The following is a 55,149-nucleotide window of genomic DNA, read 5'->3' as shown; positions in this document are numbered from 1 at the left end:
CCGCCGCTCCGCCCGCGCCGGTGCAGCAACCGGCGTACCAGCCGCCCGCGCCCACCGGCGGGACGCACGCGGCCCCCACGGCGCCGGTGCCTCCTGCGGGCGGCCCGTCCGCCGACGGCTCGTGGATCCGGTTCAACGGCCTCGCGCTCAACAACGAGACGCGGGTCGTGACGGTCGGCGGCGGCGCGGTCGACCTGACCCGCACGGAGTTCGACCTGCTCGCCTCCCTGCTCAGCACCGGGCGCCGGGTGCGGAGCAAGGCCGACCTCGTCCTGACGATGCGCGGCCAGCAGTACGTCACCTCCTACTTCGTCAACGAGGCCGACAAGCGCTCCGTCGAGCTCCACATCGCCAACCTGCGCCGCAAGATCGGCGACGACGGCGCCGTCCCCCGCTTCGTCGAGACCGTCCGGGGCGTCGGCTACCGCCTCGCCGAGACCGCCTGACCCACCCCGCACGTCGAGCGCCGTCGAGACCCGCGCCTGCAGGTCGAGGGTCGCCGTGACGCGCGCCCGCTGGTCGAGCAGCGAGCGCGAGCGAGCGTCGTCGAGACCCGGTGAGGTGGGCAGGGCCCCGGGGTGGTCGTCGGGCCGCCGGGTGGTGCCAGGGCAGGTTCTTTTTTGAGTCGTGTGGTTGCGCGCCGCTGTGGTCGAGGTCCTGGGCGCGCTTGCTTCTCGGCCCACGGCCGGCGGGGGTCGACCGCTGTGGTTGCGGTGGACAAGGCGTGTTCGTTGGGTCGGCCTATGTCCGGTGGTGGAACGCGACCTTCCCTCCGGGCAGGTGCGTGGTCTCGTACGCCGGGTCATGGATCCGGGCGTGGTGCCTAGGGCAGAGGTTCCGGGCGTTCGTCAGGTCGGTGGCTCCGCCGGCGGACCAGGGTTGGTCGTGGTGGGCGTGGCAGAGGTGGGCGGGCCAGTCGCAGCCTTCTGCGGTGCAGGTCGGCTGGGTGGTGTTGAGGGCCCGTCGTTGGGCTCCGGTGAAGAGCCTCGTCGTGCGGCCGAGGTCGAGCAGCTCGGACTGGGTGCCGAGGACGGCGGGGACCAGGCCTGCTTCGCAGGCCAGTCTTCGTGCGGTGGCTGCGGAGATGGTGGCGCCGTCGTCGAGGACGCCGGGTGCGAGTCCGCCGAGGAGCGAGCCGATGTCCATGGTGATGACGACGGTGGCGTTGAGGCCGCCGAGCTTCGGCACCGAGGCGGTGGGGAGGCGTTCGAGGAGCTCGCAGAACGCGTCACCCATCCGTTCCGGTGACGGGCGGCGCTCGACCGTCGCGGCGGCAGCGGGGTCCTGGGTGGCGGCTTGGTGCTTCGGCGCGGCGAAGGCGAGGAGGGTCTTCTTCAGCATGGCGCCGTGGAGCTCGGGGATCTTGAACTTCCCGATCACCGACCCGCGGCCGTCGGGGCTCATCGTCAGCCACGCGGTCTCGCGGGCGAGCCGCTCCTCGGCCTCCAGGGCGCGGGCGTCGCGGGCTTCGCCGATCTCGGGCGCGACGACGGTGAGCACGTGCTTGGCCAGGATGCGCAACGACTTGGGGTCACGGTGCCGTGCCTCGGCCAGCAGGTGCTGCTCCGCGCGGAGCGGGATCGTCGGGTCGTCCAGGTCGGTGGGCAGCCGGTCGAGGCACTCGGTGATGACGCGAGCGTGATCGACCGACACCTCGCCCTCGGCGAAAGCCGTTGCCGTCTGGCAGTGGCGGTCCAAGGACTCGGCCAGCCGCATGCGGTGCTTCGCAGCGGGACGGGTCTGATGCGTTTCGGTCGCCCACCAGGCGGCGGTGTCGGTGGCACCGACCCGTTCGCCGGCGTGACGGCGGTCGGCCTCGGCGGCTAGCCGGAGCTCCAGTGCCTCGACGCGGGCGCGGAGTTTCGCGGCTTCGCGGAGCGTGTCGGTGACGTCGTCGTCCGACATCGACCACAGGTGGACCTCGGCGGCTGACCGCATCTGCTTGCGGGACTTCGCGACAGCGCGGCACACCACGTGTGCGCTGCGTCGGGAGTCCTTGGCCATGGGTCTACTCAAGCACCGACCACCGACAGTCAGACGCGTGTTTCCCCAGGTCAGACCGCATCGTGGACCACGGCTTCAGGGAACTCGAGTGCCCGAGGCCCTGCGCACCTCGCCGGATCTCGACGACGCCTCGCCAGGGCTCGGCTGCTCGACCAGCAGGGCGACCTGGCAGCCGGGAGACCGCCGCAACCACCCGCCGTACCCCTCCCGTAGCTGCCTCCACCGCAACCACCTATGGCCAGGCAGCCGGGGGCGAGCACCCGGGCCCTGCGCATCTCACCGGGTCTCGACGACGCCTCGCTGGGGCTCGGCTGCTCGACCAGCAGCGACTCCCCAGGCCCTGCGCGCCTCGCCGGGGCTCGGCTGCTCGACCAGCGATGCTTCGGCTGCTCGACCAGCGGGGGGTCAGTTGGCGTTGATCGGGATCTTGGTGACGACCGTGGGGGTGTCGGACTCGAAGATCGCGATGGGGACGGTCTGCTTCACGGTGCGGGCGACGAACTCACCGGAGCCGGGGGAGGTCTCGAAGTGGACGTCCGCGACGAGGGTGAGCTCGACGCCGCGGGTGTCGTCGGAGACCGGGCCGATCTTCTGGTTGCGCAGCTCGAAGGCGCCCTTCGGCGAGGTGATCAGCATGCCGTGGAGCGGATGGGTGACCGCCTCGGGGTCGAAGGTGATCCGCGAGGCCTCGGCGTCGAGGCGGTAGGGGTGCTGGGTGCGGCCGCCGTCGGAGGTGATGGTGCGCGAGGTGGCCTTGATGTTGCCCAGGTAGGCCTTGCGCTTGGTGCGGAACGGGTCGCGCAGCTTCCGGTCGAGGTCGTAGACCTGCAGGGTGAGGGAGAAGAACTTGTTGCCCTTGGGGAACCACTCGTTGGTCCGCGGCGTGGCCTTGGTCGGCCACATCGTGTAGACGAAGTCCATCCCGTCCATCTTGATGTGCGACTGGAACGTGCCGTCGCGGGTGAACTGCGAGTCGTACGCCGGCTGCGCGGCGGCGGGGTTCTCCGCCTTCACCGGCTCCGGGTCCGTGCCGAAGCCGTCGAGGACCGAGCAGCTCGACAGCGAGCCGGCGACGAGGAGGGCGAGAGCGGCGGCGAGGCCGCGCAGTCCGCGGGACCGGCGGGGGCCGCCGGGGCGGGAGGACGTGGACACGGTGGTGGTCTCCGGAGCGGTGGGTCGGGTGGGAGCGGGTACGGCGGCGCGGGCGCTCATGCCTTGAACCCGCGGTAGCGCCGGCAGGACTTGATGAACATCCAGACGGTCTGCAGCACGGTGATGACGCCGAGGATCGGCCAGCCGAACGCCAGCAGGTCCGACGTGGTCTCCACGGGCACCTGCGTCCAGGCCGCCCAGGTGGCGACGAAGAAGACGCCGAGGGCGACGAACGGGTAGGTCCAGGCGATGCCCTTGCCGCGCTCGGCCTTCGCCTGGGCGGCCCAGTTGTCGGTCTGCTGGCGGCTGAAGAACTTCAGCCAGGCGCGCACGAAGTGGCCCATCCGGATGAACATGTAGAGCTCGGCGGGGAAGACGAGCAGCACGAAGAGGTAGTCGCGCCGGTTGGCGAACTGCATCGAGTGCGCCACCCGGAAGTTCAGCCACACCGCGGCCAGCGGCGGGATCAGCCACCAGGCCTGGAAGACGAACGCGTCGATCATCAGCGAGCCGATGAGGAGCGCCAGGAACATCAGGCGCGTGGTCATGTTGATGACCATCGAGAGGTGCTCGAACCACCGCAGCCGCAGGTTGGGGTGGAACGGCTGGCCCTTGGTGTCGCCGCGCTGGCCGGGCCACATCAGGTCGATCGCGCCGAAGTTCCACTTGACCTGCTGGGCGTCGAGCGAGCGCAGCGTGGTCATGCCGCCGACGTGCGCGCGGGCACGGGCGGAGATCTTGGTGAGGTAGCCGGCGGACTTGATCTGCAGCGAGAGCAGGGAGTCCTCGACCTCGGAGTCGCTGACCCACGGCGTGCGCTGGTGGCTGTCGCGCATGACGTCGCGCAGCGCCTGGGTGGAGAAGATCGAGAACTGGCCGCCGAGGACCGCCATGTTGCGGCCCTTGAGCAGGTTCTGCATGTTGAACGCCGAGAACTGCGCGCGCTGCCCGGCGATCAGGAACTTGGTGACGACCCCGTCCATCGCGGAGTCGTCGATGGAGTAGATCGCCGAGATGCCGCCGATGCGGTCGTCGCTGGAGATCTCGTCCACGAGGTGCTGGATCGCGTCCGGCTCCGGCGTGGTGTCGCCGTCGACGCCGAGCAGGTAGTCCATGTGCTCGACGAGGGAGTAGCCGTAGTTGAGGGCGCCGACCTTCTTGTCGGGGTTCTTGCCGATGTCGTGGACGTAGACGACCGTGGTCTGCTCGCCGGTCGGCGTCATCCGCGTGTGCGGGCCGGCGTAGTGGCTGGCGATCTCGACCGAGTCGTCGCTGGTGTTGTTGACGACGAGGTGGATGGCGTCGGGCAGCCGGGTCTGCTGCAGCAGCGAGTCCAGGACGCCGGCGATGGTCTCGGCCTCGTTGTACGCCGGGATGACGCAGCCGACGGTCGGGCGCAGCGTCGGCAGCTCGTCGACCGCCTCGAGGAACTGCTGGGCGTAGGCCTCGAGTGCCGGGTCGGGCATCCGCACGTAGCGCGGGTCCTCGACGCCCGGGGCGAGGCCCGCCGTCAGCTGGTCACCCGCCGACCCCATGTCGTTCGCGTCCACGTGCTGTTCCTATCCCTGCCGGGCCGCTCCGTGGCTGCCCGTCCGGTCGTCTGTCGGGACGATCCTGGTGGGCCCACCTCAAGGGGTGGCGCCGCGAACCTCAACTTCCGCTCAAGGATGACGTGCGGAGGGGGCTCGGCGGGTGGGAATCAGCGAGGAAGTGCGCTCGATCGCCAGCCGCCGGGGCCGTGCGGCAGCGTGCGGCGTACGGCGCGGTGCGGCGCGCCCCACTCGGGCCGCGGCCGCGGGGGCGCCGGCTCGTCGCCGCCCATCGCGGAGAGCACGGCCACCAGCGCCGCAACCTCCTCGGGGGTGGCGTGCGGGCTGACGACCCGCAGCAGGGGCCGGGTCGGCTCCTGCCCCTGGTCCTGCGCCTGGTCCTGCGCCTGCTCCGGGGCGATGGCCGGGGACTGCTCGTCGGCGGCCATCAGAGCGGGATGTTCCCGTGCTTCTTCGGCGGCAGCGTCTCCCGCTTGGAGCGCAGGAGCCGCAGCGCACGGACGACCTCGGCCCGGGTCTCGTGCGGCTGGATGACCGCGTCGACGTACCCCCGCTCGGCGGCGATGTAGGGGTTGGCCAGCGTGGTCTCGTACTCGTCGATCAGCTCGGCGCGCCGAGCCTCGACGTCGCCGCCCTCGGCCTCGACCTGGGCGAGCGTCTTGCGGTGCACGATGTTCGCCGCGCCCTGGGCGCCCATGACCGCGATCTGGGCGGTCGGCCAGGCGACGTTGATGTCGGCGCCGAGGTGCTTGGACCCCATGACGTCGTAGGCGCCGCCGTAGGCCTTGCGGGTGATGACGGTGACCAGCGGGACGGTGGCCTCGGCGTAGGCGTAGATGAGCTTGGCGCCGCGGCGGATGATGCCGTTCCACTCCTGGTCGGTGCCGGGCAGGAAGCCGGGCACGTCGACGAAGGTGAGGACGGGGATGTTGAAGGCGTCGCAGGTGCGCACGAAGCGCGCGGCCTTCTCGGAGGCGTCGATGTCGAGGGTGCCGGCGAACTGCATCGGCTGGTTGGCGACGACGCCGACGGGGCGGCCCTCGACGCGGCCGTAGCCGATGATCAGGTTCGGCGCGAACAGCTCCATGACCTCGACGAAGTCCTCGTCGTCCACGACCGCCTTGATGACGTCGTGCATGTCGTAGGGCTGGTTCGGGGAGTCCGGGATGATCGTGTCGAGCGAGCGATCGGAGTCGGTGACGTCGAGGTCAGCGACCTCGTCGTAGGCCGGCGGCTCGTCGAGGTTGTTCTGCGGGAGGAACGAGAGCAGCGCCTTGACGTACTCGATCGCGTCCTCCTCGTCGGAGGCCATGTAGTGGGCGTTGCCGGACTTGGTGTTGTGCGTCCGGGCGCCGCCGAGGTCCTCCATCGAGACGTCCTCGCCGGTGACGGTCTTGATGACGTCGGGACCGGTGATGAACATCGCCGAGGTCTGGTCGACCATGACGGTGAAGTCGGTGACCGCGGGGGAGTAGACGTGGCCACCGGCGCAGTTGCCCATGATCATCGAGATCTGGGGGATGACGCCCGAGGCGTGCACGTTGCGTCGGAAGATCTCGCCGTACAGGCCGAGCGAGACGACGCCCTCCTGGATGCGGGCGCCGGCGCCCTCGTTGATGCCGATGATCGGGCAGCCGGTCTTCATGGCGAGGTCCATCACCTTGGTGATCTTCTCGCCGTACACCTCGCCGAGCGAGCCGCCGAAGACCGTGAAGTCCTGGGAGAACACGCACGCCTGGCGACCGTCGATGGTCCCGTAGCCGGTGATGACGCCGTCGCCGTAGGGGCGGTTCTTCTCCAGGCCGAAGGCGGTGCTGCGGTGCCGGGCCAGCTCGTCGAGCTCGACGAAGGAACCCTCGTCGAAGAGCATCTCGATGCGCTCGCGGGCGGTCTTGCGACCCTTGGCGTGCTGCTTCTCGACGGCCTTGGCCGAGCCGGCGTGCACAGCCTCGTCGAGCCGCCGGTCGAGGTCGGCCAGCTTCCCGGCCGTGGTGTGCAGGTCGATGTCCGCGGGGACGTCGGTCCCCTGCCCGGGACGTTCGGTGCTCTCTGCGCTCACGGTCCGGAGGTCTCCTCGCTGGCGTCGGTGCTGGCGTCTGGCTGGCGTCTGGCTGGCGTCTGGTTGGCGCCGTGGCTGGGCCGTGGGTCAATGTAGTGCCCGTGACCGCGACGTCGGCCGAGCGCCCACCACTTGACGAGACCGTCCTCTCCGCCATCAGTCCGGACCTCGTCCCGGGCCTCCTCGTGGAGGTGGTGCCGCAGGCGCCGTCGACGAACGCGCTGGTCGCGGAGCGCGCCCGGGCGGGTGCGCCGGAGGGTCTGGTCGTCGTCACCGAGCACCAGACCGCCGGCCGGGGACGGCTCGACCGGTCGTGGGAGACGCCGGCCCGCTCCGCGCTCACCTTCTCGGTCCTGCTGCGCCCGACTGCGCCGACCCGGAGCTGGCCGTGGCTCCCGCTGCTCGCCGGCTACGCCGTGGACAAGGCGCTCAAGGCCGACGGCTTCGCAGCCGGGGTCAAGTGGCCCAACGACGTGCTCATCGGCGACCGCAAGGTCGCCGGCATCCTGGTCGAGCGGATCGAGACCGAGGGCGGGCCCTGCGCCGTCGTCGGCATCGGCATCAACGTCGGCCTCGCCCCCGAGGAGCTGCCGGTCCCGACGGCGACCTCGCTGGCCATCGAGGCCTCCCACGGCTCGGCGGGCGGGTCGGCGCCCGACCGGACCCGGCTGCTGGTCGACGTGCTCGCCAGCCTGCGCGAGTCGTACGACGCGTGGCAGGCCGGTGGCGACCTGGCCGGCATGCGGCTGGCCGATTCGTACGCCGACGCCTGCGTGACGGTCGGCCGGCAGGTGCGGGTCGACCTGCCCGACGGGTCGGTGCTGACGGGGATGGCGACCGCGATCGACCCCTCGGGGCACCTCGTCGTGGCCGGCCCCGACGGCCCGGTCGCGGTCGGCGCCGGCGACGTCGTGCACGTGCGTCCCGCGGACTGACTGCTTCCCGCACCGCCCCGGGTGTGATCGGTGACATGATCCGCGGGTGGCCATCTCGCAGAAGCTCCTGAGCGACGGGGAGACCGTCGTCGTGAGCACCCGCACGCACGCCAAGGCACTCCTGGCGCCGCTGCTGGTGCTGGTCGTGGTGCTCGCTGCTGCGGTGTCGGTGCAGTTGCTGGCCGACAACCGGTACGTCACCTGGTTCGTCTGGGCCGTCGCCGCGGTCGTGCTGCTGCGGTACGTCGTGTGGCCGTTCCTCGTCTGGTCGACCGCGTCGTACACCTTCACCGACCGCCGGCTCGTGACCCGGACCGGAGTCCTGACCCGCCGCGGCCACGACATCCCGCTGTCGCGGATCAGCGACGTGGCGACCGAGCTGCACCTGACCGACCGGATGCTCGGCTGCGGCACGCTGGTCATCAGCGACGCGAGCACGCACGGCCAGGTGCGGCTGCCGGACATCCCGCACGTCGAGGACGTCCAGCGCCGGCTCAACGACCTGCTGCACGGCCTGCACGACCCCCGGACCGACCGACGCGACGAAGGTGCCTGAGCTGACCTCCCAGAACCCCGACCAGCCCGACCAGCCCGACCAGCCGCCCGGGGAGGGCCAGGCTCCCGAGGAGCTGCACCGCACGATCCTCGGCGAGGCCCTCGACCTGAGCGCCGAGGACGTCGCGGCGGGCGCGGGGGTGAGCCTGGAGGAGACCCGCCGGCTGTGGCGGGCGCTCGGCTTCCCCGAGCACGGCGAGGAGGCGGCGTACAACCAGGCGGACCTGCGGGCGCTCTCCACCCTCGTCGACGGCGTCCGCGCCGGCCTCTTCGACTTCGACCTCGCGGTGAACATCACCCGGGCCGTCGGCCAGAACATGGCGCGCCTCGCCGACTGGGAGGTGGCCGCGATGGTCAACCGGATCGACGAGCTCGAGCACGGCGACGAGGCGACCGGCACTCGCGGCGGGTCGGCCCGGCGCTTCCTCGACCACTTCGGCGGGCCGTTCGAGGAGCTGCTGATCTACGCCTGGCGGCGGCACCTGGCCGCGGCGGTCGCGCGGATCGAGGCGCTCGGCGCCGACGAGGAGGACCTGCACACCACGACCCTGTCGGTGGGCTTCGCCGACATCGTGTCGTTCACCGCGCTGTCCAACCAGCTGAGCGAGGAGCGCATCGGCGACCTGGTCGAGCTCTTCGAGTCCCGGTGCGCGGACGTGGTGGCGATCCAGCGCGGCCGGGTCATCAAGAGCATCGGCGACTCCGTGCTGTTCGTGAACGACGACCCCGTCCGGGCCTACGACACCGCCGAGGGGATCATCAACGTCATCGGCCGCGACCAGCGGATGCCCGACGTCCGGGTGGGCCTCGCCACCGGCTCGGTGGTCATGCGGCTGGGGGACGTCTTCGGGCCGCCGGTGAACATGGCGGCCCGGCTGACCGCGGTGGCCCGGCGCAACCGCGTGATCGTCGACGCCACGACCGCCGAGCTGCTGCCCGCGGACCAGTTCGAGACCCGCCGGCTGCCCGCCCGACCGGTCCGCGGCTTCGGCATCGTGGAGCCGTTGGCCGTCCGGAGACATTAAGACGGGTCTCACCTTTCTGGGTGAGAAACCTGGCAGGAAGTTGTCACTGTCAATACGGGGCGTTTTTACCCGGTTCACGGACTGGCTGCCTACGGTTGTCGTGTGTTCGAGGTGCAGGACGTCCGAGTCGACCCAGACAGCCGCCGTGCGTGGCGCGGCCAGGAAGAGGTCGTGTTCTCCCGCAAGGAGTTCGACCTCGTGCAGGCCCTGATCTCGCGGGCCGGGGACATCGTGACCCGCGACGAGCTCATGCGCGACGTGTGGCACACGACGTTCTGGACCTCCTCGAAGACCATCGACGTGCACCTCGGCTGGGTCCGCCGCAAGCTCGGCGACGACAGCCGGCGCCCGCACCTGATCACCACGATCCGCGGCAAGGGCCTCCGGTTCGAGACCCGGCCGCCCGCCTGACCGGCCCCCTGCCGAGGGCGTGGCGCTGACCGGCCGCCGGACGGTGGGGTCGTCTGCTCTAGGGTTCCGACGTGCCTGAGCTCGCTCCCACGCTGGCCGTCATCGGCGGTGGCCAGCTCGCCCGGATGATGGCGCAGCCGGCGATCGCGCTCGGCCTGCCGCTGCGGCTGCTCGCCGAGGCCGAGGGCGTCTCCGCCGCCCAGGTCATCCCCGACCACCTGGTCGGCGACCACCGCGACCTCCCGACGCTGCGGGCGGTGACAGCCGGCTGCCGCGTGGTGACCTTCGACCACGAGCACGTGCCGACCGAGCACCTGCACGCCCTCGAGGCCGACGGCGTCGCGGTCCGCCCGGGCCCGGACGCGCTGGTGCACGCCCAGGACAAGGGCGTGATGCGCGAGCGCCTCGCCGCGCTCGGGGTGGAGTGCCCGCGGAACGCGATCGTCGCCGACGTCGCCGACGTCGAGGCGTTCGGGCTTCCCTGCGTCCTGAAGACCACCCGCGGCGGGTACGACGGCAAGGGAGTGTGGTTCGTCGGCTCCGCCGAGGACTGCGCCGAGGCGTTCGCCGCCGCCCGGGCCACCGGGGTGCGGATCCTGGCCGAGGAGCGGGTCGACTTCCGGCGCGAGCTCTCCGCGCTGGTGGTCCGCTCGCCGAGCGGCCAGGCGGCGGCGTACCCGGTCGTGGCGAGCACCCAGCGCGACGGCATCTGCCACGAGGTGGTCGCCCCGGCGCCCGACCTCGACCCCGACCTCGCGACCCACGCCCAGCAGGTCGCGCTCCGGATCGCCGGCGAGCTCGGCGTCACCGGGGTGCTCGCGGTCGAGCTGTTCGAGACGACCGACGGGCGCGTCCTCGTCAACGAGCTCGCGATGCGGCCGCACAACACCGGCCACTGGACCCAGGACGGCGCGGTCACCTCGCAGTTCGAGAACCACCTCCGCGCCGTGATGGACCTGCCGCTGGGCTCGCCGGCCCCCCGCGCGCGGTGGACGGTGATGGTCAACATCCTCGGCGGCCCCGACCCCGAGGTCGGGCGGCTCTGGGACGGCTACCCGCACGCGATGGCGCGCGACCCGCACCTGCGGGTCCACCTGTACGGCAAGGAGCTGCGACCGGGCCGCAAGGTCGGCCACGTCAACGCCTACGGCGACGACCTCGAGGACTGCCTGGAGCGGGCGCGGCACGCCGCCGCCTGGTTCCGTGGCGACCTCGGCAACGAGAGTGAGTGACATGGCTGAGCAGGTGCGCGTCGGGATCGTCATGGGGTCGGACTCCGACTGGCCGACGATGCAGGCCGCGGCGGAGGCGCTGGAGGAGTTCGGTGTCGCCCACGAGGCCGACGTCGTCTCCGCGCACCGGATGCCCGAGGAGATGCTCGCCTACGGCAAGGAGGCCGCTGGCCGCGGGCTCTCGGTGATCATCGCCGGGGCCGGGGGAGCGGCGCACCTGCCCGGCATGCTGGCCGCGGTCACCCCGCTGCCGGTCATCGGCGTCCCCGTGCCGCTGCGCTACCTCGACGGCATGGACTCGCTGCTCTCGATCGTCCAGATGCCGGCCGGCGTCCCGGTCGCCACGGTCGCGGTGGGTGGGGCCCGCAACGCCGGCCTGCTCGCCGTCCGCATCCTCGCCGCCACCGACCCCGCGCTGCAGCAGCGGATGGTCGACTTCCAGGCCGAGCTCAAGGCCTCCGCCCAGGCCAAGGGCGAGGTCGTGCGCCGCGAGTCGGCGCCGCGACGCGTCGGCTTCTAGGCGGCTCCCTGCCGCCTGGCGTCGGGCCACCGCGATCGTTCAATTGCGCGATCCGGGTGGCGAGAAGACCGGGATCCGCTGAACAGGCCACCGCGATCGTTCAATTGCGCGATTCGGGTGGTCGAGGACCGCAGCAGGGCCGGGATCAGCCCCCGACGAGCCCGTGCTCGTGGGCGAAGACGACGATCTGCACCCGGTCGCGCAGCGCCAGCTTGCGCAGGATCGCGCCGACGTGGGTCTTGACCGTGGACTCGCTGGCGTAGATCCGCGCGGCGATCTCGGTGTTGGACAGCCCGCGGGCGACGGCGGCGAAGACCTCGCGCTCCTTCTCGGTCAGCCCGGCGTACGCCGCGGGCACGGCCGCCCGGGCGCGGAACTGACCGTCGAGCAGCGTCGAGAGGTCCGAGGGCGCGAGGACGGCGTTGCCGGCGTGCACGGTGCGGATCGCGTCGCGCAGCATCAGCGGGGTGGTGTCCTTGAGCAGGAACCCGCTCGCGCCGTACCGGATCGCCGTCGCCGCCCGGTCGTCGAGGTTGAACGTCGTCAGCACCACCACCCGCAGCGGCTTGCTGCGGCGAGCGGCGCGGTCGGGGGTGAACAGCTGGCGGGTCGCCTCGACGCCGTCCATCTCGGGCATCCGGATGTCCATCAGCACCACGTCGGGCTCGAGCTCGTCGACCAGGCGCAGCGCCTCGAGGCCGTCCCCGGCGGCGCCGACGACCCGCATGCCGTCCTGGGCGTCGACGATGACCCGCACGCCCTCGCGGAAGAGGTCCTGGTCGTCGACGAGGAGGACCTCGATCTCGCCGGGGGTCGAGCCGCTCACCGGCCGGCTCCCCGGGGCACGGACCGCAGCGGGACCCAGGCCGTCGCGGTGAAGGTCGCGCCGCCCGGCTCCTCGCGGCGGCGCACGTCGAGCCGGCCGCCGACCGCCTCGAGGCGGCGGCGCATGCCCTCCAGCCCGTGGCCGGCCGTCGCCTGTGCCTCGAGCTCCGCGGGGTCGACGGCCGCGAGCGGGCGGGTCTCGTCGGCGGCGGGCGGGGCGCCGACCACGTTGCGCACCTCCAGCCGCAGCTCGCCCTCCCAGTGGCGCTCGACCAGGACCGGCTCGCCCCGGTGGCCGTGGCGGATCGCGTTGGTGAGCATCTCCTGCAGCACCCGGAAGGCCACCACCTCGAGCTCGGGCGGCAACGGCCGCGGCGTGCCGACCTCGGAGGAGACCACCTCGTGGCCGCTGGCCCGGACGCCCTCGACCAGGGCGTCGAGGTCGCCGTGCTGGCCGGCCGCGGGAGCGGTGCCGGCGGAGGCGCTGAGCACCTGGCGGACGTCCTGGAGGGACGTGCGGGCCGAGGTCGCGATGTTGGCCATGGTGCGGCGCAGCGCCTCGGCGTGCGCCTCGGGGTCCGTGTCGGGGAGGTACTGCGCCGACTCGGCTTGGGCGAGGATCACCGCGAGGGAGTGCCCCACCACGTCGTGCACGTCGCGCGCGAGCTGCGCCTGTCCCTCGCGCAGCCGCGCGATCTCCTCGGCCTGGTCGCGCTCGGCCTCGGCGGCGACCTGGGAGACCCGGGAGCTGCGGGCCCGGTCGAGGAACCGCAGGGCGAGGCCGGCCAGCCACGGGGTGGCGAGCAGCGCCAGGATCAGCAGGCTGGCCGGGACCCGCCAGTCCCCGCCGCGGTACGCCGTCTGGGCGAGCAGGCGGACGCCGACCAGGTCCAGCGCGCGGTAGACGAGGTCGCTGTCGAGCCAGAGCACCGCGATGAGCGCGCCGAGCGGCATCGACAGGCCGCTGAGCCACACCGTGAGCGGGCGGCCCCAGCGGGCGCACCCGAAGGCGGCGACCGCCAGCAGCACCTCGACGAGCATCGCGCCGGTCCCGCTGGTGACCTGCACGGCCCCGGCGAACCACGCCGCGGCGAGCGACCCGGCCGGCAGCGCCCGCGAGAGCCCGACCGCCACGGCGACGGCGAGCACGATGAGGTACGCCGCGCCGCCGTCGTCGAGGAAGAGGTTGCCCCGGACCTCGATGATCCCCAGGGCAAGGGTGGCGACGCCGGCGGAGGCATCGGGCACCCACCGCTGCCAGGTCGGCGCCTCGCTCACGCGGCCACCGGGGCCCGGTCGGGCGCGGCCGCGCGGCGGCGCTGGAGGGGCGCCTCGACGAAACGCCAGCTCAGCGCGGCGCACACCAGGGTCAGCACGGCCGCCAGCGGGCCGGCGAGGTCGGTGTGCGGGCGGAGCCAGACCGTCAGCGGGTAGTTCCACAGGTACGCGGCGTACGACACCGTCCCGAGCCACACCAGCGGACGCAGGAGCGGGGAGCCCACGGTCGTCCAGGTGCGCCAGGACGACAGCACGACCGCCGTGAGGAGCGCGATGGCCGGGCCTCCTGCCAGGTAGGTGAGCGCGTGACCGCGCAATGGAACCACGGCCAGGACCGCCAGCGCGCCGAGGGCCGCCAGCACGACCGGTCGCGGCACCCGCAGCCGGTCGGCACCGATCCGGGACGCCGCACCCACCACGAAGCACACCGCCCAGGAGGTCGGCAGCGCGTAGGCGAGGTCGGGGTCGCTGCGCAGCCACACCACGGTCGCCGCGCAGGCGAGCAGGCAGCCGACGGTCGCGACGACCAGCAGCGTGCGGGTGCGGCCGCGGGGCACGGCGAGCAGGAGGAGCGCCGGCCACACGAGGTAGAACTGCTCCTCCAGCGCCAGCGTCCACAGGTGGAACGTCGCGTCGCTCGGGTCGCCCAGCGGGAGGTCGGCGGTCCAGGTCAGCGCGACCAGGACGGTGTCGCCCAGCCGGTCGCGGTCGCCGATCGGGTCCAGCGCGAGCGTCACCACGACGACGCCGGCGACCAGCACCAGCAGCGGCGGGACGAGCCGGCGCGCGCGACGACGGTAGAAGCGGAGCAGGTCGATCCGCCCCGTGCGGGCCACCTCGTCGACCAGCAGGCCGGTGATCAGGTGGCCCGAGAGGGCGAAGAACACCACGACGCCGACCACGCCCGCGCCCGGGAAGGGGTCCGGGGCCGCGTGCCGCAGCAGCACGAGGCCGACGGCCACCCCGCGCAGCAGGTCGATGCCGTCGACCCGCCCCCTCACGCCAGCGCGCCGCGGACGAGCTCGTCGAGCAGGGCGGCGTACGGCAGGCCGGCGGCGGCGAACATCCGCGGCACCTGGGAGTGCTCGGTCATCCCCGGGACGGTGTTGACCTCGTTGAGCACCAGCCCGTCGGCGGTGAGGAAGAAGTCGACCCGGGCGACGCCGTCGCAGCCCAGCGCGTCGTACGTCGCCACCGCGGCCTGCTCGAGCGCCTTGGCGTCGACCTCGTCGAGGTCCGCCGGCACGAGGAGGTCCGCGTGGCCGCCGTACTTCGCGTCGTGGTCGAAGAGCCCGTCGACCACGATCTCCAGGGCGGGCGAGGCGAGCAGCGACCCGTCCGGCCGCCGCAGCACCGCGACGTCGACCTCGCGGCCGTCGACGACCTCCTCGACGAGCACGCGTCCGTCGAGGGCCAGCGCCGCGTCGAGCGCGGGCGCGAGCCGGTCGGGCGTCCGGACCAGGGTCACGCCGTGGCTGGAGCCGGCGGCCACCGGCTTGACCACGACCGGCCCGGTCCACGCGAGCGTCGCGGCGGTGTCGGCGGTGACCAGCCGTCCGGCGGCGGTGGCGATGCCCACCGCGCCCGCGACCAGCTTGGTCACCCACTTGTCCATGGCGACGGCGCCGGCGCCCACGCCGGAGCCGACGTAGGGCCTGCCGGCGAGCTCGCACAGCGCCGCGAGCTCGCCGTCCTCGCCGTGCGGGCCGTGGACGACGGGGAAGACCACGTCGCAGCCGGCCAGCACCCCGACGGCGCCGGCCAGGTCGAGCGGGGTGCCGTGCTCGTCGAGCCAGGACCCGTCCCGGGCGATGGTGAGCCGCACGACGTCGTACGCCGCCGGGTCGAGCGCGTCGGCGACGGACGCGGCCGAGGCCAGCGACACGTCGTGCTCGCAGCTGCGGCCGCCGCCGATGACCGCCACGCGGGTCGGGACGCGGGTCGGGACGTGGGTGGACCGGGGGCTGGTGAGGGTGGTCACGGGAGGCTCCTGAGGTGGGTGGCGCCGGCGGTGCGGCGCTGGAGACGGGCGGCGGCGCCGAGGCCGGTGACGACCTCGTGCGGGATGGTCCCGGCCCAGGCGGCCCACTCCTGGGCGGTCGGCTCGCCCGCGTCGCCGGGACCGAGCAGGGTGACCGGCTCGCCGAGGTCGACCGGGCGGTCGCCTAGGTCGACGACGACCTGGTCCATGGAGACGCGGCCGACCAGCGGGCGCCGGCGGCCGGCGACGAGCGCCTCGGCGCGGCCCGAGGCGGCGCGGGGAAGCCGGTCGGCGTACCCGACCGCGAGCAGGCCGAGGTGGGTGGCGCGCTGGGTGCGGTGCGCGTGGCCGTACCCGACCGGCGTCCCGGCCGGCACCCGACGCACGGAGACGACGGGGGCCGTCAGCGTGAGGGCCCCGCGCAGCGGCGTCGTGCCCGAGGGGTCGATGCCCACGAGCCCGGCACCGACCCGGCTCATCGTGTGGTGGGTCCGGGGGTCGGTGAGGGTCGCGGCGGTGGCGGCGAGGTGGCGGTGGACCGGCCGCAGCCCCGCGGCACGGGCGGTCTCCAGCGCCCAGGCGAACCGGGTCCGGGCGAGCCCGTTGCACGGGTCGGTGGGGTCCTCGGCGCAGCCGAGGTGGCCCATCACCCCCACGACCTCGACCTGGCCGCGCCGCTCGGCACGGCGCGCCGCGGCGCACAGCGCCGACCAGGAGGCGGGCGCCGCACCGTCGCGGGCCATGCCGGTGTCGACGTGCAGGTGGACCCGCGACCGGCCCGGTGCGGCGGCGACCGCGGCGAGGTGCTCGGCGCCGGGGACGGCCACGTCGACGTCGTGGGCGGCCGCGGCGGCCCAGTCGGCGTCCACGGGGTTGAGCCAGCTCAGCAGGGGCGCGCGCAGCCCGGCCGCCCGCAGCGGCCACGCCTCGCCGAGCCCGGTGGTGCCGAGCCAGGTCGCGCCGTGCGCCAGGGCGGTGCGGGCGACGTCGACCGCACCGTGGCCGAAGCCGTCGGCCTTGACGACCGCCATCAGCCCGCCCTGCGCGCGGTCGGCCAGCAGCCGGGTGTTGGCCGCGACGGCCGCCAGGTCGACCTGGAGCACGGGCACCTGTGCCGGCCCGGGCACTGCCGTCGGCGCGGGGGAGCACGCCGTGCTCACGCCGCCACCGCCTCGGTGACCGGGCCGTGCAGCGCGTGGGCGGCCCCGGTCACCAGCGCCCAGTACCGGTCGCCGTGGCTCCAGTGCCACCACTCGGTGGGGTAGTTGACCAGGCCCTCGGCCCCGAGCACCTCGGCGAGCAGGCGCCTGCGGCCGCGGGCGGCCGCCGGGATGTCGGTGGCGGCGGTGAAGCAGCGGCCGCCGCTCTGCTCGGGGGTCGCGTCGACCGGCGTGCCGAGGTCGAGCTCCACGCCGGCGGGGTCGGTGCGGACGTCGACGAGGGTCAGGTCGACGGCGGCGCCGGCCACGTGCGGCGCCACGTCGAGGGGCGAGACGAACCGGCTGGTGAGGCGCTCCAGCGCGGCCGGGTCGTCCGCCGCCTCCGGGTGCAGGACCCGCAGCTGCGCGGCGTACGCCGTGATGATCGCCTGCTGGTCGACCGCGCTGCGGTGCCCCTCGAGCACCCGCAGCCGGAGGCCGTCGGGCAGTGCCGCGTCGGCGCGCACGAGCCGCTCCGCGAGGCCGCGGCGGACCCGCGCGCCGACGGGGGAGAGGTCCGCGCCGAGGCGGACCAGGGGCTCACCGGACTCGACCACCGGCACGGCTCGGACCCGCGGGTCCGACAGGAGGATCGTCATGGTCCCCACGCTGCCGCGGCCGCCGCCGTGGCGCGTCCGCCTCAGGTGCCGGACCGCTGTCCTCGAGGACGAGATCCCCTCCCACCGGCGGATCGGCTCAGGTCGGCGCCGTGCCGACCGATGAGGGGGCTGCCGAACATGGATGGAAGGCAGCAGGACACACATGGACGAGATGGACGAGATCGTCCAGGAGTTCCTCGTGGAGAGCCACGAGAACCTGGACCAGCTGGACCGCGACCTGGTCGCCCTCGAGCGGGAGCCCGGCTCCCGGGACCTCTTGGCGAGCATCTTCCGCACGATCCACACGATCAAGGGGACCAGCGGGTTCCTGGCGTTCGGGCGGCTCGAGGCGGTCACCCACGTCGGGGAGAACCTGCTCGCGAGGCTGCGCGACGGCAAGATGTCGATGACGCCCACGACGACCGACACGCTGCTGGCGATGGTCGACGTCGTCCGCGAGCTGCTGACCTCCATCGAGGCCACCGGCGGCGAGGGCGAGGTCGACGTCGAGCCGGTCGTCGCGCGGATCTCCGCGGTGCTCGACGGCGGCCAGGCTCCCATGGACGCGGTCGCCGAGCCGGCCCCCGTGCTCGAGCTGGAGCCGCTCGTGGCCGAGCTCCTCGCCGAGCCGCAGACCGGGCCCGAGCCCGAGCCGGCCCGCGAGCCCGAGCCGGCCCCCGAGCCGCTGCCGGTCGTCCGGCAGGCGGCCGAGGACACCGCCGACGCGACGGCTGCCGAGCCGGCGCGCCGGAACGTGGCGGACGCCTCGATCCGCGTCGACGTCGACCTCCTCGACACGCTCATGCGGCTCGTCGGGGAGCTGGTGCTGACCCGGAACCAGATCGTGCGGCAGGCGGGCGCCCAGAGCGCCGACCAGGAGCTGGCCGGTGCCGCGCAGCGGCTGAACCTGATCGCCAGCGAGCTGCAGGAGGGCGTGATGAAGACGCGCATGCAGCCGATCGACCACCTGTGGTCGAAGCTGCCCCGCGTCGTCCGCGACCTGGGCTCCGCGCTCGACAAGTCCGTCGAGCTGGTCATGGAGGGTCGCGAGACCGAGCTGGACCGGTCGCTGCTGGAGTCGGTCAAGGACCCGCTGACCCACCTGGTCCGCAACGCCGTCGACCACGGCCTCGAGAGCGCCGCCGACCGCCTCGCCGCGGGCAAGCCGGCGCAGGGCGTGCTGACCCTGCGGGCCTACCACGAGGGCGGCCAGGTCGTCGTCGAGGTGTGCGACGACGGTGCCGGCATCGACCCGGCCCGGGTGTCGGCCAAGGCCGTCGAGCGGGGCCTGCGCACACCCGCGCAGCTCGAGGCGATGACCCACGCCGACGTGCTGCAGCTGATCTTCACGCCGGGCTTCTCGACCGCCGCGGCGGTCACCAACGTCTCCGGCCGCGGCGTCGGCATGGACGTGGTGAAGACCAACATCGAGGCCATGGGCGGCACCATCGAGGTGGAGTCCGCGCTCGGCCGCGGCACCACCTGCCGGCTCCGCATCCCGCTGACCCTCGCGATCGTCCCCGCCCTCACCGTCGAGTGCGCCGGCGACCGGTACGCCATCCCGCAGGTCAGCCTGCTGGAGCTGGTCGCGCTCGACGCGGACCGGGCCGCCAGCGAGGTCGAGGACGTCAACGGCGCCAGCGTCTACCGCCTGCGGGGCGCGCTGCTGCCGCTCGTGCGGCTCGCCGACGTGCTCGGTGTCGAGTCCGACCGCTCCGACGGCCACGTGCTGATCGCGGTCCTGCAGGCCGAGGGCAAGCGGTTCGGCCTGGTCATCGACCGGGTGCTCAGCACCGAGGAGATCGTCGTCAAGCCGCTCACCTCGCGGATCAAGGAGCTCGGGACGTACTCCGGCGCCACGATCCTCGGCGACGGCCGCGTCGCGCTCATCCTCGACGTGCAGGCGCTGGCCCGGCGGGTGCTGTCCGCCGAGGCGCTGGAGCGCGCGACCGGGCAGGCCACGGCCGTCGAGGCCGTCGCCGCGAGCGACCACCTCCGGATGCTCGTCGTGGGCATCGGGGGCGAGCGCCGGGTCGCGATCCCGCTCTCCTCGGTGACCCGGCTCGAGAGCATCCCGGCCTCCACGGTGGAGCAGGTGGGCAGCCGCGAGGTCGTGCAGTACCGCGGCGCGATCCTCCCGCTGCTCCGGCTCGACCGGCACCTCGGGGCCTTCGGGGGCCAGGAGAACGACGAGCTGACGGTCGTCGTGTACTCCGCCGGCGAGCGCAGCGTGGCGATCGTCGTGGAGGAGATCATCGACATCGTCGACGAGGACGCCCAGGTCCGCAGCGACATCGACGACCACGGCCTCCTCGGGTCGGCCCTGGTGCGCGACCGGATCGTGGAGCTGCTCGACGTGCGCGCCGCGATCCTCGCCGCCGACCCCGGCTTCTACGACCACGCGCCCCTCGAGGCGGCGCCCGAGCTCGCGGAGGCGCTGTGAGCACCCGACTGGTGACCTTCACCCTCGACGACCGCGTGTACGGCGTCGACGTGGACGCCGTGCAGGAAGTGCTGCGCGGGCAGCCGCGGACGCGGATCCCGCTGGCACCGACCAGCGTGGCCGGGCTGATCAACCTGCGCGGCCAGGTGCTCTCGGCGGTCGACCTGCGCGAGCAGCTCGGCCTGGCGGCGTACTCCAGCGACCAGGAGCCGATGCTCGTCGTCATCCGGGTCTCCGGCGAGCCCGTGGCCCTGCTGGTCGACAGCATCGGCTCGGTCGTCGACGTGGAGGCCGACCAGTTCGAGCCGCCGCCGGACACCCTCGCGGGCGTGGCCCGCGACCTCATCCTCGGCGCCTACAAGCTCGAGGACCAGCTGCTGCTCGCCCTCGACGTCGACCGCGCCGTCGCGGCCTGACCCGGACCCCGGAGCCATCATGAAGACCCTCATCACCTGGTCGGTGGGGCGGCGCCTCGCCGCGATCGCCGGCATCGGCGTCACCACCTCCGTCGTCATCACCGGCGTGGCGGTCCACGGCCTGCAGCAGGTCGACCGGCTCAGCCAGGAGCTGGCCGCGCTGGAGGACACCCGCTCGGGCATGCACGCGATCGACACGCGCTCCAGCGAGCTGAAGTACGACGCGCTGAAGTCGCTCACCGCCGAGGACCCCCGCACCGTCGTGACCGACGTCGAGGAGGACGTGGCCACGATGGAGGAGCTGGTGGCGTCCCTGCCGTCGGACAACATCGAGGTCAGCCCGGACGAGGTGGCCGCCTTCGGTGCGGCGCTCGACGGCTACGGCCGCGACATCGCCGCCTTCGTGGCGGGTGCGGTGAAGGACCAGCGCGCGATGCAGGCTCGGGTCGGGGAGATCCAGGAGGCCAACGACAAGGTCGACGACATCGTCGGCGGGGCGGTCGAGGACCTCACCGGCTCGGCGGAGGCCAAGACCGACGAGGTCGACGGCGCGCGCAGCGACATGATGCGCAACATCCTCGTCGTCGCGGTGCTCGGCATGCTCGCCCTCGCTGGGCTGGCGCTCGTCATCGCCCGCTCGATCACCCGGCCGCTGCGCCGCGGGATCGACGTGCTCCAGGCCCTCGCCGGGGGCGACCTGACCCGGCGGGTCGAGGAGACCTCGACCGCCGAGCTCGGCGACCTCGAGCGTGCGCTCAACGCCTCGGTCGGATCGGTCGCCCAGATCGTGACGTCGGTGTCGGAGTCGGCCGAGGCCGTCGCCGGTGCGGCAGAGGAGCTGTCGGCGGGTTCGCAGCAGATCGCTGCGGGTGCGGAGGAGACGTCGGTGCAGGCGGGTGTGGTCTCGGGTGCTGCGGAGGAGGTGTCGCGGAACGTGTCGACGGTGGCGGCTGGTGCTGAGCAGATGGGTGCTTCGATCCGGGAGATCGCGCAGTCGGCGAACGAGGCGGCTCGGGTGGCTTCGCAGGCGGTGGCGTCGGTGGAGCTGACGAACGAGACGGTGGCGAAGCTGGGGACGTCGAGCCAGGAGATCGGGAACGTGGTGAAGGTGATCACCTCGATCGCGGAGCAGACGAACTTGTTGGCGTTGAACGCGACGATCGAGGCGGCTCGTGCTGGTGAGGCGGGCAAGGGTTTCGCGGTGGTGGCCAACGAGGTGAAGGAGCTGGCGCAGGAGACGGCGCGGGCGACCGAGGACATCGCTCGTCGGGTGGAGGCGATCCAGGGTGATACCGGTGGTGCGGTGGAGGCGATCGGTGAGATCGCTTCGATCATCACCTCGATCAATGACTACCAGCTGACGATCGCCTCGGCGGTGGAGGAGCAGACGGCGACGACGAACGAGATGTCGCGCAACGTGGCTGAGGCTGCGACGGGTGGCAACGAGATCGCCTCGAACATCGCGGGTGTGGCGGCTGGTGCGGAGACGACGACGCAGGCGGTCACGCAGGCCCATGCCGCGGTGAGCGAGATCGCCCAGCTCGCCGGCGCGCTCCACCACGAGGTCTCGCGCTTCCGCGTCTCCTGACCTCTCCCTCCCCCCGAACCCGACCGACTCCCCAGGAGCACCCCCATGACCAGCACGCCCTCCAGCACGCCCGCACCCGCCGCCCGCCGCTCGCCGGCACAGCGGTTCGCCGACCTCTCGATCCGGACGAAGGTCCTCACCCCCGCCCTCGTGGGCGTCGCCGCCGCGCTCGTCGTCGGCCTCTTCGGGCTCAACGCCCTCTCCGGGAGCGCGGCCACCAGCCAGCGCATCTACCAGGACAACCTCGCCGCGGTGAAGGTCCTCGGCGAGATCAGCGTGACCCGCAAGAGCATCTCGCTCAGCGTCCGCGACATCCTCCTCGTCGGCCAGGGCCGCGAGCGCCAGGCGACGCTCGACGAGTACGCCGAGCTGCAGGGCACCTTCGACGCGCAGCTGGACGAGTACCTCGCCACCGGGGTCAGCAGCGCCGACCGCGAGCGGGTCGAGCAGATCCGCTCGGGCCTGGCGGAGTACCTCACCGTCGTCGACGAGAAGCTCGGCCCGATCGCGGCGGCGCAGGACCTGACCCGCTGGCTGCGCGTCAACAACAGCGACGCGGCGCCGGTGGCGGAGGGCGTCAGCTCCGCGCTCGGGGCGATCATCGAGTCCGAGGACGCCGCGGCGGCCCGGAGCGCCCAGGACGCGCAGGCGGCCTACGAGAGCGCGCGCACCCTCGCTCTGGTCCTCCTCGGCCTCGCCGTCGTCGTGGTCCTGGTCGTCGGCCTGGCGGTCGCCCGGGGGATCAGCACGAACGTCGCACGCGTCCGCCGGGTCTCCGACGCCCTCGCCGCGGGTGACCTCACCGTCTCGAGCGGGGTCGAGTCCCGCGACGAGGTCGGCCGGATGGGCCAGAGCCTCGACGTCGGCATGGACAACCTGCGCACGCTGATGGCCTCGGTCGGCGAGTCCGCCGACGCGGTCGCGGCCGCCTCCGAGGAGCTGTCGGCGGGTTCGCAGCAGATCGCTGCGGGTGCGGAGGAGACGTCGGTGCAGGCGGGTGTGGTCTCGGGTGCTGCGGAGGAGGTGTCGCGGAACGTGTCGACGGTGGCGGCTGGTGCTGAGCAGATGGGTGCTTCGATCCGGGAGATCGCGCAGTCGGCGAACGAGGCGGCTCGGGTGGCTTCGCAGGCGGTGGCGTCGGTGGAGCTGACGAACGAGACGGTGGCGAAGCTGGGGACGTCGAGCCAGGAGATCGGGAACGTGGTGAAGGTGATCACCTCGATCGCGGAGCAGACGAACTTGTTGGCGTTGAACGCGACGATCGAGGCGGCTCGTGCTGGTGAGGCGGGCAAGGGTTTCGCGGTGGTGGCCAACGAGGTGAAGGAGCTGGCGCAGGAGACGGCGCGGGCGACCGAGGACATCGCTCGTCGGGTGGAGGCGATCCAGGGTGATACCGGTGGTGCGGTGGAGGCGATCGGTGAGATCGCTTCGATCATCACCTCGATCAATGACTACCAGCTGACGATCGCCTCGGCGGTGGAGGAGCAGACGGCGACGACGAACGAGATGTCGCGCAACGTGGCTGAGGCTGCGACGGGTGGCAACGAGATCGCCTCGAACATCGCGGGTGTGGCGGCTGGTGCGGAGACGACGACGCAGGCGGTCACGCAGGCCCATGCCGCGGTGAGCGAGATCGCCCAGCTCGCCGGCACCCTCCGCACCGAGGTCGGACGCTTCACCGTCCGCTGACGCGCGCCCCGGCCGCCCCGGGCCGGCCTGACGACGATCCACCCCCTGCCACAGGAGCAACCACATGACCAGCACGACCCCCGCCCGCCGCTCGCCGGTGCAGCGGTTCGCCGACCTCTCGATCCGCACCAAGATCCTCACCGCCGTCGCGGTCGCCGCCCTGGTGGCCACGGTGGTGGGGGTCAACGGGATCCGCTCGCTCGGGGCGACGACGGACGACGCCCGCCTGCTGTACTCCAAGAACCTGTTGGGCGTCGACACCGCCGCGGACATGCAGATCGCCGTCGGCGACATGCGGCTGCGGGCACGCGACACGGTCATCAAGACCTCCCGCGCCGACAAGCAGGCCGCGCTGGAGGAGCTCGACGCGGCGTACCGGACGTTCCTCGAGGCCGCCGACGCCTACGACGTCACCGGCATCGACGCCGAGGTGCAGCCGGTCTTCGACGACCTCGAGGTGGTCGCGGAGGAGTACATGGAGATCCAGACCACCGACATGGCGGCGCTCGCGCTCGCCGGTCGCACCCGGGCGTGGTCGGCCATGAACGAGCAGCGGGTCAGCCCGCTGACCTCCGAGATGGGCGACGCGGTCGAGACGCTGCTCGAGCACGAGCGGACCACCGGCGCGGAGGCGGTCGCGGCCATCGAGGACTCCTACTCCTCGACGCGGACCACGATGATCCTCGTCCTGCTGGTCGGTCTCGCGCTGGCGCTCGCGCTCGGCTGGGCCGTCGCTCGTGCCGTCGCGCGCAACACCGGCCGCGTCAAGGCGGTCATCGACGCGCTCGCCGAGGGCGACCTGACCCGGCGCGCCGACGTCGCCAGCCGTGACGAGCTCGGCCAGATGGCGACCGGGATGGACGCCGCCACGGCCCGGCTGCGGGAGCTGATGGCCTCCATCAGCGGCTCGGCGGACGCGGTGGCCGCGGCGTCGGAGCAGCTCTCCGCCTCCTCGCAGCAGATCGCTGCGGGTGCGGAGGAGACGTCGGTGCAGGCGGGTGTGGTCTCGGGTGCTGCGGAGGAGGTGTCGCGGAACGTGTCGACGGTGGCGGCTGGTGCTGAGCAGATGGGTGCTTCGATCCGGGAGATCGCGCAGTCGGCGAACGAGGCGGCTCGGGTGGCTTCGCAGGCGGTGGCGTCGGTGGAGCTGACGAACGAGACGGTGGCGAAGCTGGGGACGTCGAGCCAGGAGATCGGGAACGTGGTGAAGGTGATCACCTCGATCGCGGAGCAGACGAACTTGTTGGCGTTGAACGCGACGATCGAGGCGGCTCGTGCTGGTGAGGCGGGCAAGGGTTTCGCGGTGGTGGCCAACGAGGTGAAGGAGCTGGCGCAGGAGACGGCGCGGGCGACCGAGGACATCGCTCGTCGGGTGGAGGCGATCCAGGGTGATACCGGTGGTGCGGTGGAGGCGATCGGTGAGATCGCTTCGATCATCACCTCGATCAATGACTACCAGCTGACGATCGCCTCGGCGGTGGAGGAGCAGACGGCGACGACGAACGAGATGTCGCGCAACGTGGCTGAGGCTGCGACGGGTGGCAACGAGATCGCCTCCAACATCGCCGGAGTGAGCCAGGCCGCCGTGTCGACCACCGAGGCGATGAGCCAGTCGCGCATCGCCGTCGACGAGCTCTCGCGGATGGCCGCCGAGCTGCGCGGGTCGGTGGCCTACTTCAAGGCCTGAGCAGCGGCAGGCCCCGCTCCGGACCGGGGCGGGGGCACGACGACCGGGCCGGCCGGACCATGGGGTCCGGCCGGCCCGGTGCGTTCCTGGAAGGGGCGGCCGTCCGAGGCCCGCGGGTGCGGGTACCGGGTCGCTCGAGACCGTCGGCGTGACGAGGAGGGGTGAGAGGTGCCGTACACCCTGGTGGGCATGTCGGCGCTCGGCTTCGACCTGGTCCGGCTGCCGGGCGGGGCACGCGCCGCAGCGGTCCTGCGCACGGCGCTCGCGTGCACGGACGCCGACCTCGCCGCCCTCGCCGCGCGGCATCCCGGCGACCTGGCGCGAGCCCGGTGGGCGGGGGCCGCGTCGGTCCCGGCCGGACGCACGCGCACGGCCGACGAGCTCGCCCGTGCCGGAGTCGCGCTGCGCAGCCTGGAGACGTCGCTGCTCGGTGACGCGGCCGCGCTCGAGCGGTTCCTGCGCCACGACGCGCTCGAGCGGACGTGGGTGCGCAGCGGCGACCTCGCGGTGCAGGACCCCTCGGCGTCCGGAGCCGCCGACGTGCTCGCCGACGCCGCGCTCGCGTGCTACCTCGAGGAGTCGCTGGCGCCGGAGCAGCGGCGGGGGATGGTGACGGCGCTGCTCCGCTCGGGCGTCGGCGTCCGCGACCACACGGTCCCGGTCGGGCTGCCGGTGGTCGACGACGTCCTCGGCGCGATCGCCGCGAGCGACGACGCCGCGCGGCGCGCCTGGCGCGACATGGTCGACCGGCTCCGGCCCCGGACGGGGCTGTGGGCGCCGGCCATGCACCGCGCCACCTGGGTGCTGGCGGTCACCGAGCGGCTGCGGGTCGCGGCCGACGCCCAGCTCGCCGCCGCGGTCGCCTTCCAGCGCGGCGGCCTGACCGCCCGCGACGCGGCGTACGGCCTCTGGAACGCGGTGTCCGGCACGGTTCAGGCGCTCACCGCCGTCGACCTGCTCGACGAGGCGGACGCCGAGGTGCTGCTCGCCGCCTGGCAGGACGTCCGGCGCGCCACGGGCTAGCGACCTCAGGTCCGGCGCCCGTCGGCCGATGGAGGAGGGGACCCGCGACGGCCGGGCCGGGCGAAGGGGCGGGTGCGACGTGATCAAGGTGCTGGTCGTCGACGACTCGGTGGTGATCCGACGGCTGGTGAGCGGCCTGCTGGCCGCCGACCCGGAGATCGAGGTGGTCGGCACCGCCGTCAACGGACGGGCCGGCGTCGAGAAGGTCGAGGCGCTCCGCCCGGACCTGGTCACCATGGACATCGAGATGCCGGAGGTGGACGGCATCGAGGCGGTGCGCCGCATCCGCGCCACCGGCAACAAGGTGCCGGTCATCATGTTCAGCACCCTCACCGAGCGCGGCGCCGTCGCGACCCTCGACGCGCTGGCCGCGGGCGCCTCCGACTACGTCGCCAAGCCGGCGAACGTCGGCAGCGTCGGCCGGTCGATGGAGCAGGTCCGCGACGCGCTCATCCCGCGGATCAAGTCCCTGGTCCCGCACCACCGCTCCGCCCGCCCCGACGCCGCCGGCCCTCGGCCGGCGCCGGCCAGCGAGGTGCGGCCGGTGGCACTGCGCCCGGCCCGGCCCGCCCCGGCGGGTGGCCACCGCGTCGTCCTCGTCGGCAGCTCGACCGGGGGACCGGAGGCGCTCGGGACGTTGCTCGCCGCGCTGCCGCTCCTCCCGGTGCCCGTCGTGGTCGTCCAGCACATGCCGCCGCTGTTCACCCGCCAGCTCGCCGCGCGGCTGGACCGCAACGTGGCCGCGCGGGTCGTGGAGGCCGAGCACGGCCAGCCGCTGCTCCCCGGCACCGTGACCATCGCACCGGGTGACCACCACCTGCACGTGACCGGTCGTCCCGGCCGGCTGGCGGTCCGGCTCTCCCAGGAGCCGCCCGAGAACTACTGCCGCCCCGCCGTCGACGTCCTCCTCCGCTCCGCGGTGGAGGTGGTCGGGGGCGCGGCCCTCGGGGTCGTCCTCACCGGCATGGGCCAGGACGGCTGCCGCGGCGCACGCGCCCTCGTCGACGCCGGCGGCAGCGTGCTCGCCCAGGACCAGGCCACCTCGGTCGTGTGGGGGATGCCCGGCGCCGTCGCCGGCGCCGGCCTCGCCGAGCTCGTGCTGCCCCTCACCGACATCGCCCCCGAGGTGGTGCGCAGGCTCGCCCCGCAGCGCACCGCCGTCCCCGCTGCAGGAGCCACCCGATGAGCATCAGTCCCCGCACGTTCGGCTTCGTCGCCGACCTGGTCCGGTCCGAGAGCGCGATCGTGCTCGCCGCCGGCAAGGAGTACCTCGTGGAGTCGCGGCTGCTCCCGCTGGCCCGCGCCGGCGGTCACGCGGACGTCGACGCCTACGTCGGCGACCTCGAGCGGCGGCGTACGCCGGCGGCGGTCCGGGCCGTGGTCGAGGCGCTCACCACCAACGAGACGTCGTGGTTCCGCGACTCCGAGCCCTTCACCGCCCTCAAGCAGGTGGTGCTGCCCGAGCTGGCCGCGCGCCGCGCCGGCCGGCCCATCCGGGTCTGGTGCGCCGCCTGCTCGAGCGGGCAGGAGCCGTACAGCGTCTCGATGGTCGTCCAGGACACCCCCGCGGTCGCCCAGCACCGCGTCGAGATCGTCGCCACCGACCTGTCGGAGGAGATGGTGCAGCGCGCGCGGACGGGGGAGTACTCCCAGCTCGAGGTCAACCGCGGCCTCCCGGCGACCACGCTGGTGCGCTACTTCCAGCGCGCCGGCGTCGGGTGGCGGGTGGACCCGCAGGTCGCCGCGCGGGTGAGCTTCCGGACCCTCAACCTGGTCCGGCCGTTCCCGCCGATGGGTGGCTTCGACGTGGTCATGCTGCGCAACGTGCTCATCTACTTCGACCTGGCGACCAAGCGCGACATCCTGCGCCGGGTCAGCCGGGTGCTGGCGCCCGACGGCTACCTGTTCCTCGGCGCGGCCGAGATGACCACGGGCGTCGACGACTCCTGGGAGCGCGTCCCCGCGGGCCGCTCCTCGATCTACCGTCCGAAGCCGGCGACCCGCAGCGGCGTGGCCTGAGCGGCCTGCCTGCGCGGGAGAGGGTCAGCGGCGCTGGCGCAGCTGCTCGGCGAGGGCCGAGACGGTCGCCTCGGCCGGGGAGGCCGCGGCCCGGTTGCTCGACTCGAGCTCGGCGAGCAGCTCGGCGCGGTTGACCGACACCGAGCGGGGCGCGTCGATCCCGATCCGGACGACGTCGCCACGGACGTCGAGGACGGTGACGGTCACGGAGTCGCCGATGACGACGCTCTCGCCGACCCGACGGCTCAGAACCAGCACGGCAGCAGGCTACGCGACGAGCGGCGTGGTGACGGACAGGGCGGTGTCCTCGAGGATCACCTGGCAGGCGCGGCGGGTGCTCGTGTTGAGCACGAGCGGGGCGCGCAGGTTCGCGGTGGTCTCCTGCAGCGAGCCGCCGGGGGTGAGCACGAGGAGGACGACGACGTCCTCGACCGCGGAGATCTCCAGGTCGGCGACCGTGGCGTCGTCCACGACGGGTGCGTAGTCGGGGAAGAACGGGCCGGGGGGCGCCACGAGGAAGCGCAGCTCGGGGTCCTCGAGCGAGCGCAGCGCGCACAGCACGCCGTCCTCGTCGAGCTCGACGAGGGTGAAGCGCCGCTCGTCGGGGAAGCCCGGCAGGGGGTGCACCAGCTCGATCACCGGGATGTCGGACATGTCAGCAGCCTCCCACGGGCTCAGCGGAGGAAGTCGAGCAGGCTGGGCTGGGTCACGCGCGCCGTCGCGCCCAGGGCCGCCTGGTAGGCGACCTCCTGGAGCTTGAGGTCGACGAGTGCCCGGGGCAGGTCGACGTTCTCGACGTCGGAGAGGCGCGTGATCAGGGCCAGCTTGGCGTCGCCGGTGGCGACGACCGCGCGCTCGACCTGGGCCTGGCGCGAGCCGACGACCGCCTGGGTGGCGCCCATCTTGTCGAGGTGGCCGGCGAGCTTGGTCAGGGCGGCGTCCATCTCGGCCTGGTCGCCACCGATGACGGCGGTCGAGGCCGCCTCGAGGGTCGCGAAGAGCGAGTCGTCGCCCGCCCCGAAGACGTCCGGGCCGGCCACGTCGACCCGGACGGTGACGTCGGAGCCGACCTGCCGGGAGATCGCGCCGGCGGTGCCCACCCAGGTCCCGGACGCGTCGTACGCCCCGGTCCCGGTGGTGATGCCGCCGAAGACCGGCCGCTGCAGGTAGCTGGTGTTCGCCTCGGCGAGCAGGCTCTCCCGCAGCTGGTCGATCTCGGTGGCCAGCGCCTGGCGGGCGGCGGGACCGCTCGCGCCGTTCACGCCCTGCTGGACCAGCTCGCGGGCGCGCCGCACCTGGCTCGTCATGCTGCCCAGGGTGGTGTCGATGAGCCCGAGGCGGCCCTCGGCGTCGTCGGCGTTGCGGGCGTGCTGCTCGGCCTGCGCCAGCGAGGAGCGGATGCGCATCGCGCTGGTGGTGTCGGTGGGGGAGTCCGAGGGCCGGTTGAGCACGCGACCGGTGGTGAGCTGCTCCTGGACGGCGGCCAGCCGGCCGAGCCCGGCCTGCATCGAGCGCAGCGAGCTGTTCGCGAGCATGGTCTGGGTGACCCGGAAGGTCGTCATCGGGTGACTCCCGTGCGGTTGATGAGGGTGTCGATCACGGCGTCGACGGTCGAGATGACCCGCGCGGCCGCCTCGTAGGCACGCTGGGCGGCGACCAGGTTGAGCGTCTCCTCGTCGAGGTTGACGCCGGTCAGCTGCTCGCGCGAGCCCTCCACCTGGGCGGTGACCAGGCGCTGGGTGCTCGCCAGGCGGGTGGCCGACTGGACGCTGCTGCCGAAGCCGTTGACCAGGCGCTGGTACGACGACGCGGCGCCCTCCACCTGCGCGCCGACGGCCGTGGCGTTGGAGCCGTCGAAGGTGCCGGCGACCTTGGCGACACCGAGCTGGTCGGGGGAGGTGATCGCGACCCGCAGGCTGCCGGCCGCACCGTCGGGGTCGTAGGCGAAGTAGTCACGACCCGAGACGCCGTCCAGGCCGTAGCCGGTCCGGTGGGCGGTGTTGACCGCCGTGGCCAGCGTGACCGCGACGCCGTCCAGCCCGGCGAGGTGCTGGGGGAGCGTCGTGGTGACCAGCTCGGCGACGGCGCCGAGCCGGCCGCCCCAGGCGGAGGTCGGGACCGTCGTCGTGGTGGTCCCGTCGTCGATCCCGAGGACCAGCGGTGCCCCGCCGCTGCCGCCGCTGACGGTGACGGTGCTCGAGGTGGACCCGGTGACGAGGGCGGTCCCGTTGACCGTCACGTCCATCCCGCCGTCGGGGCGGACCTTCGCCTCGCCGCCGGTCAGCGTGGAGAGCCGGTCCGCGAGCTCGTCGCGCCGGTCGAGCAGGTCGTTGCTGTCGGTGCCGTCGAGCTGGGCGGCGGCGAGGCTGCGGTTGACCTCGGCCAGGCTCGCGGCCGTCGCGTCGATCTCCGCGCCGAGGTCGGTCGCGTGGTGGACCTGGTCCTCGATCTCGGTGGTGACGTTCGCGGCCTGGACGCGCACGGCGTCGGCGAGCGTCGCACCCGCGGAGAGCACCGCGCTCCGCGACGCCTCCCGCTCTGGGTGGTTGCCGAGGTCCGCCCAGGCGGCGGCGAAGTCGTCGAGCGCCGCGGCCACGCCGCTGTCGCCCGGCTCGCCGATGCCGCTCTCGACCCGGTCCAGCACGGCCACCCGGGTGTCGAGGAAGGCCTGCTTGCCGTGCTCGCGGCGCGCGCGCAGGTCCAGGAAGGGGTCGACCATCCGGTCGAGGCTCCCCAGGGCCACCCCGCCGGCGGTGTCGTCGGACCGCGACCACAGCGCGGCCTGCACGGCGGCGCCGGTCGAGACGGCGTCCGCGCGGCGGCGTACGTAGCCGTCGGTGGTGACGTTGGCGATGTTGTTGGCGGCCACGTCCATCGCGATGCGCTGGTAGCGCAGCGCGCTGAGGCCGGTGTTGAACGAGGCGAAGGTGCCGGCCATCTCAGAAGGTCCTGTCCACGAGGGCGGGGGCGTCGACCTGGGTGACGGCACTGCCGTCGGCGCCGTAGCTCAGCGTCGTGCCGCCGATCGCGAGGAGCGTCTCGCGGGCGGAGCGGTGGCCGGCGCTGAGCAGGTCGCGGTTGCTGTCGGCGAGCGCGGTGATCTCGCGCGTCATCGACGTCAGCGCGTCGCGGTGCTCGGCGAGGATGGTGCGCCACGGCTCGGGGCTCGCGTCGACCAGCTGCTGCAGCGTCGGCGCGGGGTCGAGGCCGAGACGCTCGCCGACGCCGTCGGCCTCCGCGGAGCGCAGCACCTCGGCGGTCCGCAGCTGCTCGAGCACGCTCTCGACGTCCTTCGCGGCGCGCATCAGCCAGGTCGTGCGGCCGCTGGCGAGGACCAGCTGCTCCACCTCGAGGTGGTACTGCAGGGTCTCCAGCAGCTCGCGCTCGTGCCACAAGGTGGCGGACAGGTTCTCCATGGCCCCTCACGCCCGACGCGGCTGACCGGCCGGGCCCCACTGGTTCGCTCGGGCCGCGCGCCGACCGTGGCCGGAGGCGGCTTCCCGCTGACGGCCGACCCATCGGCGCGGGGGTGGGGGTCCTGAGCGGTTCGGCAAAGAGATTGCCGCTTCCGCACGACTCTCGGTCGACACCGCATAGCCCGTTCGGACTAGTACCGGGTGGTACGCACCCCCCGTCTCGGTCATTTCGGGGGGACACGGACGGAAGTGCCAGCGGGCGAGCCCTGGGTATGACGGAATCCTCCACGTGACCCCCCCGATCACGCCCCCCACCCTTGTCCACGAGCCCCTCGGCCCCGTCGACGCGCACACCCCCGCGCTCACGACCGCCGAGGCGGACCAGCGTGCCGTCGACCACGTGCCGCTGGTGGCCCACGTCGTCCGCGAGACCCTGTCGCGCGTCCCGTCGCACGTGAACGGCGACGACCTGCGCTCCGCCGGCCTGGCCGCGCTGGTCCAGGCGGCGCGGTCCTACGACCCCGCCCGCGGCGTGCCGTTCGGCAGCTACGCCACCTCGCGCATCCGCGGCGCGATCCTCGACGAGCTGCGCTCGGTCGACTGGGCGTCGCGCTCGGTGCGGCGCCGCAGCCGCGAGATCGAGGAGGCGCGGACGCGGCTGGCCGCGACGATGGGCCGGCTGCCCGACAACGCCGCCGTGGCCGAGGCGCTCGGGCTCGAGGTGGCCGAGGTCCAGCGCTCCGACGACGACGTCGCCCGGGCGAGCGTGCTGTCGCTCAACGCGGGGCCGGACGGTTCCGACGGGTCCGTGGCGGACTCCCTCAGCTCGACCGAGCCGGGCCCCGAGGCCGCGCTCCTCGTCGCCGAGCGGCTCCAGTACCTCCAGGAGGCGATCGTCGAGCTGCCCGAGCGGCTGCGCGCGGTGGTCACCGGCTACTTCATCGACGAGCGGCCGATGGCCGAGCTCGCCGCCGAGCTCGGGGTCACGGAGTCGCGCATCTCCCAGATCCGCGCCGAGGCCCTCGTGCTCCTGCGCGACGCCCTCAACGCGGCCCTCGACCCCGACCGGCTGCAGCCGCACGCGAAGCCGAACGGCTGCGTCGCCCGCCGCCGCGACGCGTACGTCGCCGCCGTCGCCGAGCGGCACGCCGCCGCGCGCTCCGTGCGCGCCACCCTGCCGGTCTTCGACACCACCGCCTGACCGCTCGCTGCTCCTCGCCGCACGCCGCGGCCGGCCCTCGTGCCGGTCGCGGCGTCGTCGTTCGTGCCGCGGCGGTCCACCAAGGGATGCAGGGACGTCGCCGCCTCCCCGGGTGAGCTCCACGAGGGGAGCGACCGTTCGTCGACATCCCTTGATGAAGCGTCTCCGGCCGTCCGGTTCCGCTCAGGTCGCCCGCGGCCGTGCCGATCGGAGCGTCGGTCCGGCCGGGGCTCGCACTCCGTGGGGAGCCCCGCCGAACTTCTTTCACCGAATCGCTCATCCGGCACCGCCGGGTGCCGATCAATCGTCCGACGGAGCCCACGGACGGGCTCCAGCAGGTCGACTCACCCAGGAAGGAACCACCATGAGTCTCCGCATCAACCAGAACATCGACGCCATGAACTCGTACCGAAACCTCTCGGTCACGCAGGGCCAGATGTCGAAGTCCCTCGAGAAGCTGTCCTCCGGCTTCCGCATCAACCGCGCCGCCGACGACGCCGCCGGCCTCGCCATCTCCGAGGGCCTGCGCTCGCAGATCGGTGGCCTGAAGGTCGCCGTCCGCAACACCCAGGACGGCATCAGCGTCGTGCAGACCGCTGAGGGCGCGCTCACCGAGACGCACTCGATCCTGCAGCGCATGCGCGACCTGTCGGTCCAGGCGTCGAACGACAGCAACGACACCAACTCCCGCGCCGCCATCCAGTCGGAGAACGACGCCCTGGCCAAGGAGCTGGACCGGATCGCGACGTCCACGACGTTCAACAACGTCTCGCTCCTGGACGGCAACTACACCAACAAGAACTTCCAGGTCGGCTACGGCACCGGTGCCACCGATTCCATCGCGGTCAGCATCACCTCCACCGGCACCGGCGGCGCGAAGTCCAGCTGGGGCAACGGCGCCGCGGAGGCGACCGCCGCGGCGGCCACCTTCACGCACGGCGGCGTGGTCACGACCACCGCTGCCCTCACCGCGTCGACGGACGCCAACGCCATCGCGACCGAGCTGAACAACGACGCGGCGTTCAAGACCAACTACACCGCGTCGGTGGACGACAAGGGCGGCCTCGTCGTCTCCTCGAAGGACGGCCTGGCCGGCGCCATCACCGTCGGTGGAGGCCTGAACGCGGCCACGACGAACGCCGCGCCGGGTGCGAACGCCGGCTTCGGCTCGACCGACCTCGGTGTCGGCGCCCTGGTCCTCAACAACGCGACCAACGCCAAGGCCTCGACGGACAAGCTGGACGCCGCCATCAAGTCGGTGTCCTCCGCCCGCGCGAACCTGGGTGCGCTGCAGAACCGGTTCGAGCACACCATCAACAACCTCAACGTGACGCAGGAGAACCTCTCGGCCTCCGAGAGCCGGATCCGCGACACCGACATGGCCAGCGAGATGATGAGCTTCACCCGCTCGCAGATCCTGTCGCAGGCCGGCACCGCGATGCTCGCCCAGGCCAACCAGGCTCCGCAGGGCGTGCTCTCGCTGCTCCGCTGATCCCGTCCCTGGTCACGGCGGCACCGCCGCCGTGACCGGGGTCCTTCAGCTCGCACCCCGGCGGGGTGGTCACCCACCGCCCCGCCGGGGCGCGCACCACCCCAGGCGCCACGATCCACGGAGGACAGGCAGATGGCCAGCGTCAGCGGGCTGGGCGGGTTCGACTCCGCCAGCCTGGTCGACCAGCTCATGCAGCTGGAGAAGGTGCCGCAGCAGCGGGTGCAGACCCGCTTGTCCGGCGAGCAGCTGCAGCTCAACGCGCTGCAGACCCTCAACTCGAAGATCGCCTCGCTCGTCACCAAGGCCGAGGCCGCCGCCGACCCCGCCAAGTGGGGCGGCCGCTCCGCGACGTCGACCGACCCCAAGGTCGCCGTGACCGCCGGGGCCAGCGCCTCGCCCGGGTCGCTGAGCATCAAGGTCGAGAGGACGGCGCTGAGCCACCAGCTCGGCTTCGCGTCCACGGCAGCCCGCGCGGACGTCGTCGTCGCCGGCGGCACGCAGGTCCGGCTCGACCGGCTCGACGGCACCACGAAGACGATCGACACCAAGGACGGGACCCTCCAGGGGCTCGCCGACGCGCTCAACGACCCGGCGAACGAGACCGGTGTCCGGGCGAGCCTGGTCAGCACCACCGGCGGCTACCGGCTGCTGGTCGAGTCGACCACCACCGGCAAGGCGTCGGACTTCGCGCTCACCGGCGCCGCCGGCTCCGCCCTGCTCGGGGGCGCGACCGCGCGCGCCGGGCAGGACGCCGAGCTCAGCCTCGGCGCCGGGATCACGACCACGTCGGCGACCAACACGTTCACCGACCTGCTGCCTGGCGTGACGGTGACCGTCGCTGCCGGCTCGGCGGGCACCACCAGCGAGGTCACGGTCTCCCGCGACGAGGCCGGTGCCACCAAGCTGGTCAAGGACCTCGTCGACGGCCTCAACTCCGTGCTCACCGAGATGACCGGCCTGACGACGTACGGCACGGGCACGGCCGGCACCGGCAGGGGGATGCTCGCCGGCGACTCCACCGTCCGGTCGGTCCAGTCCCAGCTGCGGGGGACGGTCTTCGGCAGCGGCGACGAGTCGCTCGCGAAGCTCGGGATCCAGATCGACCGCAACGGCGCGTTCACGTTCAACGAGGCCGACTTCAAGAAGGCCTACACCGCCGACCCGGCCGGCACGGCCGCGTCGATCAGCAGCGGGTTCGCCAGCCGCGTGGAGAAGACGGCCGACGCGGCCAGCAACAAGGACACCGGTCTCCTGACCGCCGCGATCACCGGGCGCAAGGCCGGCATCGAGCGGCTCACCGACAGCGTCGAGGCGTGGGACCGGCGGCTGGAGCTGCGGCGCACCGCGCTCACCCGCCAGTTCACCGCGCTCGAGACCGCCCTCAGCACGATGAGCAGCCAGTCCTCGTGGCTCTCCAGCCAGATCTCCGCCCTCGGCTCGTCCTCGAGCAGCTGACCCCGGTCCCGAAGGAAGGCACCCCATGCCCAACGCACGCGACACCTACCTCGGCGCCTCCGTGTCCACCGCGGACCCCGCCCGGCTCCTCGTCATGCTGCTCGACCGCCTGGTCCTCGACGTGACCCGCGGTCTCGAGGCCCAGCGCCGCGGGGTGCACGACGAGGCGAGCACCCAGCTGCTGCACGCCCAGGACATCGTTCTCGAGCTGCGTACCAGCCTGCGCCTCGACGTCTGGGACGGCGCGGCGGGCCTGGCCGCGATCTACGACTACCTGCACCGCCGGCTGATCTCGGCGAACACCAGCCGCGACACCGCCGTCACCGAGGAGTGCCTGGTCCTTGCCACCGACCTCGCCGCGACCTGGCGCGAGGCGGCCATGCAGTCGGCGCACCCCGCGCCGGCCGTGGCCGCGGCCGGATGACCGCGGGGCCGGTCGACCGCGGGGGCATGCCCCTCAGCCGCGACGTCGACCGGGAGGCGTGGGAGGTCGCGCTCGACCGGTTGGAGCTCGACCTCGTCCGGGTGGAGCGCTCGCTGGGCGTGGGCGACCGCGTCGCCGAGGCCGACCCGTGGGAGGTGCCGGAGAAGTACGGCCCGCTCCCGCCCGACCTCCGCCAGCGCGCCGAGGAGCTCGTCGTCCGCCAGCAGTCGGTGATCGACACCCTCCGCTGCCGGATGGCAGCGACGCTGCGCCAGCGCGCCGTGATCGAGAGCGTCGGCCGGACGTCCGGCCCGACCGAGCCGCGCGCCGTCTACATCGACCTGACCGCCTGACCTGACTGCCTGACCTGCCCCCGCCGAGCACCTGGAGCACCGCATGCAAGCGCTGATCATCGACGACTCCCGTGCGATGCGGTCGATCCTGCGCCGGATCGTCACCGGTCTCGGCTGGACGACGGCGGAGGCCGGGGACGGCCAGGAGGCGCTCGACCTGCTCGAGGGCGGCCTGGTCCCCGACCTGTGCCTCATCGACTGGAACATGCCGGTCATGGACGGCTACACGTTCGTCCAGCGGGTCCGAGCCGAGCAGCGCTGGCGCGACGTCACGCTGATGATGGTCACGACCGAGAGCGAGCACGGCCAGATCGTGCGCGCCCTGGCCGCCGGCGCCCACGAGTACGTCATCAAGCCGTTCACCGCGGAGGCCATCGTCGAGAAGCTCGGCCTCCTCGGTCTGCTGGACCAGGAGGTCCCCGCATGAGCACCCTCGCTCCGTCCGCCCTCGACCTCGAGGCCCTCGTCACCGACATGTGGGCCTCCTTCGTGGGGTCCCCCGAGCTGCTGCTTCCCGCGGGACCGCCCGCCGACGACGTGGCGCTGTGGTCGGCGACCGTGACCGTCACGGGGGAGTGGCGCGGCATGGTCAGCGTCGACCTGGCCGAGGCGGCGGTCCTCGGCGTCACCCGCGGGATGCTCGGCTTCGGCGAGGACGAGGAGCCCGACGCGGCGTCGTGCACCGACGCGGTCGGCGAGCTGGTCAACGTCGTCGGCGGCAACGTCAAGAGCCTCATGCCCGGACCCAGCTCGCTCTCGCTCCCGGTCGTCTCGCGAGGCGCGGTGGAGCTGCCGTCGGAGATGACCGAGGCCAGCGTCCTGCACCTCGACTGGTGCGGCGCACCCGTCCGCGTCCGGGTCCTCACCGCTCACTCGTCCTGACCCACCCGCTCGACCACCCGCACGATCACCACCGCTCGACCACCACTGCTGGGAGCCGAACCCATGAAGATCCTCGTCGCCGACGACAGCCGCGTGATGCGCCAGATCGTGATCCGCACCCTGCGCCAGGCCGGCCACGGCGGCCACGACATCGTCGAGGCGGAGAACGGCCGGCAGGCCGTCGAGCTGGTGCAGACCGAGGCGCCCGACCTGGTGCTCTCGGACTGGAACATGCCCGAGATGAACGGCATCGACGCGCTGCTCACGCTGCGCGGCGCCGGCAACGCCGTGCCGTTCGGCTTCGTGACCTCCGAGGGCTCCGACGAGATGCGCGCGCGGGCCGAGCAGGCCGGCGCGGCGTTCCTCATCGCCAAGCCGTTCACCCCCGAGGCCTTCGACGAGGCGCTCACCGGCGTCGGGCTGGTCGCGTCGTGACCGTCGGGGCGGTCGAGACCCACCTGCCCGGGCCCAAGGAGGTGCGCGACCTGCTCAGCGGGCTGCTGGGTCGCGAGGTCGAGCTGCGCACCGCCCCGCCCCTGGTGGTCAGCCGCAAGCGCCCGGCCAGCGTCGGGGTGTACGTCGACGCCCGGCTCGTCGTCCGCGCCGTGATCGTCTGCGACCTGCCGCTGTCGGCGTACGCCGCGGCCGCGATCGCCCTGCTCCCGCTCCCCACCACCGAGGCCTCGCTCGAGGCCGGCGGCCTGGACGAGACCCTCGCGGAGAACCTCCACGAGGTGCTCAACGTGGCGGCGTCGATGTTCAACGTGCCGGACGCCCCGCACCTCAAGCTGCACGCGCTGCACCCGGCGGGCCTGCCGCTCCCCGGCGACGTGCACGGCCGCACCCTCACCCTCGGGCGCCGCGAGGACCTCGCGGTCGACGTGCCCGGCTACGGCAGCGGCCGGCTCTCCGTCGTCCTGACCTGACCTGCTCGCGCGACGGCTCCGGCGGAGCGCCTGTGGACGACCGGGGCCGGGACGTTTCAGCGGCCAGCCGATGAACCTGGCGCCGGGACGATGAAGCTTCAGCGGCCGAGCGACAGTTCCAGCGGCCAGCCGATGAAGCTCCCGCCGCGGCGGACGAGTGAGCGCGAGGTCCGCGGTTTCTCCTCAGGTGCGGACGACGGCGGTCGATGAGGATGGCGAGCACGGATCGCTCGTCCCCCCATGCCGACGGATTGGCACATGGCACACCTGAGGAAGGACGGCCGTGCCCATTTCGCCCGTCGGCCACGACGCGGTCTCGACCGTGCTCGGCACCACCCTGGACGGACTCTCGCTGCGGCGTGACGTGATCGCGGACAACATCGCGAACGTCGACACCCCCGGGTTCCGGGCCAGCACCGTCGACTTCGAGACCGCCCTGCGGTCCTCGGTCCTGTCCGGCGACGCGCGCTCGCTGGAGCGGGGGATCGACCTCGGCGTCACCGCGACCGCGACCCCGGTCGGCGCCGACGGCAACAACGTCGACCTGCGGCACGAGGCGATGGCCGCCATGCAGACCCAGTACCAGTACCAGGTGATGACGCGCGCGATGAGCGACCGCTTCGACCTGGTCAAGACCGCGGCGGGTGCCTCCTGATGGGCGCCTACGACACGCTGCACATCGCCGGCTCCAGCCTCGGCATGCACCAGACCTGGTTGGACGCGCTGGCGCACAACATCGCCAACGTCAACACCGTCGTCCCGACCGACCAGGACGCCTTCCAGGCGCAGATGGTCGTCGCCGGCGCCGACCCCGCGGGCGGCGTCGACGTGCGCGGCATCGTGCTGGGCGACCCCGAGGGCGTGCTCGAGCACGACCCGGGCAACCCGCTCGCGGACGAGGACGGCTACGTCCGGGCCCCCGCCACGGACCTCGCCAGCCAGATGTCGCAGCTGATCATCGCCCAGCGCGGATACCAGGCGTCGGTCCAGACGACGAAGTACGCCCAGGACGCCTACTCCAGCGCGCTGCAGATCGGGGCCCGCTGATGAGCGTCGCCGGCATCGAGGGCTTCGTGCCGCTCGACCTCGCCCAGGTCCGCTCCACCGACCCGACCACCTCGGTCGCCGGTGCCCGCGGGCCGCAGGGCCCCGAGGCGGCCGACGGGCCGTCGTTCTCCAGCTTCCTCGTCGACGGTCTCGACCGGCTCGACGGCGTGCAGCGCACCGCCGACGACCTCGCGGTGCGGGCCGCCACCGGCGACCTGCAGAACATCCACGACTACACGATCGCCGCCTCCGAGGCCGCCGTGACCACGCAGGTCACCGTCGCCGTGCGGAACAAGGCGGTCGAGGCCTTCACCGAGATCATGCGGATGCAGGTGTGATGAAGCAGAACGTCACCCGGTTCCTCCAGCGCGCCCAGCAGGGCTTCGCCGCCTTCACCACCGGGCAGAAGGTCGTGGCCGTGATCGGCACGGTCGCGGTGCTGCTCGGTGGGTTCATGGTCTTCCAGTGGGCGGCCCGGCCCAGCATGGCGCCGCTGTACCACGACCTCTCCACGACCGACGCCAGCGCCGTGGTCGAGCAGCTCGAGGCGCAGGGCACGCCGTACGAGCTGGCCGGCGACGGGACCACCGTCATGGTGCCCCGCGACCTCGTCCGCGCCACCCGCATCGACATGTCCGGCGAGGGCCTGCCCAGCGGCTCCGACGGCGGCTACTCGCTGCTCGACGACCAGGGCCTGACCACCTCGGACTTCAAGGAGCGCACGGACTACAAGCGGGCGATGGAGGGCGAGCTGTCCGCGACCATCGAGTCCATCGACGGCGTCGAGACCGCCGTCGTCCACCTCGCGATCCCCGAGAAGGAGGTCTTCGAGGAGGAGCAGGTGCCGACGACCGCGTCGGTCCTCGTCGACACCCGCTCCGGCTCGACGCTGGACCCGGGCCAGGTGCAGGCGGTCGTCAACCTGGTCGCCTCGAGCATCGACGGCCTCGAGCCCGAGCAGGTCACCGTCGCCGACGCCACCGGCAAGGTGCTCTCCACCCCCGGCGGTGCCGCGGGCACGGACGGCACGGCGCGCGCCCAGATGGTCGCCGACGTCCAGGAGGAGTACCGCGCCCGCCTCCAGTCGATGCTCGACCGCGTGGTCGGGCCCGGCAACTCCACCGTCCAGGTCAGCGCGGAGCTCGACTTCGACAAGGCGGTCAGCGAGACCGTCGAGTACGACGCGGAGGCCGAGGCGCTGCCGCTGTCCTCGAGCGAGACCGACGAGACGTACGACGGCGCGGCCGCCGGCGGGGTGACCGGGGTCGTCGGGCCCGACGGGCAGATGGACCCCGCTGCGGGCGGTGCCGCCGACGGCAGCGGCAGCTACCGCAAGTCCGAGACCACCCGCGACAACGCGGTGGGCTCCCGCAGCGAGCGCCGCGAGTCCACCCCCGGGGCGATCGAGAAGCTGAGCATCGGTGTCGTCGTGGACTCGATGTCGGCGCAGCAGGCCAACGAGACCGACATCCGCGAGCTCGTCATGGGCACCGCCGGCATCAGCCGCCAGCGTGGCGACAGCCTCGCGGTCGCGTCCCTGCCCTTCGACCGCAGCGCCGAGGAGGCCGCCGCCGCCGCGCTGGCGGAGGAGAAGGCCGCCGAGGCCGCGGCCAGCCGCAACCGGCTGATCCGCAACGCCGTCATCGGCCTGCTCGTCATCGGTGCACTGGTCTTCCTCGCCTTCCGCAGCCGGCGCCGCGCGCGCCGCCGCGAGGAGGAGACGACGTACATCGTCGAGCAGCTGCGCGAGCGGCGCCAGGCCCAGGCCGCGCTCGAGCCGTCGCCGGCCCTCCTCGCGCTGGAGGAGTCCGAGGCCAGCCGCGCCGACGACCTCCGCGACGAGCTCACCGACCTCATCGAGCGCCAGCCCGACGACGTCGCCGCGCTGCTGCGCGGCTGGCTCACGGAGCGTCCCTGATGACCGCGACGATGAGCGGGCTCGGTGCCCGCAAGGCCGCGGTGCTGCTGATCCAGGTCGGCAAGGAGAAGGCCTCCCAGGTCCTCGCGCAGCTCAGCGAGCCGGAGGTCGAGGCGATCTCCGTCGAGATCGCGCGCCTGGACTCGATCAGCAGCGCCGAGGGCGAGGCGGTGATGGAGGAGTTCCGCGACCTGATGACCGCGCGCGCCCACATCGCCCAGGGCGGTCTCGGCTACGCGCAGAAGCTGCTCGAGGACTCGCTCGGCGCCGAGCGCGCGGCGGAGATCATGGAGCGGCTCAACGCCGCGGCCGTGCAGATGCCCTTCCAGTTCCTCCACGCGGCCGACCCGGCCCAGCTGCGCTCGTTCATCATCGACGAGCACCCGCAGGTGATCGCGCTGGTGCTGGCCCACCTGACGGCCGACAAGGCCTCGATGCTGCTGGCCAGCCTCGAGCCGGACAAGCAGGCCGAGGTCGCCCACCGGATCGCGGTCATGGACCGCACGTCGCCGGAGATCGTCCAGGCCGTGGAGTCGACGCTGGAGCGCAAGCTCTCCTCGATGCTGCAGCCGACCACGGTCTCCCGCGTCGGTGGCGTGGACCCGCTGGTCAACATCATCAACCGCTCCGACCGAGCCACCGAGCGGCAGATCGTCGAGGGCCTCGAGGCGCTCGACGCCGAGCTGGCCGACGAGGTGCGCAGCCGGATGTTCATGTTCGAAGACATCGTCACCCTCGACGACCGGTCGGTGCAGCAGGTGCTGCGGCAGGTGGACGGGTCCCAGCTGGCCCTGGCGCTCAAGGGCGTCGCGACGGCGGTGCGGGACAAGATCACGAGCAACATGTCCGAGCGTGCGTCCGCGACGCTCGTCGAGGACGTCGAGCTGCTCGGCGCGGTCCGCCTCGCGCAGGTCGAGGAGGCCCAGCAGGCCATCATCCGCACGATCCGCGACCTGGAGGAGCAGGGCCAGATCATGGTGCGGCGAGGGGGCGACGATGAGTTCGTCGAGTGACGCCCCGGTGCTGCGCGGCGCGGAGGCCTCGGCCGTCCGGGTCGCCAGCACCCCCGAGCTGCGCACCGGCGCCTGGACCCGCTTCGGCGCCGGCTCGGTGCTCGGCGACCGGGTCACCGAGGAGACCCTGAGCGGGCTCGCCGAGACCGCCCGGCGCGCCGCGCAGTCCCAGGGGTACGCCGTCGGCTGGGCCGAGGGACGCCGCGAGGCCGCGGAGGTCGCCCGGGAGGCGGCACTGCGCCGCGAGGCCGACCGGGCCGCCGAGGACCAGCGCCGCGAGGCCGAGCACCAGCAGGCTCTCGCCGGCCTCCGGCGGGCCGCGGCGGAGCTCTCCGCCCGCGCCGGCGACGTCGAGCGGCACGTCCAAGCCCAGGCCGTCGCCCTCGCCCGCGAGCTGACCGAGGCGCTCGTCGGCCACGAGCTCCACTCCGCGCCGGACCGGGCCGACGACGTCGTACGACGCGTGCTGGCCGAGCGCCCGGACGACCGTCCCGTCGTCGCGCGGCTCCACCCCGGCCTGCTGGACGCCGCGGCGACCGCCGAGCTGGCCGCGGCGGGTGTCCGCGTCGTCGAGGACGACCGGCTCGAGCCCGACGACGCGATGGTCGAGGTCGACGGCAGCGTCATCGACCTGCGCGTCAGCCGGCGCCTCGAGCGGGTCCGCGAGGTGCTGTCGTGACTGCGCCCGCCCTGGACGCCCTCGACACCTTGGAGGGCCTGCGCGACCGCGCGCTCGCCGCCACGCGTCCGGAGGTGCTGGGCCGCGTCGACGAGATGCTCGGCCTGCACCTGCGGGTGACCGGCCTCCGCGCCGCGGTCGGGGACCTGGTCGAGGTGCTCGGACCGCAGCCCCTGCTGGCCGAGGTCGGCGCGAGCAGCACCGAGGGCCTGACCTGCCTGCCGCTCGGCGACACCCGCGGCTTCGGCGTCGGCGCCGTCGTGCGGCACACCGGCGGCCCGCTGCGGATCCGGGTCGGGGAGCAGCTCACCGGCCGCGTCCTCGACGGGCTGGGCCGGCCGGTCGACGGCGGGCCGGACCTGCGCGGCCTGCCCGAGGTGACCGTGGACCAGGACGCCCCCGACGCCCTCTCCCGCCCGCGGATCGACCAGCAGCTGCGTCTCGGTGTCCGCGCGCTCGACGCGCTCGTGCCCTGCGGGCGCGGCCAGCGGCTGGGCATCATGGCCGGCTCGGGCGTCGGCAAGTCCAGCCTGCTCTCGATGATCGCCCGCGGCACCGACGCCGAGGTCTCCGTGATCGCGCTCGTCGGCGAGCGCGGCCGCGAGGTCCGCGAGTTCCTGGACAACGACCTGGGTCCCGAGGGCCTGGCCCGCTCGGTCGTCGTGGTGGCGACCTCCGACGCGCCGCCGGTCGAGCGGCTGCGCGCGGCGTTCGTGGCGACCCGGATCGCGGAGTGGTTCCGCGACGCCGGCCGCCACGTCGTGCTGATGATGGACAGCCTCACCCGCGTCGCCATGGCCCAGCGCGAGATCGGCCTGTCCGCGGGGGAGCCGCCGGCGACCCGCGGCTACCCGCCCAGCGTCTTCGGGCTGCTGCCCCGCCTGCTCGAGCGCGCCGGCACCTCGCCGTCCGGCTCGATCACCGGCCTCTACACCGTCCTCGTCGAGGGCGACGACCTGCAGGACCCGGTCGGCGACACCGCCCGGTCGATCCTCGACGGCCACGTCGTGCTCTCGCGCCGGCTCGCCACCTCCGGGCACTTCCCGAGCATCGACGTGCTCGAGTCGATCTCGCGCGTCACCTCCGCGGTGACCAGCGCCGACCACCAGGCCGATGCGACGCGCCTGCGCCGCATGCTCGCCGCGCACCGCGACGTCAAGGAGCTGGTCGAGATCGGCGCGTACGTCGGCGGCAGCGACCCCGACGCCGACGCCGCGATCGCCCGGATGGGCCGCATCGACGGCTTCCTGCGCCAGTCGATGTCCGAGAGCACCCCGCTCGAGGACACCCGGCTCGCCCTGCACGACCTGGTCGCGCCGTGAGCGCCCGCGAGCGGGACCGCGGCCTGCGTGCCGTCGCGCGCGTCCGGGAGGTGCGCGAGCGCGACAGCCGGCTCGGGCTCCAGCGCGCCCTCCAGGAGCAGCAGGAGCACGCCCTCGCCCTCTCCGCCCTCGAGGTCGAGCTCGCGTCGCGGGTCGAGGACCCCGGCACCGCCGACGCCGCGGCGTACGTCGCCCGGCGCGCGGCCCTGCAGTCGCTCGGTGCGGCCGTGGGCGGCGCCCGCGGGCGGCTCGACTCCGCCGAGGTCGTGCGCGCCGCCGCGGACGCGCACTGGCGCTCCGACCACACCCGGCTGTCCGCCGTCGAGGGACTGCTCGAGGGGCGGGCCGACGTGCGCCGGGCCGAGGCCCTCCACGAGGAGGCCAAGGAGCTCGACGACGCGGCCGGCCGGCAGTGGCTGCGCCGCGCGGTCGCCACGCGCCGTGCGGAGGAGGGACGATGAGCGTCGCCGCGGTGACCAGCCGCGTCGCCGAGATCCAGGGCGTGCTCACCCAGCTCGGGGGCGCCCGCGTGGCGGGGTCCGCCTCCGCCGCCGGTGCCTTCCGTGCGGCGATGGACGGCGCCCTCGCGACCGCGCTCCCGGCCGCGTCCGCGTCCGCGCCCGGCGCCTCCCCGGCCGGGGCACGCGTCGTCGCGCAGGCCGAGAAGTACCTCGGCGTCCCCTACGTGTGGGGCGGCACCGACCCCGCGAAGGGGCTCGACTGCTCCGGCCTCGTCCAGCTCGTCTACCGCGACCTCGGCATCGACCTGCCCCGCGTCTCCCGCGACCAGGCGCAGGCCGGCCGTCCGGTCGCGTCGCTGGCCGAGGCGCAGCCCGGCGACCTGCTCGCGTTCAACTCCCCGGTCAGCCACATCGCGATCTACGCCGGCGACGGCAAGATGATCGAGGCCCCGCGACCGGGGCTCGCGGTGCGGGTCACCGAGGTCAGCGGCGACCTCACGGCGATCCGCCGCGTGCTGCCGGAGTCGGCCCCGGCCGTCTCCGGGCGGGCCGCGGGCCAGGTCTCCGCGGTGCCGTACGCCGACCTGTTCAACCGGGCCGCCACGACGTACGGCGTGGACGCGGGGCTGCTCTCGGCGATCGCCCGGCAGGAGTCCGGCTACCGCGCCGACGCGGTCAGCCCGGTGGGCGCGCAGGGGCTGATGCAGCTGATGCCGGCGACGGCCCGGGGGCTGGGGGTCGCCGACAGCTTCGACCCGGCCCAGGCCGTCGACGGCGCGGCCCGGCTGGTCCGCGACCTGCTCGACCGGTTCGGGCGCACCGACCTCGCGCTCGCGGCGTACAACGCCGGGCCGGGCGCGGTGCTGCGCTACGACGGCATCCCGCCGTACCCGGAGACCCAGAACTACGTCAGGTCCGTCCTGGCCATGGTGGGAGGCACCCCATGAGCACCACGACCGCGCTGCCGGCCACCGCCACGCCGGTGCCGCTCCCGGGCGCGGGCGCCGCGGCCCCGGCGGTCCCCGCCGTCGCCGGCCAGCCCGGCACCGACGGCGGCGCGGGGGAGGGGTCGGAGTTCACCGCCCTGCTCGCCGCGCTCGTCGCCGGCGGGGAGGCGGGGACCGGCGCGACCGTCCCGGTCCCCACCGAGGTACCGGCCCCGGCCGAGGACCTCGAGGAGCGGACCGACGCCGCGCTCGTCGCGCTCCAGGCGGCGCTCGTCCTGCCACCCCTCGTCCTGGTCCGACCGGTCGTGACGCCGGTCGTGACGCCGTCCGCGCCGGCGGGAGCGGTCACCCCCGCGGCGGCGAGCGCGGACGCCGTGGCTGGCGACGCTGTCGTCCCGGCGCCCGCCGCCGGCCTGCCAGACGGCACCGACCCCGGCGAGGCGCTGCCGGCGCCGGCCGCGGACCACCCGCCCGCCCTCGCCGACCCGCCGGCCGGCACGAGCACGGCGGCACCGGCCGGGGCAGGCGGTCCGGTCCCGACCGGCGAGCGCGACGCGTCCGCCGCGGGACAGCCGGCCGAGGCGCCGGCAGCCGCCGCTGCCACCGGGACGAGCGGGACGTCCGGGACCCCCGCGACCGCAGGACAGGCGGCCGCGGTCGCCGCGCCCGTCGCCGCGGCTCCTGCAGGCCCGGCAGCCACCGCCTCCGGCCCCGCGTCGGCACCCGCCCCGGTCAGCCGGCAGCTCGCCGACACCGTGCAGCAGCTGGCGCGGTCGGGGGAGGGCACGCACCGGATGACGCTGCGCCTCGACCCCGGCTCGCTCGGCGAGGTGCGCGTGCACCTGGTCGTGCGGGACGGCGGCCTGCAGGTGCACCTCGCCGCGGGCCGCGAGGCGCTGCAGGCCCTGGGGGAGGGCTCCGAGGAGCTGCTCCGGCTGCTGCAGACCTCCGGCCCCGCCGACGTCCGGGTGACCGTGCGTGACCTCGCGGGCGGTGCCGGGCAGCAGACGGGCGAGCAGACGGGCCAGCAGACGAGCCAGCAGACGGGCGGGGCTGCGGGCGGCGAGGACCGTCCCGACCGCCAGGCGCCCCAGGACGCACCCGACCGCCTCGCGGGACCGACCGCCCCGCCGACCACGACCGACCGGTCCGGGACCTCCCGGACCGCGCCGCACGACCCGACCGGGTGGACGTCCTCGCGCGTCGACCTGGACCTGTGAGGAGACCCATGAGCATCACCCCGACCGAGGGCGTCGGCCCCACGTCCGTCTTCGCCCCGCAGGCGGCGGCGAGCACCGGCTCGACCGCCGACAAGGACATGTTCCTGCAGCTGATGGTCGCGCAGATGAAGTACCAGGACCCGATGAACCCCACCGACTCCTCGCAGTTCCTCTCCCAGACCGCGCAGTTCACCGCGCTGGAGAAGATGCAGGACGTCGCCGACCAGACCGGGCTCCTGCTCGGCGCCTCGCTGGCCTTCGGCGCCAGCGGCATGGTCGGCCGCACGGTCACCTACGGCCGCGAGGACGGCACGACCGCCACCGGCACGGTCACCGGCGTCACCTTCGGCGCGACCGGCCCGGTGCTCGACGTCGACGGCGCCGAGGTCCCGCTGAGCCTGGTCCAGCAGGTCCGCGACTCGGCTGCACCCGCGAGCGCACCCGCCCCGACGCCCGCCCCCTCCGACACCACCGACACCACCGACTGACGCACCACCCCGGCACCACACCCCCTCGGCACCACACCCCCTCGGCACCACACCCCCTCGGCACCACACCCCCTCGGCACCACCTCCCGAAAGGACCCCCCCGTGCTGCGCTCCCTCTTCGCTGGCATCAGCGGCCTCCGCGTCAACCAGACGATGCTCGACGTGACCGGCAACAACATCGCCAACGCCAACACCACCGGCTTCAAGGCGAGCACCACCGTCTTCCAGGACACGCTGAGCCAGATGCTCACCGGCGCCTCCGGCGGGAACGCCGCGCAGGGCGGCACCAACCCGATCCAGGTCGGCCTCGGCGTGCAGCTGGCGGCCACCGCGACGAACCTCGGCCAGGGCTCCGCGCAGACCACCGGCCGCGCCACCGACGTGATGATCTCCGGCGACGGCTTCTTCGTCGTCCGCTCCGGCAACGAGCAGCTCTACACCCGGGCCGGGGCGTTCACCTTCGACAAGGCGGGCGACCTGGTCACCTCGTCGGGCGCGCGGGTGATGGGCATCGGCGCGGGCGGCGCGCTCGCGCCGATCAACATCAGCACCATCCCGGGCGGCGGGGAGCTGGAGTCGATGAGCATCGGCAGCGACGGCAAGCTGATGGGCATCGTCAACGGCACCAGCACCCAGCTGGGCCAGCTGGCCATCGCCACGTTCACCAACCCGATGGGCCTGGAGAAGGTCGGCGAGACGGCGTTCCGTGCCTCGGCCAACTCCGGTGCCGCGGAGGCGGGCGTCCCCGGCGCGGGCAGCCGGGGCACGATCATGGCCGGCGCGCTGGAGATGTCGAACGTCGACCTGGCGGCCGAGTTCACCAACCTGATCCTCGCCCAGCGCGGCTTCCAGGCCAGCTCCCGCGTCATCACGACCTCGGACTCGGTGCTCGAGGACCTCGTCAACCTCAAGCGCTGAGCCGCCGCGACGGCCTCGCCGCGCGGATCCGCTCAGGATCCGCGCGGTGGTGCCGATCAGGACCCTGGTGGCCACGGACGGCTGCCGCCTCGACGCACTAAGGATGGTGCAACGCATGATCTCGCTGACCCGTCTCTCGGGTGCGGAGCTGGTCCTCAACTCCGACCTGATCGAGCGCGTGGACAAGACGCCGGACACGGTGATCACGCTGACCACCGGCGCGAAGTACGTCGTGTCCGAGAGCCTGCGCGCCGTCGTCGCCGCGATCCGGCTGCACCGTGCCGAGATCATCGCGCTCAGTGAGCTGGTCCGGGTCGGTCCGGACGCCGACGACACCGCCCACCCGGCCGACGACGCCCGCGAGCGACCGCTCGCCACCGTGACCGCGCACCCGGCCGTCGCGACCGCGACCGCGACCGCGGGGGAGGAGGGCTGATGGACAAGGCCACGATCATCGGCGTCGGCGGCGCCGTCGGCGTCATCGTCGTCGCGAACATCCTCGAGGGCGGCAGCCCGATGAGCCTGCTGATGCTGCCCCCGATGCTCCTCGTCTTCGGCGCCACCCTGCTCATCTCCATGGCCGGCGGCACCATCGCCGACGCCAAGGCGTCGGTCCGCGCCGCCAAGCGCGCCTTCACCGCGAAGGTCCCGACCGCGGGCGACGTCGTCCCGACCGTCGTCTCCCTGGCCGACAAGGCCCGCCGCGAGGGCCTGCTGGCGCTCGAGGACGCCACCAAGGACATCGACGACCCCTTCCTCGTCAAGGGCGTCACCCTGGCCATCGACGGCAACGACCCCGAGGAGGTCCGCGACATCCTCGAGGCCGAGGTCGCCGCCAAGCGCAAGGTCGACAAGCAGGCCGCGAAGCTCTTCGCCGACGCCGGCGCGTACGCGCCGACGATCGGCATCATCGGCACGGTCATGGGCCTGGTGCACGTGCTCGAGAACCTCTCCGAGCCCGAGACCCTCGGCCACTCGATCGCCGGCGCGTTCATCGCCACCCTCTGGGGCGTCATGTCGGCCAACGTCTTCTGGCTGCCCATCGCCACCAAGCTCAAGCGGCTCAGCGAGCTCGAGGTGGCCCGGATGGAGGTCATCGTCGAGGGCGTCGCCGCGATCCAGGCCGGCTCCAACCCACGGGTCATCCAGCACCGCCTGGTCGCCCTGCTCCCGGCCGACCAGCAGCCCGCGCAGGCGGCCTGAGGTGTCCCGCCCGCCCACCCGCTCGCGCCACCGGCCGCACGAGGAGGAGGAGCACGAGAACCACGAGCGGTGGATGGTCACCTACGCGGACATGATCACGCTGCTCATGGTGCTCTTCATCGTCCTCTTCGCCATGGGCCAGACCGACGTGGAGAAATTCAAGGCGCTCAAGGCCAGCCTGGCCATGGGGTTCGGCCAGGAGTCCGCGGTGCTCGACGGCAGCTCCTCGCTGCTCCAGGAGCCGGGGACCGAGGCGGTCGCGCAGGTGGCCCCGCGGACCCCGCGGCCGGCCGCCGCCCCGGGCAGCCAGGTGGACCGGACGGTCGCCACCCGCAACGCCGCGCAGCGCGAGCTCGCCCGGCTGCGCGGGGTCGAGGCGCGGGTCCGGGCGGCCCTGCGGCGGCGAGGGCTGGAGAGCGACGTGCGGACGACGTACGACGAGCGCGGGCTGGTCGTCAGCCTGGTCTCGAAGCACGTGGTGTTCCGCAACGACCTCGCCACGCTGTCGGCCCGCGGCGAGCGGGTCGTCGACGCGGTCGGTCCCGTCCTCGCCGACCTGCCCGACCGGCTGGAGATCGCGGGAAACACCAACCAGGTCGACGTGAGCCCGGCCTTCTTCGACACCGACTGGGACCTCTCCTCCGCGCGGGCGGTCACCGTGCTGCGCCGCCTCGAGGAGCGGCTCGGGGTCCGCACCGACCGGCTCTCGGTGGCGGCGTACGGACGGACCCGACCGCTGGTCGACCCGGCCCGCCCCGGCTCCCAGGTCGTCAACAAGCGCGTCGACATCGTCGTCCTCTCGCCGGCCGACGCCACCGTGCGGGAGCTGCTGCCCGGGCTCGCGGACGGCGACGCCTCCCGCACCACGTCCGCTGCCGTCCCCACGCCCCCCACCACCGACTCGGGAGACCCCTCATGAGCACCACCACGCTGCCGGCCCCGGCCGCCGCCGCCGCCGAGGAGGAGCCGTCCGGCGGCGGGCGCAAGAAGCTCGTCCTGCTGCTGGTCGTCGCGCTGGTCGCCGCAGCCGCGGCGTACTGGTTCCTGCTGCGCCCCGGCGGGGACGCCGAGCCGGTGCCGGGGGAGGTGCTGGTCATGGAGCCGGTGCAGGTCAACCTCGCCGACGGCCACTACCTCAGCGTCGGGATCGCGCTGCAGCTGGTCGAGGGCGCCGCGCACGCCGACGGCAGCAAGGCGCTCGACGCCACCATCGACCTGTTCAGCGGTCGCGAAGCCGACGAGCTGGTCCGCGCGAAGAACCGCCACGAGCTCAAGGAGGAGCTCATGGGCGAGCTGGACCACCGCTACCACGGGGAGGTCCTGGACGTGTACTTCACCCAGTTCGTCACCCAGTGACGGCTGGGACCACCGGCCCGACAGGAGGAACCGGGGAGGGGCTCCCCGACAGCTGAAGATCCGTCGACACGTTTGTGCTCAGGTCCGCGCCCGCGGGACCGATGGGTGCCTCCGTGAGCACGACGACGTCCGCAGCCGAGCGCACCGCCGCGCCCTCGGCCGTACGGTCGCGCCGTCGGGGCCGCTCGGCCTCGGCCGTCGCGGTGCCCTACGACTTCAGCCGGCCGCTCCAGCTCAGCCGCGAGCACCAGCGGATGCTGCAGCTCGCGTTCGACGGCTTCGGCCGGCAGGTGACCACGGTGTTCACCTCCATGCTGCGCAGCGTCTGCCAGGTCACCCTCCGCGGCATCGACCAGCGCACGTACGCCGAGTACGTCCAGTCGCTGCCGAGCACGACGTACCTCACCCTCTTCAGTGCCGACCCGGTCGCCGGGCGGGGCATCCTCGAGATGCCGCTGGAGTCGGTCATGGCCTGCATCGACCACATGCTCGGCGGGCCCGGGTCCGACCGGCAGCCGCGACGGCCCCTCACCGAGATCGAGAGCGGCGTCGTCAGCGGCCTCATGGACCGGCTCTTCGGCGAGATGCGCTACTCGCTGGGCTCGATCGTGCCGATCGAGCCGACGGTCGAGGGCGTCGAGTACAGCCCGCAGTTCGCCCAGGCCGCCGGCGCCTCCGACGTGGTCGTCGTCGTGGACCTCGAGCTCCGCATCGACGAGCGCGCCCACCGGATGACCGTGTGCCTGCCGTTCGTCGGGCTGCTGCCGCACCTGACGGCCGCCGCGGCGCCCGCTCCGGTCTCCGGCCGGGAGCGCGCCCAGCGGGCGCAGGCCGCCGAGCTCCTCCGCCAGCAGTTCGAGCACGTGCCGGTGGACGTCGCCGTCCGCTGCCGGCCGACCACGCTGACCCCCCAGGTCTTCGCCGACCTGCGCCCCGGCGACGTCATCCGCCTGGGCCACCCGGCCTCCGCGCCCCTCGACGTCGCCGTCGACGGCACCGTCTTCGCCCACGCCACCGCCGGCACCCAGGGCCCGCGCCTGGCCGCCCTCATCGTCGCCACCCCGAAGGAACTCTTGTGACCACCATGCCGACCGGTACGCCCCGCGACCCCGACGAGCTCGCGCTCGCCGCCGCCCGGGCGGCTGCCGCGGTGATCCCGGCCGCCGACGAGCTGGAGGCCGGTGGCGTCCAGCCGGGCGGCCCCGAGGTGACCGCGCTCTTCGCCGGCGCCGTCGTCGCCGAGCTCGGCGGTCCCGTCGGCGGCGTGCTGGGGCTCCTGGTCGCCGACGACCTGGTCTCGGCACTCGCGTCCAGCCCGATCGGCGGCCTGGACCTGCCGGCAGCGGTGCAGCCGGCGCTCGACGCCGCGGCGGCCGTGCTCGGCACCACCGTGCGGGCCGCGCGCCAGGTCGACCGCGACGCCGTCGTCCCCTCCGTGCTGGCCGGCACCGACGCCGGCTTCGCCGTCGTGCCGCTCGTCGGCGACACGATCGCCGCCGCCCTGCTCGTCTCGATCCCCACCCTGTCCGCCCACGCGGCCGGGGGCCCCACTCCCGTGCCGCTGCCCGCCGTCGGCGGTGCCGCGCCCGTGGCCGCCGCTGCCGGCTCGCCGGCAGCGCCGCACCCGCTGACCGTGCCCGCACCCGGCTCCGCCAGCACCCCGGGGCCGCGCCGCGGCATCGAGATGCTCAACGAGGTCGACATGGAGGTCACCGTCGAGCTCGGGCGCACCCGGATGACGCTGCGGGACCTCCTCGCGCTGAGCCCGGGCAACGTGCTGGAGCTCGACCGCGCGGCCGGCAGCCCGGCCGACCTGCTGGTCAACGGCCACCTCATCGCCCGTGGTGAGGTCGTCGTCATCGACGAGGACTTCGGCCTGCGCGTCACCGAGATCCTCGAGACCGCGACCGCGGGCTGAGGTCGTCGTGCTCGAGCTCGTCCTGCGGCTGGTCTTCTCGCTGGCCGTCGTCCTGGGGCTGGTGCTGATCGTCGCCCGGGTCGCCCAGCGCCGCCTCGGCACCCGCAGCGGTGCCCCGCTGTCGGTGCTCCACCGCCAGGCCGTGGGTCGGCACGCCTCGGTCGCCGTCGTCGCGGTGGGCGGTCGCACGCTGCTCCTCGGCGTCACCGAGCAGCAGGTCCGGATGATCACCGAGCTCGACGGCGCCGACCTCGTCCCCGCCGAGGCCGCGACCGTCACCGCGCTCCCCGGCGTCGAGCGCGAGCCGACGGACGGACCGGCACAGCAGGCACACGACCAGGCACGTGACCAGCCGTACTTCGCCGCCGTGCTGCACGAGCAGGCCGCCGAGCTGGCCCGGACGACCGCTGCGGCCGGTGCGACCGCTGCGACCCGGGCGGCCCGCCCCGGCGCACGACGCGCGGCCCGGCCCACCCGGCCCACCCGGCAGGACGACGGCCCGCTGGCCGGCTCGCTGCTGTCGCCGGCCACGTGGCGGCGCGCCGTCGAGGCGGTCCGGGGCCAGGCGTCGTGAGCGCCGCCGCCCACCGTCCCGTGCTCCGGCCGGGACGGCTCGTCGGGGCTGCCCTCCTGCTGGCGCTGGTCACCGCGGGGCTGTGGCTCGCCCTGCCCGTCGCGGGCGCCCACGCCCACGCCTCCGCCGCGGCCGTCGCCGGCGACGTGCCGGAGGTCGGGCCGCACGCCCTCGCGCTGCCGCCGGGCGGTCCGCAGGGCCCCGACGGCCCGGACGGCGGGGACAACTCGGTCACCGTCGACCTCGAGGGGCTGACCGACAAGCCCGGCACGTCGGTCGCGGTGCTGCTGACCCTCACGCTGCTCTCGCTGCTGCCGGCGATCGTGCTGACCTGCACCAGCTTCACGAAGATCCTGATCGTGCTGGGCCTGACCCGCAACGCGCTCGGCCTGCAGCAGACCCCGCCGAACCAGGTGCTGGCCGGCCTCGCGCTGTTCCTCAGCCTCTTCATCATGGCGCCGGTGCTCTCCGACATCAACGACGCCGGCCTCCAGCCCTACCTCGACGGCGACAAGACGAGCACCCAGGCCTGGGAGGACGGGATCGCGCCGCTGCGCGGCTTCATGCTCGCCCAGACCGACGACGAGGAGCTGGAGCTGCTCACCAACGTCTCGGGCCGCGAGCTGCCGGAGACCCGCGAGGACGTCGCGATGTCGACGCTCGTGCCGGCGTTCATCCTCAGCGAGCTCGAGCAGGCCTTCGTCATCGGCTTCATCATCTTCATCCCGTTCCTCGTCATCGACATCGTCGTGAGCGGGGCGCTGATGGCGCTGGGCATGATGATGATGCCGCCGGCGATGGTGTCGCTGCCGTTCAAGCTGCTGCTGTTCGTGCTGGTCAACGGCTGGGCGCTGATCATCACCGCGCTCGTGGGGAGCTACGGGTGAGCGACCGATGAGTGACACCGAGATCATCGAGATCGCGATGCAGACCATGGTCGTCGCGCTCAAGCTGTCCGCCCCGATCCTGGTCACGTCGCTGGTCATCGGCTTCGCCATCTCGCTGTTCCAGTCGATGACGCAGATCCAGGAGTTCACCCTGTCGTTCGTGCCGAAGGTCGTCGGCGTCGGCATCGCGCTGCTGGTCAGCGGGAACTGGATGCTGCACACGCTGGTGAACTTCACCGAGCAGCTCTACTCCCAGATCCCCGCCCTCCTCGGCTGACCGGGGCCTGCGATGACCCTCACCGTCTCCGGCGAGCCGCTGCTGACGTTCCTGGTCGCCTCGGTGCGGATCATCGCCTGGCTCGCGGTCGTGCAGCCGTTCTCCTCGCGCACCGTCCCGTCCGCGGCGAAGGTGGTGCTGGCCCTGGGGCTGGCCTTGGCGGTCTCCCCGTCCCTGGGCGACAGCAGGATCCCGGTCGACACGATCGGCCTGCTGATGACCGTGGTCACCCAGGTGGTGCTCGGCGCGGCGATGGGGTACGTCACCTCCCTGCTCTTCACCGCGGTGGCGGCGGCCGGCTCCCTCATCGACGTCTTCGGCGGCTTCTCCCTCGCCCAGGCGTTCGACCCGCTGGGCATGAACTCCAGCACCGTGCTCGGCAACCTGCACCAGTGGCTCGCGACCGTCCTGCTGTTCGTCAGCGGCGGCTACCTGATCGTCGTCGGCGGGCTGCTGCGCTCCTTCGCGGCGGTCCCGATCGGTCGCAGCCCCGAGCTCCCCGGGGGAGTGGAGGTGCTGACCTCGGTCTTCCAGCTGTTCTTCATCACCGCGGTCCAGATCGCGCTGCCGATGGCTGCGGTC

General features: G+C 73.5%; 62 protein-coding genes (2 of these 62 running past the window's edge). 46 read left to right on the top strand and 16 right to left on the bottom strand.

The window, feature by feature from the left end:
* Window positions 1–446, top strand: the 3' portion of a protein-coding gene (locus OSR43_RS16650) for a response regulator transcription factor (RefSeq protein ID WP_302267817.1). It extends 796 nt beyond the left edge of the window; 446 of the gene's 1,242 nt are visible here — the last part of the coding sequence; its start codon lies off the left edge, out of view; the stop codon is at window positions 444–446.
* A gap of 295 nt (window positions 447–741) precedes the next feature.
* Here OSR43_RS16650 and OSR43_RS16645 read toward each other — a convergent pair whose 3' ends face one another.
* The 5 genes from OSR43_RS16645 to OSR43_RS16625 form a co-directional block, all read right to left on the bottom strand.
* Entirely contained in the window at window positions 742–2,004 is a 1,263-nt protein-coding gene (locus OSR43_RS16645; RefSeq protein ID WP_302267816.1) for an HNH endonuclease signature motif containing protein, read from the bottom strand.
* 405 nt (window positions 2,005–2,409) lie between these two features.
* Window positions 2,410–3,216: a hypothetical protein gene (locus OSR43_RS16640; RefSeq protein WP_302267815.1), complete on the bottom strand. Its 807-nt coding sequence runs from the start codon at window positions 3,214–3,216 to the stop codon at window positions 2,410–2,412.
* Window positions 3,213–4,706 carry a glycosyltransferase gene (locus tag OSR43_RS16635; protein WP_302267814.1) on the bottom strand — a complete coding sequence of 498 codons (1,494 nt, stop codon included), beginning with the start codon at window positions 4,704–4,706 and terminating at the stop codon, window positions 3,213–3,215. The genes OSR43_RS16640 and OSR43_RS16635 overlap by 4 nt, the downstream gene beginning before the upstream one ends.
* Window positions 4,707–4,855: 149 nt before the next feature.
* The gene (locus tag OSR43_RS16630) at window positions 4,856–5,134 is read right to left on the bottom strand and encodes an acyl-CoA carboxylase subunit epsilon (protein ID WP_302267813.1); all 279 of its coding nucleotides are present in this window, start codon (window positions 5,132–5,134) and stop codon (window positions 4,856–4,858) included.
* A complete protein-coding gene (locus tag OSR43_RS16625) occupies window positions 5,134–6,765 on the bottom strand; it encodes an acyl-CoA carboxylase subunit beta (protein WP_302267812.1) in 1,632 nt (543 codons plus the stop codon). The genes OSR43_RS16630 and OSR43_RS16625 overlap by 1 nt, the downstream gene beginning before the upstream one ends.
* Window positions 6,766–6,866: 101 nt before the next feature.
* Between OSR43_RS16625 and OSR43_RS16620 the strand changes: the two genes are divergently transcribed.
* The 6 genes from OSR43_RS16620 (at window position 6,867) to purE (ending at window position 11,443) form a co-directional block, all read left to right on the top strand.
* On the top strand, window positions 6,867–7,700 hold the full coding sequence (locus OSR43_RS16620; RefSeq protein WP_302267811.1) for a biotin--[acetyl-CoA-carboxylase] ligase: 834 nt from the start codon (window positions 6,867–6,869) through the stop codon (window positions 7,698–7,700).
* Between the two features lie 46 nt (window positions 7,701–7,746).
* Window positions 7,747–8,256, top strand: coding sequence for a PH domain-containing protein (locus OSR43_RS16615; RefSeq protein ID WP_302267810.1), 510 nt, complete (start codon window positions 7,747–7,749; stop codon window positions 8,254–8,256).
* Entirely contained in the window at window positions 8,249–9,280 is a 1,032-nt protein-coding gene (locus tag OSR43_RS16610; RefSeq protein WP_302267809.1) for an adenylate/guanylate cyclase domain-containing protein, read from the top strand. Before OSR43_RS16615 ends, OSR43_RS16610 begins: the two co-directional genes overlap by 8 nt.
* A 171-nt stretch (window positions 9,281–9,451) precedes the next feature.
* The gene (locus OSR43_RS16605; protein WP_302267807.1) at window positions 9,452–9,691 is read left to right on the top strand and encodes a helix-turn-helix domain-containing protein; all 240 of its coding nucleotides are present in this window, start codon (window positions 9,452–9,454) and stop codon (window positions 9,689–9,691) included.
* 71 nt (window positions 9,692–9,762) lie between these two features.
* On the top strand, window positions 9,763–10,923 hold the full coding sequence (locus OSR43_RS16600) for a 5-(carboxyamino)imidazole ribonucleotide synthase (RefSeq protein ID WP_302267806.1): 1,161 nt from the start codon (window positions 9,763–9,765) through the stop codon (window positions 10,921–10,923).
* Between the two features lies 1 nt (window position 10,924).
* Window positions 10,925–11,443, top strand: coding sequence for a 5-(carboxyamino)imidazole ribonucleotide mutase (gene purE / locus OSR43_RS16595; protein ID WP_302267805.1), 519 nt, complete (start codon window positions 10,925–10,927; stop codon window positions 11,441–11,443).
* 145 nt (window positions 11,444–11,588) lie between these two features.
* On the opposite strand, the gene OSR43_RS16590 is transcribed toward purE, so the two are convergent.
* Genes OSR43_RS16590 through OSR43_RS16565 form a run of 6 tightly spaced genes read right to left on the bottom strand, consistent with a single transcriptional unit; the run spans window position 11,589 to window position 17,325 of the window.
* Complete coding sequence (locus OSR43_RS16590) at window positions 11,589–12,269, bottom strand: response regulator transcription factor (RefSeq protein WP_302267803.1); 681 nt, start codon at window positions 12,267–12,269, stop codon at window positions 11,589–11,591.
* On the bottom strand, window positions 12,266–13,546 hold the full coding sequence (locus OSR43_RS16585) for a sensor histidine kinase (RefSeq protein ID WP_302267802.1): 1,281 nt from the start codon (window positions 13,544–13,546) through the stop codon (window positions 12,266–12,268). Before OSR43_RS16585 ends, OSR43_RS16590 begins: the two co-directional genes overlap by 4 nt.
* The gene (locus OSR43_RS16580; RefSeq protein ID WP_302267801.1) at window positions 13,543–14,547 is read right to left on the bottom strand and encodes an acyltransferase; all 1,005 of its coding nucleotides are present in this window, start codon (window positions 14,545–14,547) and stop codon (window positions 13,543–13,545) included. The genes OSR43_RS16585 and OSR43_RS16580 overlap by 4 nt, the downstream gene beginning before the upstream one ends.
* Entirely contained in the window at window positions 14,544–15,527 is a 984-nt protein-coding gene (locus tag OSR43_RS16575) for a D-alanine--D-alanine ligase (RefSeq protein ID WP_302267800.1), read from the bottom strand. Before OSR43_RS16575 ends, OSR43_RS16580 begins: the two co-directional genes overlap by 4 nt.
* On the bottom strand, window positions 15,524–16,687 hold the full coding sequence (alr, locus tag OSR43_RS16570) for an alanine racemase (RefSeq protein ID WP_302267799.1): 1,164 nt from the start codon (window positions 16,685–16,687) through the stop codon (window positions 15,524–15,526). The genes OSR43_RS16575 and alr overlap by 4 nt, the downstream gene beginning before the upstream one ends.
* Window positions 16,684–17,325, bottom strand: coding sequence for a M15 family metallopeptidase (locus OSR43_RS16565; RefSeq protein ID WP_302267798.1), 642 nt, complete (start codon window positions 17,323–17,325; stop codon window positions 16,684–16,686). The genes alr and OSR43_RS16565 overlap by 4 nt, the downstream gene beginning before the upstream one ends.
* Before the next feature lie 163 nt (window positions 17,326–17,488).
* Between OSR43_RS16565 and OSR43_RS16560 the strand changes: the two genes are divergently transcribed.
* The 8 genes from OSR43_RS16560 to OSR43_RS16525 all read left to right on the top strand — a co-directional run bounded on the left by OSR43_RS16560 (window position 17,489) and on the right by OSR43_RS16525 (window position 28,190).
* On the top strand, window positions 17,489–19,768 hold the full coding sequence (locus OSR43_RS16560) for a chemotaxis protein CheA (RefSeq protein ID WP_302267797.1): 2,280 nt from the start codon (window positions 17,489–17,491) through the stop codon (window positions 19,766–19,768).
* Window positions 19,765–20,184 (top strand): chemotaxis protein CheW, encoded by a 420-nt coding sequence (locus OSR43_RS16555; protein WP_302267796.1) that lies wholly within the window; start codon window positions 19,765–19,767, stop codon window positions 20,182–20,184. Before OSR43_RS16560 ends, OSR43_RS16555 begins: the two co-directional genes overlap by 4 nt.
* Before the next feature lie 19 nt (window positions 20,185–20,203).
* Entirely contained in the window at window positions 20,204–21,772 is a 1,569-nt protein-coding gene (locus OSR43_RS16550; protein WP_302267795.1) for a methyl-accepting chemotaxis protein, read from the top strand.
* Between the two features lie 45 nt (window positions 21,773–21,817).
* On the top strand, window positions 21,818–23,461 hold the full coding sequence (locus OSR43_RS16545) for a methyl-accepting chemotaxis protein (RefSeq protein ID WP_302267794.1): 1,644 nt from the start codon (window positions 21,818–21,820) through the stop codon (window positions 23,459–23,461).
* Between the two features lie 64 nt (window positions 23,462–23,525).
* The gene (locus tag OSR43_RS16540) at window positions 23,526–25,148 is read left to right on the top strand and encodes a methyl-accepting chemotaxis protein (RefSeq protein WP_302267793.1); all 1,623 of its coding nucleotides are present in this window, start codon (window positions 23,526–23,528) and stop codon (window positions 25,146–25,148) included.
* 168 nt (window positions 25,149–25,316) lie between these two features.
* Complete coding sequence (locus OSR43_RS16535) at window positions 25,317–26,171, top strand: hypothetical protein (RefSeq protein ID WP_302267792.1); 855 nt, start codon at window positions 25,317–25,319, stop codon at window positions 26,169–26,171.
* A 28-nt stretch (window positions 26,172–26,199) separates the two neighbouring features.
* Window positions 26,200–27,357, top strand: a complete 1,158-nt coding sequence (locus OSR43_RS16530) for a chemotaxis response regulator protein-glutamate methylesterase (protein ID WP_302267790.1) — start codon at window positions 26,200–26,202, stop codon at window positions 27,355–27,357.
* Entirely contained in the window at window positions 27,354–28,190 is an 837-nt protein-coding gene (locus OSR43_RS16525; RefSeq protein WP_302267789.1) for a protein-glutamate O-methyltransferase CheR, read from the top strand. The genes OSR43_RS16530 and OSR43_RS16525 overlap by 4 nt, the downstream gene beginning before the upstream one ends.
* Before the next feature lie 24 nt (window positions 28,191–28,214).
* Here the strand turns inward: OSR43_RS16525 and csrA are convergent, their stop codons facing one another.
* The 5 genes from csrA to OSR43_RS16500 are packed head-to-tail and all read right to left on the bottom strand — an operon-like array spanning window position 28,215 to window position 31,606.
* Complete coding sequence (gene csrA / locus OSR43_RS16520; protein WP_302267788.1) at window positions 28,215–28,448, bottom strand: carbon storage regulator CsrA; 234 nt, start codon at window positions 28,446–28,448, stop codon at window positions 28,215–28,217.
* Between the two features lie 9 nt (window positions 28,449–28,457).
* A complete protein-coding gene (fliW, locus tag OSR43_RS16515; RefSeq protein ID WP_302267787.1) occupies window positions 28,458–28,844 on the bottom strand; it encodes a flagellar assembly protein FliW in 387 nt (128 codons plus the stop codon).
* A gap of 20 nt (window positions 28,845–28,864) precedes the next feature.
* Window positions 28,865–29,752, bottom strand: coding sequence for a flagellar hook-associated protein FlgL (flgL, locus tag OSR43_RS16510; RefSeq protein ID WP_302267786.1), 888 nt, complete (start codon window positions 29,750–29,752; stop codon window positions 28,865–28,867).
* Window positions 29,749–31,128: a flagellar hook-associated protein FlgK gene (flgK, locus tag OSR43_RS16505; protein WP_302267785.1), complete on the bottom strand. Its 1,380-nt coding sequence runs from the start codon at window positions 31,126–31,128 to the stop codon at window positions 29,749–29,751. Before flgK ends, flgL begins: the two co-directional genes overlap by 4 nt.
* A 1-nt stretch (window position 31,129) precedes the next feature.
* Window positions 31,130–31,606 carry a flagellar protein FlgN gene (locus OSR43_RS16500; protein WP_302267784.1) on the bottom strand — a complete coding sequence of 159 codons (477 nt, stop codon included), beginning with the start codon at window positions 31,604–31,606 and terminating at the stop codon, window positions 31,130–31,132.
* Window positions 31,607–31,895: 289 nt separating this feature from the next.
* Between OSR43_RS16500 and OSR43_RS16495 the strand changes: the two genes are divergently transcribed.
* From OSR43_RS16495 to OSR43_RS16345, 31 genes are all read left to right on the top strand, one after another.
* Window positions 31,896–32,807 (top strand): sigma-70 family RNA polymerase sigma factor, encoded by a 912-nt coding sequence (locus OSR43_RS16495; protein WP_302267783.1) that lies wholly within the window; start codon window positions 31,896–31,898, stop codon window positions 32,805–32,807.
* Between the two features lie 364 nt (window positions 32,808–33,171).
* A complete protein-coding gene (locus OSR43_RS16490; RefSeq protein ID WP_302267782.1) occupies window positions 33,172–34,299 on the top strand; it encodes a flagellin in 1,128 nt (375 codons plus the stop codon).
* A 132-nt stretch (window positions 34,300–34,431) separates the two neighbouring features.
* The gene (gene fliD, locus OSR43_RS16485; RefSeq protein WP_302267781.1) at window positions 34,432–35,754 is read left to right on the top strand and encodes a flagellar filament capping protein FliD; all 1,323 of its coding nucleotides are present in this window, start codon (window positions 34,432–34,434) and stop codon (window positions 35,752–35,754) included.
* 25 nt (window positions 35,755–35,779) lie between these two features.
* On the top strand, window positions 35,780–36,178 hold the full coding sequence (gene fliS, locus OSR43_RS16480) for a flagellar export chaperone FliS (protein WP_302267780.1): 399 nt from the start codon (window positions 35,780–35,782) through the stop codon (window positions 36,176–36,178).
* Between the two features lie 26 nt (window positions 36,179–36,204).
* Window positions 36,205–36,531 (top strand): hypothetical protein, encoded by a 327-nt coding sequence (locus OSR43_RS16475; protein WP_302267779.1) that lies wholly within the window; start codon window positions 36,205–36,207, stop codon window positions 36,529–36,531.
* Window positions 36,532–36,574: 43 nt separating this feature from the next.
* Window positions 36,575–36,958: a response regulator gene (locus OSR43_RS16470; RefSeq protein ID WP_302267778.1), complete on the top strand. Its 384-nt coding sequence runs from the start codon at window positions 36,575–36,577 to the stop codon at window positions 36,956–36,958.
* The gene (locus OSR43_RS16465) at window positions 36,955–37,413 is read left to right on the top strand and encodes a chemotaxis protein CheX (protein WP_302267777.1); all 459 of its coding nucleotides are present in this window, start codon (window positions 36,955–36,957) and stop codon (window positions 37,411–37,413) included. The genes OSR43_RS16470 and OSR43_RS16465 overlap by 4 nt, the downstream gene beginning before the upstream one ends.
* A 63-nt stretch (window positions 37,414–37,476) precedes the next feature.
* Window positions 37,477–37,848 (top strand): response regulator, encoded by a 372-nt coding sequence (locus OSR43_RS16460; RefSeq protein WP_302267776.1) that lies wholly within the window; start codon window positions 37,477–37,479, stop codon window positions 37,846–37,848.
* Window positions 37,845–38,339: a hypothetical protein gene (locus OSR43_RS16455; protein ID WP_302267775.1), complete on the top strand. Its 495-nt coding sequence runs from the start codon at window positions 37,845–37,847 to the stop codon at window positions 38,337–38,339. The genes OSR43_RS16460 and OSR43_RS16455 overlap by 4 nt, the downstream gene beginning before the upstream one ends.
* A gap of 283 nt (window positions 38,340–38,622) precedes the next feature.
* Window positions 38,623–38,994, top strand: coding sequence for a flagellar basal body rod protein FlgB (gene flgB, locus OSR43_RS16450; protein WP_302267774.1), 372 nt, complete (start codon window positions 38,623–38,625; stop codon window positions 38,992–38,994).
* Entirely contained in the window at window positions 38,994–39,386 is a 393-nt protein-coding gene (locus OSR43_RS16445; RefSeq protein ID WP_302267773.1) for a flagellar basal body rod protein FlgC, read from the top strand. Before flgB ends, OSR43_RS16445 begins: the two co-directional genes overlap by 1 nt.
* Entirely contained in the window at window positions 39,386–39,724 is a 339-nt protein-coding gene (gene fliE / locus OSR43_RS16440; protein ID WP_302267772.1) for a flagellar hook-basal body complex protein FliE, read from the top strand. Before OSR43_RS16445 ends, fliE begins: the two co-directional genes overlap by 1 nt.
* Window positions 39,724–41,304 carry a flagellar basal-body MS-ring/collar protein FliF gene (gene fliF, locus OSR43_RS16435; protein WP_302267770.1) on the top strand — a complete coding sequence of 527 codons (1,581 nt, stop codon included), beginning with the start codon at window positions 39,724–39,726 and terminating at the stop codon, window positions 41,302–41,304. Before fliE ends, fliF begins: the two co-directional genes overlap by 1 nt.
* Window positions 41,304–42,317 carry a flagellar motor switch protein FliG gene (gene fliG, locus OSR43_RS16430; RefSeq protein WP_302267769.1) on the top strand — a complete coding sequence of 338 codons (1,014 nt, stop codon included), beginning with the start codon at window positions 41,304–41,306 and terminating at the stop codon, window positions 42,315–42,317. Before fliF ends, fliG begins: the two co-directional genes overlap by 1 nt.
* Window positions 42,301–42,996: a FliH/SctL family protein gene (locus OSR43_RS16425; RefSeq protein WP_302267767.1), complete on the top strand. Its 696-nt coding sequence runs from the start codon at window positions 42,301–42,303 to the stop codon at window positions 42,994–42,996. The genes fliG and OSR43_RS16425 overlap by 17 nt, the downstream gene beginning before the upstream one ends.
* Window positions 42,993–44,318 (top strand): FliI/YscN family ATPase, encoded by a 1,326-nt coding sequence (locus OSR43_RS16420; protein WP_302267765.1) that lies wholly within the window; start codon window positions 42,993–42,995, stop codon window positions 44,316–44,318. Before OSR43_RS16425 ends, OSR43_RS16420 begins: the two co-directional genes overlap by 4 nt.
* The gene (locus OSR43_RS16415; RefSeq protein WP_302267763.1) at window positions 44,315–44,779 is read left to right on the top strand and encodes a flagellar FliJ family protein; all 465 of its coding nucleotides are present in this window, start codon (window positions 44,315–44,317) and stop codon (window positions 44,777–44,779) included. Before OSR43_RS16420 ends, OSR43_RS16415 begins: the two co-directional genes overlap by 4 nt.
* The gene (locus tag OSR43_RS16410; RefSeq protein WP_302267761.1) at window positions 44,776–45,726 is read left to right on the top strand and encodes a transglycosylase SLT domain-containing protein; all 951 of its coding nucleotides are present in this window, start codon (window positions 44,776–44,778) and stop codon (window positions 45,724–45,726) included. Before OSR43_RS16415 ends, OSR43_RS16410 begins: the two co-directional genes overlap by 4 nt.
* Window positions 45,723–46,946: a flagellar hook-length control protein FliK gene (locus tag OSR43_RS16405; protein WP_302267759.1), complete on the top strand. Its 1,224-nt coding sequence runs from the start codon at window positions 45,723–45,725 to the stop codon at window positions 46,944–46,946. The genes OSR43_RS16410 and OSR43_RS16405 overlap by 4 nt, the downstream gene beginning before the upstream one ends.
* An 8-nt stretch (window positions 46,947–46,954) precedes the next feature.
* Window positions 46,955–47,434, top strand: coding sequence for a flagellar hook assembly protein FlgD (locus OSR43_RS16400; RefSeq protein WP_302267757.1), 480 nt, complete (start codon window positions 46,955–46,957; stop codon window positions 47,432–47,434).
* A 102-nt stretch (window positions 47,435–47,536) separates the two neighbouring features.
* Entirely contained in the window at window positions 47,537–48,352 is an 816-nt protein-coding gene (locus OSR43_RS16395; RefSeq protein ID WP_302267756.1) for a flagellar hook-basal body complex protein, read from the top strand.
* A gap of 115 nt (window positions 48,353–48,467) precedes the next feature.
* Entirely contained in the window at window positions 48,468–48,788 is a 321-nt protein-coding gene (locus OSR43_RS16390) for a flagellar FlbD family protein (RefSeq protein WP_302267754.1), read from the top strand.
* On the top strand, window positions 48,788–49,555 hold the full coding sequence (locus OSR43_RS16385; protein ID WP_302267752.1) for a motility protein A: 768 nt from the start codon (window positions 48,788–48,790) through the stop codon (window positions 49,553–49,555). Before OSR43_RS16390 ends, OSR43_RS16385 begins: the two co-directional genes overlap by 1 nt.
* A 1-nt stretch (window position 49,556) precedes the next feature.
* Window positions 49,557–50,474 carry a flagellar motor protein MotB gene (locus OSR43_RS16380; RefSeq protein ID WP_302267751.1) on the top strand — a complete coding sequence of 306 codons (918 nt, stop codon included), beginning with the start codon at window positions 49,557–49,559 and terminating at the stop codon, window positions 50,472–50,474.
* A complete protein-coding gene (gene fliL, locus OSR43_RS16375; RefSeq protein ID WP_302267750.1) occupies window positions 50,471–50,911 on the top strand; it encodes a flagellar basal body-associated protein FliL in 441 nt (146 codons plus the stop codon). Before OSR43_RS16380 ends, fliL begins: the two co-directional genes overlap by 4 nt.
* A 113-nt stretch (window positions 50,912–51,024) precedes the next feature.
* Window positions 51,025–51,990 carry a flagellar motor switch protein FliM gene (locus OSR43_RS16370; RefSeq protein WP_302267748.1) on the top strand — a complete coding sequence of 322 codons (966 nt, stop codon included), beginning with the start codon at window positions 51,025–51,027 and terminating at the stop codon, window positions 51,988–51,990.
* Between the two features lie 5 nt (window positions 51,991–51,995).
* Window positions 51,996–52,829 carry a flagellar motor switch protein FliN gene (gene fliN / locus OSR43_RS16365; protein ID WP_302271704.1) on the top strand — a complete coding sequence of 278 codons (834 nt, stop codon included), beginning with the start codon at window positions 51,996–51,998 and terminating at the stop codon, window positions 52,827–52,829.
* A gap of 7 nt (window positions 52,830–52,836) precedes the next feature.
* Window positions 52,837–53,403 (top strand): flagellar biosynthetic protein FliO, encoded by a 567-nt coding sequence (locus OSR43_RS16360; RefSeq protein WP_302267747.1) that lies wholly within the window; start codon window positions 52,837–52,839, stop codon window positions 53,401–53,403.
* A complete protein-coding gene (fliP, locus tag OSR43_RS16355; protein WP_302267746.1) occupies window positions 53,400–54,290 on the top strand; it encodes a flagellar type III secretion system pore protein FliP in 891 nt (296 codons plus the stop codon). Before OSR43_RS16360 ends, fliP begins: the two co-directional genes overlap by 4 nt.
* Before the next feature lie 7 nt (window positions 54,291–54,297).
* Window positions 54,298–54,567 (top strand): flagellar biosynthesis protein FliQ, encoded by a 270-nt coding sequence (gene fliQ, locus OSR43_RS16350; RefSeq protein ID WP_302267744.1) that lies wholly within the window; start codon window positions 54,298–54,300, stop codon window positions 54,565–54,567.
* Window positions 54,568–54,579: 12 nt separating this feature from the next.
* Window positions 54,580–55,149, top strand: partial view of a flagellar biosynthetic protein FliR gene (locus OSR43_RS16345; protein WP_302267742.1) — the 5' portion only. Its footprint extends 198 nt past the window's final position; the window shows 570 of its 768 coding nt (coding positions 1–570); its start codon is at window positions 54,580–54,582; its stop codon lies beyond the right edge, outside the window.

It is taken from the genome of Nocardioides sp. Arc9.136, assembly GCF_030506255.1.
In the GTDB taxonomy this organism is placed as follows: Bacteria; Actinomycetota; Actinomycetes; order Propionibacteriales; family Nocardioidaceae; genus Nocardioides.
The sequence above is the reverse complement of the archived record's forward strand: the minus strand, read 5'-3'. Positions and strand labels throughout refer to the sequence as shown.

Excerpts from the sequence above, each read along its gene's own strand:
- OSR43_RS16445 (WP_302267773.1), top strand. The coding sequence starts at position 38,994 with ATGGGCGCCTACGACACGCTGCACATCGCCGGCTCCAGCCTCGGCATG.
- OSR43_RS16560 (WP_302267797.1), top strand. The coding sequence starts at position 17,489 with ATGGACGAGATGGACGAGATCGTCCAGGAGTTCCTCGTGGAGAGCCAC.
- OSR43_RS16630 (WP_302267813.1), bottom strand. The coding sequence starts at position 5,134 with ATGGCCGCCGACGAGCAGTCCCCGGCCATCGCCCCGGAGCAGGCGCAG.
- OSR43_RS16475 (WP_302267779.1), top strand. The coding sequence starts at position 36,205 with ATGCCCCTCAGCCGCGACGTCGACCGGGAGGCGTGGGAGGTCGCGCTC.
- OSR43_RS16540 (WP_302267793.1), top strand. The coding sequence starts at position 23,526 with ATGACCAGCACGACCCCCGCCCGCCGCTCGCCGGTGCAGCGGTTCGCC.
- OSR43_RS16400 (WP_302267757.1), top strand. The coding sequence starts at position 46,955 with ATGAGCATCACCCCGACCGAGGGCGTCGGCCCCACGTCCGTCTTCGCC.
- OSR43_RS16405 (WP_302267759.1), top strand. The coding sequence starts at position 45,723 with ATGAGCACCACGACCGCGCTGCCGGCCACCGCCACGCCGGTGCCGCTC.
- purE (WP_302267805.1), top strand. The coding sequence starts at position 10,925 with ATGGCTGAGCAGGTGCGCGTCGGGATCGTCATGGGGTCGGACTCCGAC.
- OSR43_RS16470 (WP_302267778.1), top strand. The coding sequence starts at position 36,575 with ATGCAAGCGCTGATCATCGACGACTCCCGTGCGATGCGGTCGATCCTG.
- OSR43_RS16460 (WP_302267776.1), top strand. The coding sequence starts at position 37,477 with ATGAAGATCCTCGTCGCCGACGACAGCCGCGTGATGCGCCAGATCGTG.
- OSR43_RS16640 (WP_302267815.1), bottom strand. The coding sequence starts at position 3,216 with ATGAGCGCCCGCGCCGCCGTACCCGCTCCCACCCGACCCACCGCTCCG.
- OSR43_RS16525 (WP_302267789.1), top strand. The coding sequence starts at position 27,354 with ATGAGCATCAGTCCCCGCACGTTCGGCTTCGTCGCCGACCTGGTCCGG.
- fliE (WP_302267772.1), top strand. The coding sequence starts at position 39,386 with ATGAGCGTCGCCGGCATCGAGGGCTTCGTGCCGCTCGACCTCGCCCAG.
- fliS (WP_302267780.1), top strand. The coding sequence starts at position 35,780 with ATGCCCAACGCACGCGACACCTACCTCGGCGCCTCCGTGTCCACCGCG.
- OSR43_RS16425 (WP_302267767.1), top strand. The coding sequence starts at position 42,301 with ATGAGTTCGTCGAGTGACGCCCCGGTGCTGCGCGGCGCGGAGGCCTCG.
- OSR43_RS16410 (WP_302267761.1), top strand. The coding sequence starts at position 44,776 with ATGAGCGTCGCCGCGGTGACCAGCCGCGTCGCCGAGATCCAGGGCGTG.
- fliG (WP_302267769.1), top strand. The coding sequence starts at position 41,304 with ATGACCGCGACGATGAGCGGGCTCGGTGCCCGCAAGGCCGCGGTGCTG.
- OSR43_RS16500 (WP_302267784.1), bottom strand. The coding sequence starts at position 31,606 with ATGGAGAACCTGTCCGCCACCTTGTGGCACGAGCGCGAGCTGCTGGAG.
- flgL (WP_302267786.1), bottom strand. The coding sequence starts at position 29,752 with ATGACGACCTTCCGGGTCACCCAGACCATGCTCGCGAACAGCTCGCTG.
- fliL (WP_302267750.1), top strand. The coding sequence starts at position 50,471 with ATGAGCACCACCACGCTGCCGGCCCCGGCCGCCGCCGCCGCCGAGGAG.
- fliW (WP_302267787.1), bottom strand. The coding sequence starts at position 28,844 with ATGTCCGACATCCCGGTGATCGAGCTGGTGCACCCCCTGCCGGGCTTC.
- OSR43_RS16530 (WP_302267790.1), top strand. The coding sequence starts at position 26,200 with ATGGAGGAGGGGACCCGCGACGGCCGGGCCGGGCGAAGGGGCGGGTGC.
- OSR43_RS16645 (WP_302267816.1), bottom strand. The coding sequence starts at position 2,004 with ATGGCCAAGGACTCCCGACGCAGCGCACACGTGGTGTGCCGCGCTGTC.
- fliN (WP_302271704.1), top strand. The coding sequence starts at position 51,996 with ATGCCGACCGGTACGCCCCGCGACCCCGACGAGCTCGCGCTCGCCGCC.
- OSR43_RS16565 (WP_302267798.1), bottom strand. The coding sequence starts at position 17,325 with ATGACGATCCTCCTGTCGGACCCGCGGGTCCGAGCCGTGCCGGTGGTC.
- OSR43_RS16385 (WP_302267752.1), top strand. The coding sequence starts at position 48,788 with ATGGACAAGGCCACGATCATCGGCGTCGGCGGCGCCGTCGGCGTCATC.
- OSR43_RS16490 (WP_302267782.1), top strand. The coding sequence starts at position 33,172 with ATGAGTCTCCGCATCAACCAGAACATCGACGCCATGAACTCGTACCGA.
- flgK (WP_302267785.1), bottom strand. The coding sequence starts at position 31,128 with ATGGCCGGCACCTTCGCCTCGTTCAACACCGGCCTCAGCGCGCTGCGC.
- fliF (WP_302267770.1), top strand. The coding sequence starts at position 39,724 with ATGAAGCAGAACGTCACCCGGTTCCTCCAGCGCGCCCAGCAGGGCTTC.
- OSR43_RS16465 (WP_302267777.1), top strand. The coding sequence starts at position 36,955 with ATGAGCACCCTCGCTCCGTCCGCCCTCGACCTCGAGGCCCTCGTCACC.
- fliD (WP_302267781.1), top strand. The coding sequence starts at position 34,432 with ATGGCCAGCGTCAGCGGGCTGGGCGGGTTCGACTCCGCCAGCCTGGTC.
- OSR43_RS16545 (WP_302267794.1), top strand. The coding sequence starts at position 21,818 with ATGACCAGCACGCCCTCCAGCACGCCCGCACCCGCCGCCCGCCGCTCG.
- OSR43_RS16390 (WP_302267754.1), top strand. The coding sequence starts at position 48,468 with ATGATCTCGCTGACCCGTCTCTCGGGTGCGGAGCTGGTCCTCAACTCC.
- OSR43_RS16550 (WP_302267795.1), top strand. The coding sequence starts at position 20,204 with ATGAAGACCCTCATCACCTGGTCGGTGGGGCGGCGCCTCGCCGCGATC.
- fliQ (WP_302267744.1), top strand. The coding sequence starts at position 54,298 with ATGAGTGACACCGAGATCATCGAGATCGCGATGCAGACCATGGTCGTC.